Source organism: Microbacterium sp. JZ31, assembly GCF_016805985.1.
Taxonomy (GTDB): domain Bacteria; phylum Actinomycetota; class Actinomycetes; order Actinomycetales; family Microbacteriaceae; genus Microbacterium.
This window is the reverse complement of sequence record NZ_CP017661.1, coordinates 3,052,901-3,110,128: the sequence shown is the minus strand read 5'-3', so window position 1 is coordinate 3,110,128 and position 57,228 is coordinate 3,052,901. Positions and strand designations below refer to the sequence as shown.

Annotated in this window: 51 protein-coding genes, 1 pseudogene and 1 riboswitch (2 of these 53 only partly in view); of the genes and pseudogenes, 30 read left to right on the top strand and 22 right to left on the bottom strand. The window is 71.9% G+C overall.

Annotation, left to right across the window (positions count from 1 at the left end; genetic code table 11):
• Window positions 1–173, top strand: partial view of a GlxA family transcriptional regulator gene (locus BJP60_RS14740; RefSeq protein ID WP_203136645.1) — the end only. The gene continues 820 nt to the left of window position 1, outside the view; 173 of the gene's 993 nt are visible here — the last part of the coding sequence; its start codon lies beyond the left edge, outside the window; its stop codon occupies window positions 171–173.
• Window positions 174–201: 28 nt separating this feature from the next.
• Here the strand turns inward: BJP60_RS14740 and BJP60_RS14735 are convergent, their stop codons facing one another.
• Entirely contained in the window at window positions 202–549 is a 348-nt protein-coding gene (locus BJP60_RS14735; protein ID WP_203136643.1) for a hypothetical protein, read from the bottom strand.
• Window positions 550–559: 10 nt separating this feature from the next.
• Complete coding sequence (locus tag BJP60_RS14730; protein ID WP_203136641.1) at window positions 560–952, bottom strand: hypothetical protein; 393 nt, start codon at window positions 950–952, stop codon at window positions 560–562.
• A gap of 140 nt (window positions 953–1,092) precedes the next feature.
• On the opposite strand from BJP60_RS14730, the gene BJP60_RS14725 reads away from it, so the two are divergent.
• Window positions 1,093–3,297: an ATP-dependent Clp protease ATP-binding subunit gene (locus BJP60_RS14725; protein ID WP_203136639.1), complete on the top strand. Its 2,205-nt coding sequence runs from the start codon at window positions 1,093–1,095 to the stop codon at window positions 3,295–3,297.
• A gap of 21 nt (window positions 3,298–3,318) precedes the next feature.
• Here the strand turns inward: BJP60_RS14725 and BJP60_RS14720 are convergent, their stop codons facing one another.
• From BJP60_RS14720 to BJP60_RS14695, 6 genes are all read right to left on the bottom strand, one after another.
• Window positions 3,319–4,176 carry an SMP-30/gluconolactonase/LRE family protein gene (locus BJP60_RS14720; RefSeq protein ID WP_203136637.1) on the bottom strand — a complete coding sequence of 286 codons (858 nt, stop codon included), beginning with the start codon at window positions 4,174–4,176 and terminating at the stop codon, window positions 3,319–3,321.
• 144 nt (window positions 4,177–4,320) lie between these two features.
• Entirely contained in the window at window positions 4,321–4,908 is a 588-nt protein-coding gene (locus tag BJP60_RS14715; RefSeq protein WP_203136635.1) for a nitroreductase family protein, read from the bottom strand.
• 163 nt (window positions 4,909–5,071) lie between these two features.
• Window positions 5,072–6,205, bottom strand: coding sequence for an ABC transporter permease (locus BJP60_RS14710; RefSeq protein WP_203136633.1), 1,134 nt, complete (start codon window positions 6,203–6,205; stop codon window positions 5,072–5,074).
• Window positions 6,202–7,086: an ABC transporter ATP-binding protein gene (locus tag BJP60_RS14705; protein WP_203136631.1), complete on the bottom strand. Its 885-nt coding sequence runs from the start codon at window positions 7,084–7,086 to the stop codon at window positions 6,202–6,204. Before BJP60_RS14705 ends, BJP60_RS14710 begins: the two co-directional genes overlap by 4 nt.
• A gap of 126 nt (window positions 7,087–7,212) precedes the next feature.
• Complete coding sequence (locus BJP60_RS14700) at window positions 7,213–7,848, bottom strand: response regulator (RefSeq protein ID WP_203136629.1); 636 nt, start codon at window positions 7,846–7,848, stop codon at window positions 7,213–7,215.
• Window positions 7,845–9,143, bottom strand: a complete 1,299-nt coding sequence (locus tag BJP60_RS14695) for a sensor histidine kinase (protein WP_203136628.1) — start codon at window positions 9,141–9,143, stop codon at window positions 7,845–7,847. The genes BJP60_RS14700 and BJP60_RS14695 overlap by 4 nt, the downstream gene beginning before the upstream one ends.
• A 190-nt stretch (window positions 9,144–9,333) precedes the next feature.
• Between BJP60_RS14695 and BJP60_RS14690 the strand changes: the two genes are divergently transcribed.
• A complete protein-coding gene (locus tag BJP60_RS14690; protein WP_203139438.1) occupies window positions 9,334–9,774 on the top strand; it encodes a VOC family protein in 441 nt (146 codons plus the stop codon).
• 4 nt (window positions 9,775–9,778) lie between these two features.
• Window positions 9,779–10,474 carry a winged helix-turn-helix transcriptional regulator gene (locus tag BJP60_RS14685; protein ID WP_203136627.1) on the top strand — a complete coding sequence of 232 codons (696 nt, stop codon included), beginning with the start codon at window positions 9,779–9,781 and terminating at the stop codon, window positions 10,472–10,474.
• Window positions 10,475–10,484: 10 nt separating this feature from the next.
• Here BJP60_RS14685 and BJP60_RS14680 read toward each other — a convergent pair whose 3' ends face one another.
• Window positions 10,485–11,330 (bottom strand): exodeoxyribonuclease III, encoded by an 846-nt coding sequence (locus tag BJP60_RS14680; protein WP_203136626.1) that lies wholly within the window; start codon window positions 11,328–11,330, stop codon window positions 10,485–10,487.
• An 84-nt stretch (window positions 11,331–11,414) separates the two neighbouring features.
• Here BJP60_RS14680 and pyrE point away from each other — a divergent pair, with 84 nt between their 5' ends.
• From pyrE to BJP60_RS14660, 4 genes are all read left to right on the top strand, one after another.
• Window positions 11,415–11,990, top strand: a complete 576-nt coding sequence (gene pyrE / locus BJP60_RS14675; RefSeq protein ID WP_203136625.1) for an orotate phosphoribosyltransferase — start codon at window positions 11,415–11,417, stop codon at window positions 11,988–11,990.
• 13 nt (window positions 11,991–12,003) lie between these two features.
• On the top strand, window positions 12,004–12,906 hold the full coding sequence (locus BJP60_RS14670) for an ROK family protein (protein WP_203136624.1): 903 nt from the start codon (window positions 12,004–12,006) through the stop codon (window positions 12,904–12,906).
• 201 nt (window positions 12,907–13,107) lie between these two features.
• Entirely contained in the window at window positions 13,108–13,764 is a 657-nt protein-coding gene (locus BJP60_RS14665) for a GntR family transcriptional regulator (protein ID WP_203136623.1), read from the top strand.
• A 131-nt stretch (window positions 13,765–13,895) separates the two neighbouring features.
• Window positions 13,896–16,904 carry an alpha-mannosidase gene (locus BJP60_RS14660; protein ID WP_203136622.1) on the top strand — a complete coding sequence of 1,003 codons (3,009 nt, stop codon included), beginning with the start codon at window positions 13,896–13,898 and terminating at the stop codon, window positions 16,902–16,904.
• 66 nt (window positions 16,905–16,970) lie between these two features.
• Here BJP60_RS14660 and cofC read toward each other — a convergent pair whose 3' ends face one another.
• The 4 genes from cofC to cofG are packed head-to-tail and all read right to left on the bottom strand — an operon-like array spanning window position 16,971 to window position 22,513.
• The gene (gene cofC / locus BJP60_RS14655) at window positions 16,971–17,585 is read right to left on the bottom strand and encodes a 2-phospho-L-lactate guanylyltransferase (RefSeq protein WP_203136620.1); all 615 of its coding nucleotides are present in this window, start codon (window positions 17,583–17,585) and stop codon (window positions 16,971–16,973) included.
• Window positions 17,582–18,592, bottom strand: coding sequence for a glucose-6-phosphate dehydrogenase (coenzyme-F420) (gene fgd / locus BJP60_RS14650; protein WP_203136619.1), 1,011 nt, complete (start codon window positions 18,590–18,592; stop codon window positions 17,582–17,584). Before fgd ends, cofC begins: the two co-directional genes overlap by 4 nt.
• 19 nt (window positions 18,593–18,611) lie before the next feature.
• Complete coding sequence (locus BJP60_RS14645) at window positions 18,612–20,093, bottom strand: flavin-containing monooxygenase (RefSeq protein ID WP_203136618.1); 1,482 nt, start codon at window positions 20,091–20,093, stop codon at window positions 18,612–18,614.
• A complete protein-coding gene (cofG, locus tag BJP60_RS14640) occupies window positions 20,090–22,513 on the bottom strand; it encodes a 7,8-didemethyl-8-hydroxy-5-deazariboflavin synthase CofG (RefSeq protein ID WP_203136617.1) in 2,424 nt (807 codons plus the stop codon). Before cofG ends, BJP60_RS14645 begins: the two co-directional genes overlap by 4 nt.
• A gap of 96 nt (window positions 22,514–22,609) precedes the next feature.
• Between cofG and BJP60_RS14635 the strand changes: the two genes are divergently transcribed.
• Complete coding sequence (locus tag BJP60_RS14635) at window positions 22,610–22,978, top strand: hypothetical protein (protein WP_203136616.1); 369 nt, start codon at window positions 22,610–22,612, stop codon at window positions 22,976–22,978.
• 47 nt (window positions 22,979–23,025) lie between these two features.
• Here BJP60_RS14635 and BJP60_RS15380 read toward each other — a convergent pair whose 3' ends face one another.
• Complete coding sequence (locus tag BJP60_RS15380; RefSeq protein WP_238439460.1) at window positions 23,026–24,855, bottom strand: ATP-binding cassette domain-containing protein; 1,830 nt, start codon at window positions 24,853–24,855, stop codon at window positions 23,026–23,028.
• Between the two features lie 167 nt (window positions 24,856–25,022).
• Between BJP60_RS15380 and BJP60_RS14625 the strand changes: the two genes are divergently transcribed.
• From BJP60_RS14625 to BJP60_RS14595, 7 genes are all read left to right on the top strand, one after another.
• On the top strand, window positions 25,023–26,111 hold the full coding sequence (locus tag BJP60_RS14625; protein WP_203136615.1) for an enoyl-CoA hydratase/isomerase family protein: 1,089 nt from the start codon (window positions 25,023–25,025) through the stop codon (window positions 26,109–26,111).
• A 301-nt stretch (window positions 26,112–26,412) separates the two neighbouring features.
• Window positions 26,413–27,045 (top strand): alternate-type signal peptide domain-containing protein, encoded by a 633-nt coding sequence (locus tag BJP60_RS14620; protein ID WP_203136613.1) that lies wholly within the window; start codon window positions 26,413–26,415, stop codon window positions 27,043–27,045.
• Between the two features lie 101 nt (window positions 27,046–27,146).
• The gene (locus BJP60_RS14615; RefSeq protein ID WP_203136611.1) at window positions 27,147–27,710 is read left to right on the top strand and encodes a hypothetical protein; all 564 of its coding nucleotides are present in this window, start codon (window positions 27,147–27,149) and stop codon (window positions 27,708–27,710) included.
• Window positions 27,707–29,143 (top strand): RICIN domain-containing protein, encoded by a 1,437-nt coding sequence (locus BJP60_RS14610; protein WP_203136609.1) that lies wholly within the window; start codon window positions 27,707–27,709, stop codon window positions 29,141–29,143. Before BJP60_RS14615 ends, BJP60_RS14610 begins: the two co-directional genes overlap by 4 nt.
• Window positions 29,143–29,931, top strand: a complete 789-nt coding sequence (locus tag BJP60_RS14605) for a hypothetical protein (protein WP_203136608.1) — start codon at window positions 29,143–29,145, stop codon at window positions 29,929–29,931. The genes BJP60_RS14610 and BJP60_RS14605 overlap by 1 nt, the downstream gene beginning before the upstream one ends.
• On the top strand, window positions 29,928–30,551 hold the full coding sequence (locus BJP60_RS14600; RefSeq protein WP_203136607.1) for a signal peptidase I: 624 nt from the start codon (window positions 29,928–29,930) through the stop codon (window positions 30,549–30,551). Before BJP60_RS14605 ends, BJP60_RS14600 begins: the two co-directional genes overlap by 4 nt.
• A gap of 128 nt (window positions 30,552–30,679) precedes the next feature.
• Window positions 30,680–31,435: a response regulator transcription factor gene (locus BJP60_RS14595; RefSeq protein ID WP_203136606.1), complete on the top strand. Its 756-nt coding sequence runs from the start codon at window positions 30,680–30,682 to the stop codon at window positions 31,433–31,435.
• Between the two features lie 25 nt (window positions 31,436–31,460).
• Here BJP60_RS14595 and BJP60_RS14590 read toward each other — a convergent pair whose 3' ends face one another.
• Together BJP60_RS14590 and BJP60_RS14585 are read right to left on the bottom strand one after the other, a co-directional pair.
• Window positions 31,461–32,624, bottom strand: a complete 1,164-nt coding sequence (locus BJP60_RS14590) for a hypothetical protein (protein WP_203136605.1) — start codon at window positions 32,622–32,624, stop codon at window positions 31,461–31,463.
• Window positions 32,621–34,264: a sensor histidine kinase gene (locus tag BJP60_RS14585; RefSeq protein ID WP_203136604.1), complete on the bottom strand. Its 1,644-nt coding sequence runs from the start codon at window positions 34,262–34,264 to the stop codon at window positions 32,621–32,623. The genes BJP60_RS14590 and BJP60_RS14585 overlap by 4 nt, the downstream gene beginning before the upstream one ends.
• A 243-nt stretch (window positions 34,265–34,507) precedes the next feature.
• Between BJP60_RS14585 and BJP60_RS14580 the strand changes: the two genes are divergently transcribed.
• From BJP60_RS14580 to BJP60_RS14570, 3 genes are all read left to right on the top strand, one after another.
• Entirely contained in the window at window positions 34,508–36,235 is a 1,728-nt protein-coding gene (locus tag BJP60_RS14580; protein ID WP_203139435.1) for an ABC transporter ATP-binding protein, read from the top strand.
• Window positions 36,232–38,322 carry an ABC transporter ATP-binding protein gene (locus tag BJP60_RS14575; RefSeq protein WP_203136603.1) on the top strand — a complete coding sequence of 697 codons (2,091 nt, stop codon included), beginning with the start codon at window positions 36,232–36,234 and terminating at the stop codon, window positions 38,320–38,322. Before BJP60_RS14580 ends, BJP60_RS14575 begins: the two co-directional genes overlap by 4 nt.
• A 258-nt stretch (window positions 38,323–38,580) precedes the next feature.
• Window positions 38,581–39,408, top strand: coding sequence for an endonuclease domain-containing protein (locus BJP60_RS14570; RefSeq protein ID WP_203136602.1), 828 nt, complete (start codon window positions 38,581–38,583; stop codon window positions 39,406–39,408).
• 111 nt (window positions 39,409–39,519) lie between these two features.
• Here the strand turns inward: BJP60_RS14570 and BJP60_RS14565 are convergent, their stop codons facing one another.
• Complete coding sequence (locus tag BJP60_RS14565) at window positions 39,520–41,190, bottom strand: D-alanyl-D-alanine carboxypeptidase family protein (protein WP_203136601.1); 1,671 nt, start codon at window positions 41,188–41,190, stop codon at window positions 39,520–39,522.
• A gap of 80 nt (window positions 41,191–41,270) precedes the next feature.
• Window positions 41,271–41,381, top strand: a riboswitch (TPP riboswitch).
• On the opposite strand from BJP60_RS14565, the gene BJP60_RS14560 reads away from it, so the two are divergent.
• The 3 genes from BJP60_RS14560 to BJP60_RS14550 all read left to right on the top strand — a co-directional run bounded on the left by BJP60_RS14560 (window position 41,372) and on the right by BJP60_RS14550 (window position 44,327).
• Window positions 41,372–42,016 carry an ECF transporter S component gene (locus BJP60_RS14560; protein WP_203136600.1) on the top strand — a complete coding sequence of 215 codons (645 nt, stop codon included), beginning with the start codon at window positions 41,372–41,374 and terminating at the stop codon, window positions 42,014–42,016. Its footprint overlaps the riboswitch before it by 10 nt.
• On the top strand, window positions 42,013–43,545 hold the full coding sequence (locus tag BJP60_RS14555; RefSeq protein WP_238439459.1) for an ABC transporter ATP-binding protein: 1,533 nt from the start codon (window positions 42,013–42,015) through the stop codon (window positions 43,543–43,545). The genes BJP60_RS14560 and BJP60_RS14555 overlap by 4 nt, the downstream gene beginning before the upstream one ends.
• A complete protein-coding gene (locus BJP60_RS14550) occupies window positions 43,542–44,327 on the top strand; it encodes an energy-coupling factor transporter transmembrane component T family protein (RefSeq protein ID WP_203136598.1) in 786 nt (261 codons plus the stop codon). Before BJP60_RS14555 ends, BJP60_RS14550 begins: the two co-directional genes overlap by 4 nt.
• Before the next feature lie 167 nt (window positions 44,328–44,494).
• On the opposite strand, the gene BJP60_RS14545 is transcribed toward BJP60_RS14550, so the two are convergent.
• The 4 genes and pseudogenes from BJP60_RS14545 to BJP60_RS14530 all read right to left on the bottom strand — a co-directional run bounded on the left by BJP60_RS14545 (window position 44,495) and on the right by BJP60_RS14530 (window position 48,225).
• Window positions 44,495–44,995 carry a nitroreductase family deazaflavin-dependent oxidoreductase gene (locus BJP60_RS14545; RefSeq protein WP_203136596.1) on the bottom strand — a complete coding sequence of 167 codons (501 nt, stop codon included), beginning with the start codon at window positions 44,993–44,995 and terminating at the stop codon, window positions 44,495–44,497.
• Between the two features lie 20 nt (window positions 44,996–45,015).
• Window positions 45,016–45,750, bottom strand: coding sequence for an aminoglycoside 3'-phosphotransferase (locus BJP60_RS14540; RefSeq protein ID WP_203136587.1), 735 nt, complete (start codon window positions 45,748–45,750; stop codon window positions 45,016–45,018).
• 72 nt (window positions 45,751–45,822) lie between these two features.
• Window positions 45,823–47,126: pseudogene (locus BJP60_RS14535) on the bottom strand (Nramp family divalent metal transporter).
• Between the two features lie 73 nt (window positions 47,127–47,199).
• Window positions 47,200–48,225: a TIGR03617 family F420-dependent LLM class oxidoreductase gene (locus BJP60_RS14530; RefSeq protein WP_203136586.1), complete on the bottom strand. Its 1,026-nt coding sequence runs from the start codon at window positions 48,223–48,225 to the stop codon at window positions 47,200–47,202.
• Window positions 48,226–48,285: 60 nt separating this feature from the next.
• Here BJP60_RS14530 and BJP60_RS14525 point away from each other — a divergent pair, with 60 nt between their 5' ends.
• Window positions 48,286–49,158 (top strand): PhzF family phenazine biosynthesis protein, encoded by an 873-nt coding sequence (locus tag BJP60_RS14525; protein WP_203136585.1) that lies wholly within the window; start codon window positions 48,286–48,288, stop codon window positions 49,156–49,158.
• Between the two features lie 52 nt (window positions 49,159–49,210).
• Here BJP60_RS14525 and BJP60_RS14520 read toward each other — a convergent pair whose 3' ends face one another.
• Window positions 49,211–50,227 (bottom strand): LacI family DNA-binding transcriptional regulator, encoded by a 1,017-nt coding sequence (locus BJP60_RS14520; RefSeq protein WP_203136584.1) that lies wholly within the window; start codon window positions 50,225–50,227, stop codon window positions 49,211–49,213.
• Window positions 50,228–50,408: 181 nt separating this feature from the next.
• Between BJP60_RS14520 and BJP60_RS14515 the strand changes: the two genes are divergently transcribed.
• From BJP60_RS14515 to BJP60_RS14485, 7 genes are all read left to right on the top strand, one after another.
• Window positions 50,409–51,635, top strand: coding sequence for a sugar ABC transporter substrate-binding protein (locus BJP60_RS14515; protein ID WP_203136583.1), 1,227 nt, complete (start codon window positions 50,409–50,411; stop codon window positions 51,633–51,635).
• A 5-nt stretch (window positions 51,636–51,640) separates the two neighbouring features.
• Entirely contained in the window at window positions 51,641–52,549 is a 909-nt protein-coding gene (locus BJP60_RS14510) for a carbohydrate ABC transporter permease (RefSeq protein ID WP_203136582.1), read from the top strand.
• 19 nt (window positions 52,550–52,568) lie between these two features.
• Window positions 52,569–53,429, top strand: a complete 861-nt coding sequence (locus BJP60_RS14505; RefSeq protein WP_203136581.1) for a carbohydrate ABC transporter permease — start codon at window positions 52,569–52,571, stop codon at window positions 53,427–53,429.
• A gap of 50 nt (window positions 53,430–53,479) precedes the next feature.
• A complete protein-coding gene (locus BJP60_RS14500) occupies window positions 53,480–54,265 on the top strand; it encodes a ThuA domain-containing protein (RefSeq protein ID WP_203136580.1) in 786 nt (261 codons plus the stop codon).
• The gene (locus BJP60_RS14495) at window positions 54,262–55,392 is read left to right on the top strand and encodes a Gfo/Idh/MocA family protein (RefSeq protein ID WP_238439458.1); all 1,131 of its coding nucleotides are present in this window, start codon (window positions 54,262–54,264) and stop codon (window positions 55,390–55,392) included. The genes BJP60_RS14500 and BJP60_RS14495 overlap by 4 nt, the downstream gene beginning before the upstream one ends.
• A gap of 62 nt (window positions 55,393–55,454) precedes the next feature.
• Window positions 55,455–56,159 (top strand): ThuA domain-containing protein, encoded by a 705-nt coding sequence (locus tag BJP60_RS14490; protein ID WP_203136579.1) that lies wholly within the window; start codon window positions 55,455–55,457, stop codon window positions 56,157–56,159.
• Window positions 56,156–57,228 carry the 5' portion of a Gfo/Idh/MocA family protein gene (locus BJP60_RS14485; protein ID WP_203136578.1) on the top strand. 52 nt of this gene lie beyond the right edge of the window, so only the first 1,073 of its 1,125 coding nucleotides appear in the window; the start codon lies at window positions 56,156–56,158; its stop codon lies off the right edge, out of view. The genes BJP60_RS14490 and BJP60_RS14485 overlap by 4 nt, the downstream gene beginning before the upstream one ends.

The window sequence follows — 57,228 nt, the reverse complement described above, 5'->3', positions numbered from 1 at the left end:
AGACCGAGTGGGGCCTCGACCGCATCGCGGACGCGTGCGGCTTCGGATCGGCGGCCGTGCTGCGTCAGAACTTCTCCCGGGTGCTCGGCACGACGCCCACGGCGTACCGCGCCCGCTTCGCCTGTCCGCCCGTCGCGCAGACACGCGAGGTCGCGGGCAGCGCGGCCGCCTGAACCCTCGCGAGCGCCGGCGGCGAACGGGTCAGCCGGTGTACACGCGCACGAGCACGGGCAGGACGCCGCTCCACAGCGCCGTCTGGATGAGCGTGACGACGAAGTAGCCCAGGGCGATCGCCGCGAGCAGCTTGCGCGGATGGCGGAGGCCGATGATCGCGCACGCCGCCCCGACGAGCATCAGGATGAGCGAGCCCACGCCGATCACGGTCGCGAGGGAGGAGATCGGCAGCGGCAGCCGGTCCACGAGCATCGGCAGGTACGAGCTGAGGGCGCCCCCCGCGGCGACCAGGGCAGCCAGTGCCAGCGCGACGACCGCCAGCACGTTGGGTCCATCGGGGCGGCGCTCCGCGGGCTGAGCGGGAGTGAAGGTCATCGTCCGCTCCTCACAGCACGGCCATCGCGGCGCGGCCGGCGAACTGGACGATGCTGAGGACGGCGCTCAGCACGGGGACGATGCCGACGCCGATCGCGACGCCCGCGAGCACGACGCGCACGCGCCGCGACACCGCGATCGCGCCGGCGACGATTGCGCCGATGCCGAGCAGGGTCGCCATCAGACGCACGGGCAGGCTCGCGAGGCCGAGCGTGGAGAAGTCGCCGGAGGCGATCACCGCCGCCTGCACGAAGAGCTCGGCGAACACGGTGAGGATCACCGCACCCGCGCAGACCGCCGCGACGATCACCGGCGCGCCGCCGCGCACCGGCGGCGAGGCGGGCGGGAGGCCCTGCGCCGCATACGGCGGCGGGTCGTACGGCGGCTCGGCGGGACGGGTCACGGGGTCAGGCTAGCGCCGGTCCCCCGCGTGGGGGATGCTCTTCCGCGGGGCGCGATCATCCTGTTAAACTTGAGCCAGCGCGACTCAAGTTTGTAGACGCGTTCGCCCAGAAGGTTTCGCCCGGGATGTGAGGAGAGGCTGTGACGGATCAGAAGCAGGAGCAGCAGAGCGCGCTCGAGCAGTTCGGCATCGACCTGACCGAGCAGGCGCGCGCAGGGAAGCTCGACCCCGTGATCGGGCGGGACTCGGAGATCCGGCGCGTGAGCCAGGTCCTCACGCGCCGCACCAAAAACAACCCGGTGCTGATCGGCGAACCCGGCGTCGGCAAGACCGCCGTGGTCGAGGGCCTCGCGCAGCGCATCGTCGCGGGCGACGTGGCGGAGAGCCTGAAGGACAAGCGCCTGATCAGCCTCGACATGTCGGCCCTCGTGGCGGGAGCGATGTATCGCGGCCAGTTCGAGGAGCGGCTGAAGAACGTGCTGAAGGAGATCACCGAGTCCGAGGGCCGGATCATCACCTTCATCGACGAGCTCCACGTGCTCATGGGCGCGGGCGGCGGTGAGGGATCGGTCGCCGCGTCCAACATGCTCAAGCCCATGCTCGCGCGCGGCGAACTGCGCCTGATCGGCGCCACGACGCTGAACGAGTACCGCGAGTTCATCGAGAAGGACGCGGCGCTCGAGCGCCGCTTTCAGCAGGTGTATGTGGGCGAGCCGTCCGTCGAGGACACCGTGGCGATCCTGCGCGGGCTCAAGGGGCGCTACGAGGCCCACCACGGGGTCACGATCACGGACGGCGCGCTCGTCGCGGCGGCGGCGCTGTCGAACCGGTACATCCCGAGCCGACAGCTCCCCGACAAGGCGATCGACCTGATCGACGAGGCGATGAGCCGCCTCAAGATGGAGATCGACTCCTCCCCCGTCGAGATCGACCAGCTCAAGCGCCAGGTCGACCGCATGCGCCTCGAGGAGCTTGCGCTCAAAAAGGAGAAGGATCCCGCCTCGAAGGAGCGTCTGGCGAGGCTGCGCGAGCAGATGGCGGCATCCGAGGCCGAGCTGCGCACGCTCGAGGAGCGCTGGGCGCGCGAGCGCGGTGGCCTGAACCGCGTGGGCGACCTGAAGAAGCGTCTGGATGCGGCTGTCACCGAGCGCGACCGCGCGCTGCGGGAGGCCGACTATGCCAAGGCCTCGAAGCTGCAGTACGAGACCATCAAGCAGCTCGAAGCGGAGCTCGCCGAGGCGGAGAAGCAGGCGGAGGCCGAGGGCGAGGAGCCGCGCATGGTCAACGAGCAGGTCACGGACGACGACATCGCCCAGGTGATCGCGTCGTGGACCGGCATCCCCGTCGGGCGCCTGCTGCAGGGCGAGACGGAGAAGCTGCTGCACCTCGAGGCCGAGCTGGGCCGCCGGCTGATCGGGCAGAAGGACGCCGTGAAGGCCGTCTCCGATGCGGTGCGCCGCTCGCGCGCCGGCATCAGCGACCCGAACCGGCCCACGGGATCCTTCCTGTTCCTCGGCCCGACGGGCGTGGGCAAGACCGAGCTCGCGAAGGCGCTCGCCGAGTTCCTGTTCGACGACGAGCACGCCATGGTGCGCATCGACATGTCCGAGTACGGCGAGAAGCACTCGGTGTCGCGCCTGGTCGGCGCCCCGCCCGGCTACGTCGGCTACGAGCAGGGCGGCCAGCTGACCGAGGCGGTGCGCCGCCGCCCCTACAGCGTGGTGCTGCTCGACGAGGTCGAGAAGGCGCATCCCGAGGTCTTCGACGTCCTGCTGCAGGTCATGGACGACGGCCGGCTGACCGACGGGCAGGGACGCACGGTCGACTTCAAGAACGTGATCCTGATCCTGACGTCGAACCTCGGCTCGCCGATCCTGATCGATCCGACGGTGTCCGCCGATTCGAAGCGCGAGCAGGTGCTGCAGCTCGTGCGGCAGGCGTTCAAGCCGGAGTTCGTGAACAGGCTCGACGACATCGTGATGTTCCAGGCGCTCAGTCACGACGATCTCGCGCAGATCGTGGAGCTGCAGGTCGACCTGCTGCAGCGCCGGCTGTCCGACCGCCGCCTCACGCTGGCGGTCACGCCCGACGCCCGCGCCTGGCTGGCCGACCGCGGCTACGACCCGATCTACGGCGCGCGTCCGCTGCGGCGCCTGATCCAGACCGAGATCCAGGACCGGCTGGCGCTGGCGATCCTCTCGGGGGGCGTGCGCGACGGCGACACGGTGCGGGTGGACGTGCCCGCGGACGGCTCTCAGCTCGTGGTGACGAGCCAGGGACAGGCTCCCCAGCCCGACGAGGACGAGGACGAGGACGTCATCGACGCCGAGATCGTCGAGGACTGATCCCGCCGGGGCCGCGGGCTCTCAGGCGTCCACGGTGCGGATTGGCACGCCGGGGACGCCGGCCTCCGCGCGGAACAGCGCGCCGGCGACCGGCTCCTCGTGCGGCTCCAGGCCCTCGCGCGACGTCGTGATGAAGAGCGTGGTGCCGTGGGGGCCGCCGAGCGCGCACGAGGTCACCTGCCGGGCGCCCACCTCGATCACCTCGCTCAGGGTGCCGTCGGCGTCGTAGCGGCGCACGGCCGCGCCCCCGTGCAGCGCCGTCCAGACGCCGTCCTCGACGTCCACGCACAGGCCGTCGGGGTGACCGGCGTCCTCGGGCACGGACACAAACGGTCGCCGATCCCGCAGCTCGCCGTCCTCGGCGACGTCGAACACGTCGATCCGGCCCGTCTCGGTGTCCGTGAAGTACGCCCGCGTGCCGTCGGCGCTGAAGCCGAGGCCGTTGGACACCGTCAGCCCGCCGAACAGCCGTTCGGCCGTGCGATCCGGGTTCAGCCGCCACATGGCCGCGACGCCGGGCGACTGGTCGTAGGCCATCTGGCCCGCCAGCAGCCGCCCCTGGGGGTCTACGCCGCCCTCGTTGAAGCGTACGGGGCCGTCCCACAGGTCGGGCGTGACCCACTCGCGGCGGTCGTGCGCGTCGTACGCGGCGAATGCGCGCTCGGTCGCCACGACGAAGCCGCCCGACGTGCGCGGCCGCAGCAGCGCGGCGACGGGCGAGTCGACGTGGAGCCGCCGCACCGAACCGCTCGCCTCGTCGAGCGAGAGGACGTCGCCCGCGAGCATGTCGACGAAGCGGAGCCCTCCCCATCCGTCGTGCCATACGGCGCCCTCGCCGTGGTAGGTCACGGAGTCGGTGATCTGCTCTGCCTGGGGCATGGTCCTCCTGTCGCGCCGCGGACGCTGCCGCTGCGATCGACGCTAGCCGGAACTGCGCCCTCGGCGGGGACGACGAAGGGCCGGCGGGAGATCATCCCACCGGCCCTCTCGTCTCGTCTCGACCGCGACGGCGGCCGCGACGGATCAGGCGTTGACGATCAGCGAGTCCGCGATCGGGCGGCGCGTGCGCGGGGCGGTCTCGCGCTCGCGCAGCGCCTCGGGAAGCGCGTCGAGGTCGCCGAACTCGCCCAGCGCCGTGACCGTGAACGGGCGCTCGTTCTGCGCGAGGTTGAAGTGTGCGGCGACGGCGGCGGGGTCGAAGCCGGTCATCTGGTGCACGACGAGGCCGTCGTGGTGCGCCTGCACCGACAGGTGGGCGACGGCCTGGCCGAGGTCGTACAGCGCGGTCGGGAGCTCGCGGCCCTCGTCGTCGTGCGTCACGGCGATCGCGACGAGCAGCACGGCGGCGGCCGGAGCCCACGCCTGGTTGAAGCCCATCAGCGTCTCGGCGATCGCGGCGTGCTCCGCGGTGCCGCGGCGCGCGACGATGAACTTCCAGGGCTGGATGTTGTTCGCCGACGGCGTCCAGCGGGCGGCCTCAAGCGCGCTCGAGAGCTTCTGCTCGTCGATGGGAGCGGTCGCGTCGTAGGCGCGAGGGCTCCAGCGTCCGGCGAGGACGTCGAGGACGGGGTGGTCGGTGATCGCGGTGCGGTCGAACGTGGCAGCGCCCATGCGGGTCTCCTTGTTGCTGGGGTGGAGGTTCATGGGCGCCGTTGCCCTCGGGGGAGTCCAACCCCGAGCCCGCGGTTGTATTCCCGTGAATCGACCGGGATGCCGGGAACGACGAAGGCGCGCGCCCTCCGGAGAGGACGCGCGCCTTCGATCGCTGAGAGGATCAGCCCTTCAGTGCCTCCGAGAGCTTCACGCGGGCGCCCATCCGCAGCAGCGAGTTCTCGTAGATCTTCGCGCCGAGCGCGATCACCACGAGGCACGTCGCGAGCATGATCGCGAGCGACACCAGCGGCTCCCACCACATCGCGTCGCCGAAGAACAGCCGGATCGGCATGGCCACGGGCGCCGAGAACGGCACGTACGACATGATCGCCATCGCCACGGGGTTCTCGCCGAGGAACAGCACGAGGAAGTACGGGATCATCGTCAGCCACATCACCGGCGTGAGCGTCGGTCCCGAGTCCTCCTGGCGCGAGACGAGCGATCCGGCCGCAGCGAACATCGCCGCGAGCAGCAGGAACCCGAACAGGAAGAACACCGCGAACCACACGATGGGCGTGCCGAGGCCCTGCAGCACGTCCGTCTGGCCCGTGACCACGAGACCGATCACGGCGACCGTGATCAGCAGCAGGATCTGCCCGATCGCGAGGATGGCGTTGCCGAGCACCTTGCCTGCCAGCAGCACGCGCGCGGGGATCGCCGAGATCAGGATCTCGATCACGCGCGTCTGCTTCTCCTCGATCACGCTCATCGTGATGGGGGAGCCGAATGTGATCGCGGCGCCCATGAAGACGACGCCGAAGATGATGCCCAGGATGTAGCGCATCGGTCCTTCGTCATCTGCTTCCGGATCGAGCAGCTCGATCGTGGGCGCCACCGACAGGAGCGACACGAGCGCATCCGGCGCCTCCTGGTCGGCGATGATCAGCACGCCGGTGGGCGAGGCGGAATCGGCGAGCAGGGCCGCCTCGACCGTGCCGTCCGACACGAGCGCCTCCGCCTCCGAGCGATCCGCGACCGATGTGACCTCCAGGCCGTCCGTGTCGGGAAGCTGCGCGGCGACGTCCGATGTGGCGGCGATCTGCGTCGTGCCCGCCGAGCCGGCCTGGAAGCCCATCCACAGCACGCCGGCGAGGGCGAGCAGGAGCAGGATGGCTGTCGAGATGAGGAAGGACCGGCTGCGGAGCTTGCCGCCGATCTCGCGCTCGGCGACGAGCCAGACGCCCTGCGGGGTCGAGAGCGTCGCCTCGGGGCGCTGGCGCGTGGGCGCCGGAGCGGAAGCAGTCGTCGTGCTCACTGGATGACCTCCTTGAAGATCTGGGCGAGCGACGGGCGCTGCGGCGCGAACGCCGCGACCTCGCCGCGTTCGAGGGCGCCGCGCAGCACGCGCTGCGCGACCTGGTCGTCGGCCGCGTCGAACACGGCGTAGCCGCCGTCGAACTGCACGACGTCCACCCCGGGCTCGTCGCGCAGCCAGCCGGTGTCCGCCGAGGAGATCAGCTCGAACCGGCGCGACGCGTGGCGCGCGCGCAGCTCATCGCGCGAGCCGTTCGCCCGGATCGTGCCGCCCGCGATGATGACGAGGTCGTCGCACAGGCGCTCGACGACATCGAGCTGATGCGACGAGAACAGCACGGAGACGCCCGCCGCCGCACGCGCCTGCAGCACGGCGGCGACGACGTCCACGGCGAGCGGGTCGAGTCCCGAGAACGGCTCGTCGAGGATCAGCACCTCGGGGTCGTGCACGAGCGCCGCCGCGATCTGCGCGCGCTGCTGGTTGCCGAGGGACAGAGCCTCGATGTTGTCGTTCAGCCGCTCCCCCAGCCCGAGCTGCTCGAGCAGCTCGGTGGCGCGGGTCGTGGCGTTCTCCTTCGAGATCCCGTGGAGGCGCGCGAGGTACACGATGTGCTCGAGCACGCGCATCTTCGGGTAGAGGCCGCGCTCCTCGGGCATGTACCCGAAGCCGCGGCGGTCGGCGGCGTCGAGGCGCGCGCCGTTCAGCGTCACCTCTCCCCCGTCGAGTGCCAACAGGCCCAGCACGATCCGCATGGTCGTGGTCTTGCCGGCGCCGTTTCCGCCGACGAAGCCGGTGAGCCGGCCGGGTGCGACGTCGAACGAGACGTCGTCCAGCACCCGCCTCTCGCCGTAGCTCTTCGTGATCCCGCTCAAGGTCAGCATCCGCGATCCCTTTCGTCCATGGATCCCACGCTAGGGATCCGGGCTCGGGGGCGACTCCCCCGCCGGGCGGATCTTGGTTCTCCCCCGTGCGGCGGACCCGCGGCGTCGAGGCGCGAGTCGATGCCGTCAGGCGAAGCCGTGGCGATGCGCGTACACGACCGCCGCCACGCGGTCCCGCGCGCCGAGCTTCTGAAGGACGTTCGACACGTGCGTCTTCACGGTGGCCTCGCCGATGAAGAGGCGCTGGGCGATCTCGGCGTTGCTCAGGGCGTCGGCCAGCAGCCGCAGCACCTCGCGCTCGCGCTCGGTCAGGCCGGGATCCGGCGCCTGGGGCGCCGCGGCGGACGGCGCGTGGCGCTCGATCACGCGGCGGGTCACCTCGGGCGCCAGCAGCGCGTCACCCGCGGCGGCGACGCGCACCGCGGCGACCAGCTCCTCGGGACCGGCGTTCTTGAGCAGGAAGCCGCTCGCGCCGGCGTCGAGCGCCGCGAACAGGTAGTCGTCGCGGTCGAAGGTCGTCACGATCACGATCTTGGGCGCACGGTCGTGCTCGAGGATGCGGGCGGTCGCCTCGATGCCGTCCATGCCGGGCATCTGGACGTCCATCAAGATCACGTCGGGAGACACCTCACGCGCGACCGCGACGGCCTCGGCACCCGTGCCGGCCTCCCCCACGACCTCGATTCCCGAGGCCTGCAGGATCATGCGGAAACCCATGCGCATCGTGGCATGGTCGTCGACGAGCATCACGCGCGGGCTCATGCGGCACTCCCGGTCTTGATCGGAACGCGGACGCGGACGAGGTAGCCGCCGCGATCGCGCGGGCCGAACTCGAGCGATCCGCCCGACGCGATCGCGCGCTCGCGCATGCCGAGCTGGCCGAGGCCGGGGCGGGCCGCAGGCCGCGTGCGCCCCGTGTTCGCGACCTCGAGCTCCACCGCATCGGCGTCGTAGCGCAGACGCATGTCGGCCGCGACGTCCGGACCGGCATGGCGCCGCGCGTTCGTCAGCGCCTCCTGCGCGATGCGATACAGGTTCACGTGCACGGTCTCGGGCACGTCGACCGGATCCCCCACCACCGTGAAGGTGGTCGGCGTGCCCGCGGCGGTCATCTCGTGCGCGAGCGATGCGAGTCCTTCCAGGCGCAGCGTCGAGGCCTGCTCGTCGCCCGTCTCGGGCGCACGCAGCGTGTCGAGCAGCAGGTGCAGCTCGTCGATCGCGCCCCGCGCCGATTGTTCGACGGCCGCGAGTATTCCTCGGGCGGCATCCGGGTCGCGATCGAGCACCGTGCGCGCCGCGCCGGCCTGGACGCCCATGGCCGAGACGTGGTGCGCGACCACGTCGTGCAGCTCGCGCGCGATGCGCACGCGATCGAGCATGACGGCCTGCGCGGCGGACATCTCGCGTTCCTCCTCGAGCTCGCGCGTGCGGCGGCGCAGGGCGTCGCGATCCCGCGCGGCGGCGTACGCCCGATCCCCGAGGTAATACGCACCGCCGAAGTAGGCGACGTTCACGAGCCAGAGGATGAGCATGTACGCGACGTAGGGCGAGAAGGCCCCGGCCGTGTCGGGCATGTTCTCGCTCGGGTTCACCGCGCCGAGATATGTCGATACGAGCATCCAGATGAACATGCCGAGGATGATCAGCCAGCGGGCCCAGGCCGCGCGACGCCGGTCGTCCATCCACGCGCCCATCGTGTAGAACGCCACGAACACGGTCACCTGGCTGACATACAGCTCCGCGAGCTCGAGCGACGTGCCGGCGAAGTAGGCACCCGAGATCGTCACGGCGACGGCGACGGGGAAGCGCCGACGCACCGCGAGCGGCAGGGTCGTCAGCGCGGCGAAGAGCAGCGGCCACGCGCCCGCATCGTCGCGGAAACTGAACAACTGCGACAAGGCCGACAGCGCGACGCTGAGGATGGCCGCCACGAACAGAGCGCCGGCGAGCACGACGTCCGCGCGCAGCTCCCGGTGTGTCGGACGCGCCCGCGGCGCCGCGTCGGGCGCGGTCGGGAGGCCTCCGGTCGTGCGTGGTTCACGCGTGAGAAGCGCCATCCTCCCACGGTACGGACTCCGCGTCCGAGCGACCTCCCCCGCGCGACGGACATCGTCCGTACCGACGTCTTGACACCTCTACTTGTTTTTTGCAAGCATGAGCAGGCCGGAGGGCGAGATCGAACCGGCGACGCAGATCCCCGATCCGGCGCGCTCCATCCGCGCCGCAGCAGAGAAGCAGGAGAACGTCATGCCCACCAACATCTTCGTCAACCTCCCCACCGCCGACCTGCCGAAGGCGAAGGAGTTCTACGCGGCGCTCGGCGCCGAGATCGTGCCCGAGTTCACCGACGACAACGCGGCCTGCGTGAAGTGGGACGACAACGTCTTCTTCATGGTGCTCACCAAGGAGTACTTCGGCACGTTCACCGACAAGGCGGTCGTCGACCCCGCTGGCGCGGCCCAGGTGATTACGGCTCTCAGCCGCGAGTCCCGCGAGGACGTCGACGCCATCCGTCAGCGCGTGCTCGACGCCGGCGGCTCCGAGCACAAGGACCCGCAGGACTACGGCTTCATGTACTCGGTGAGCCTCGCCGATCCCGACGGCAACATCATCGAGTTCCTGTGGATGGACCCGGTGGCGGCGGAGAAGGGCCCTGAGGCCTTCATGGCGGAGTCGTCGGGAGCCTGAGTCGTTGGCAACGCGCAGCTACGGGCAGTACTGCGGCGTCACGACGGCGGTCGAGCTGGTCGCGGAGCGGTGGGCGCTGCTCATCATCCGCGACCTGCTCGTCGGGCCGCGGCGCTACACCGACTTGAAGCAGGGACTGCCCCGGATTCCCACGAACATCCTCAGCACCCGCCTGAAGGAGCTGCAGGACGGCGGGGTGGTGCGCCGCGTGCCGATCCCGCGATGCGGGCTGGTCTACGAGCTGACCCCCTACGGGCGCGAGCTCGAGCCGATCGTGCTCGCGCTCGGACGCTGGGGATTCCAGCGCATGGGCGACCCGGCGGAGGGTGACGTCGTCACCGCCGACTCGCTCACCATGGCGCTGCGCACGGCGTTCCAGCCGGTGGCGGCGGCCGACATGCCGTCGACGACATACGAGCTGGGCGTCGGACCCGTGACCCTCGGGGCGCGTGTCGCCGAAGGAACGCTGGAGGTCTGGCAGATCGCTCCCGCGGCGCCGCCCGTCGGCGGCGTGCTGCCCGAGGGGGAGCCGGACATCCGGATCGCCGCCGGCCCCGCGATCCGACGTGTCATCTCGGGGGAGCTGGCGCCCTTCGACGCGATCGAGCAGGGGCACGTGGTCGTCGTCGACGGCGATCCCGTGCTGCTCGAGCGGTTCGCCGCCACGTTCCACATCGACCCCGGCGCTCGCGCCGCCTGAGGGTCGCGCGTCAGCCGAAGATCATCGGGACGTCGTCGTCCTCGTCCGCGGCCGGGAAGTCGAGATCGACGACCACGGGAACATGGTCGCTGGGAGCGTCGCCCTTGCGCTCATCCCGGTGGATCGCGGCGCCCGTCACGGCGTCGGCCAGGGCGCGGGAGCCGAGGATGAAGTCGATGCGGAGCCCCTGGTTGCGCGGGAACTTCAGCGCCTTGTAGTCCCAGTACGTGTAGCCCTCGGGCACCAGCGGCCGCACGACGTCGCTCACGCCTGCCGACTCCAGCGCGGCGAACGCCGCGCGCTCGGCGGGGGAGACGTGCGTCGTGGCGCCCTCGACAACCTGCGGATCGCCGTTGTCGGCGTCCGTCGGGGCGATGTTGAAGTCGCCGACCAGGGCGAGCGGCAGGTCGGGCTGCGCCGCGAGCGCCTGCCGGGTGTGCTCCTCGAGCGCCTTCAGCCAGTGCAGCTTGTAGACGTAGTGCGGGTCGTGCAGCGAGCGTCCGTTCGGCACGTACAGGCTCCACACGCGCACTCCGCCGACCGTGGCCCCGATCGCGCGCGCCTCCTGCGGCGCATCGGGCCCGTCGTGGTCCTTGAGGAAGCCGGGCATGCCGGTGAAGGCATACTCCACGTCCTCGATCGGCTCGCGGCTCGCGATGGCGACGCCGTTCCACTGGTTCAGGCCGTGTGCCTCGACGTGATAGCCCGCCGCCTCGAACTCCGCGTAGGGGAACTGCTCGGGCTTGCATTTGATCTCCTGCATCGCCAGCACGTCGATGTGCTCGCGCTCGGCGAAGGCGACGATGCGTCCCACGCGGGCGCGGATCGAGTTCACATTCCAGGTGGCAAGCCGCATGGACTCCAGCCTAGATCGGGGCTCGGACGTGCACGCCGCGCTCTGCGTTCGCCCGCCGCTGAGGCCGCTTCTAGACTTGCCCTCATGGCCGCATCCACGCCCGAACTCGACGCCGACCGCCAGGCGCTCATCCGCCTGATCCAGGACGAGGCCGTGTTCCACGGCGACTTCACGCTCTCGAGCGGCAAGAAGGCCACCTACTACGTCGACATGCGCAAGCTCACGCTCGACCACCGCGCGGCCCCCGCGATCGGGCGCATCATGCTCGACCTGATCGCCGACATCCCCGACGTCGTGGCCGTCGGAGGGCTGACGCTGGGGGCCGATCCGATCGCGAACGCCGTGATGCACGAGTCGGCGCGCACGGATCGTCCGCTCGACGCGTTCGTCGTGCGCAAGGAGCCGAAGGATCACGGCCGCGGCCGGCAGATCGAGGGCGCGGACGTGAAGGGCAAGCGCGTCGTGGTGGTCGAGGACACCTCGACCACCGGTCAGTCGGCCCTCAAGGCCGTCGAGGCGCTGCGGCGCGAGGGCGCGGAGGTCGTCGCGGTCGCGGTGATCGTCGACCGCTCGACCGGCGCGCAGGCAGCGATCGAGGCCGAGGGTCTCGAGTGGCGTGCGGCGGTCGGGCTGACCGACCTCGGCCTCGACCCGCAGTGACCGCGTAGAAGCCATGCCGCGCTACGCCCTCGCCCTCGATCTGGGCGGCACGAAGCTCGACGCGGCGCTCGTCGCGGAGGACGGATCGGTCCTCGCCGCCAGCCGCAACCGCCGTCCCACGGGACCCGCCGCGACGGCGGACGACCTCGACGCGGCGATCGCCGCCACGGCCTCGCACGCCCTCGCTCACCTGCCCGCCGACGCCGAGCTCGCCGGCGTGGGGATCGGCAGCGCGGGCCCGATCGACCGCGTCTCGGGTGCGATCCACCCCGTCAACATGCCGCAGCTGCACGGGTACGCCCTCGCCGGTACGGCGCACCGGGTCGCGACCGACGTCACCGGACGCGACGACCTTCGCACGCGGCTGGGCCACGACGGCGGATGTCTCGCGCTCGCGGAGTCGTGGATCGGCGCCGCCGCGGGGACGCGGGCGTCGCTGTCGATCGTCGTGTCGACCGGCGTCGGCGGCGGCATCGTGATCGACGGCACGCCCATCGGCGGCGCGACCGGCAATGCCGGGCATCTCGGCCAGACCGTGATCGGCGACCTCACGCTCGAGCAGATCGCGTCGGGCCCGGCGAGCGTTCGCTGGGCACAGGATCAGGGCTGGGCGGGGAAGACGGGGGAGGACATCGCGCGCGACGCCGCCGCCGGCGGCGGGATCGCGCGCGCCGCGATCGAGCGCTCGGCCGCGACCGTCGGCCTCGGTCTCGCGAACGCCTCGACCCTGCTCGACCTGGAGGTCATCGCGATCAGCGGCGGCTTCTCCCGGGTGTCGGACGACTACGTCGATCTCGTGGCCGCGGCGCTGGCCCGGACGGCCGTCCTTCCGTACGCGCAGGCGACCCGCGTCGTCCGCAGTGCGCTGGGCGACGAGGGCCCGCTGGTGGGTGCCGCGGCTCTCGTGCTGCGCTGAGCCGCCGCGCCGCTGGCCGCCGCGCCGCTGGCCGCCGCGCCGCTGGCCGCCGCGCCGCCTGCCCGCGCCGCTCGCCGTGCTGCGCCGGCGGTCGAGCCGTCGGCCATGAGTCGAAACGATCGGGTCGCCGCGCCGGGGCCTCGCGGATGATATGACTGTGTTCCCGCGGACGGGCGGACTCACGAGGCGACGGAGGGCGACGTGGCTGGATCGCTGACGGATCGACTGACCGACGACCTGCGCGCCCGCATCCTGATCGGAGCGTTCGAGCCCGGTTCGATGATCGTCGAGCCCCGTCTCGCCGAGGAGTTCGGGGTGTCGAAGACGCCCGTGCGCGAGGCGCTGGGCCGGCTGGCGAGCGAGGGACTCGTGGTGGTGCTGCCCAAGAAGGGCTATCTCGTGCGCCCCATGGCGCTGCGCGACGTCGAGGAGGTGCTCACGCTGCGCGACCTGCTCGAGCCGCACGCGGCGGCCGAGGCGGCCGCGCGCATCACGCCCGACCAGCTGGAGGACCTGCGGGGCATGATCCGCCGGCAGAACGACCGGGCAGGTGCCGAGCCGCTCGAGGCGGTGGAGGACGCGCGCGTCTTCCACAGCGCGATCGCGGCCGCCTCGGGCAACGTCCGGCTCGCGGAGGCGATCTCCCGGCCTCTCGACGAGACCTCGCGTGCACATCACATCCTGACCGGCATGCGGCGCTTCCGGACGCCGAAGCAGGAGGTCGAGGAGCACGAGCGCATCGTCGAGGCGCTCGCATCCGGATCGGCCGAGGCGGCCGCCGAGGCGATGCGCGCGCATCTCGCGTCGATCCGCGCGGCGGTGCTGGGCGCGATCGCGGCAGGAGAGCGGGCCGGCTGAGCGGCCGGGCGGTGACCCCGACCCGCGGGCCGCTCGTACCGGTCTGTCGGCCCGCGTAACGACCGCTTCATCTGACATCCTCGAACCCGGCATCACTGCCCGCCCGTCGGCCGATCCGGAGGATCACGCATATGCATGACGACATCCCGCTGAGCGTCGGGCGCGCGACCCGCGTGCTGAAGGAGCGGATCCTGCCGGCGGTGCACGCGTTTCGCCTGCCGCTCGAGGTCGCGTTCCACGAGCTGCCGGGCGAGCCGATCGCACCGGCCGACGCGTTCGCGCTCGAGTACGCGCCGTTCACCGTCGGCTCGCCGTGGGGCGCCGCGTGGGGGACGACCTGGTTCCGCGTGCGCGGCACCGTGCCGCCCGAGTGGGCCGGCCGGCGCGTCGAGGCCGTCGTCGACCTCGGCTTCGACGTCAACATGACCGGCTTCCAGTGCGAGGGCCTGGTGTACCTGTCCGACGGGACGCCGGTGAAGTCACTCAATCCCCGCAACCAGTGGGTGCGGATCGCGGATGTCGCGGCCGGCGGCGAACGGGTCGAGTTCTTCATCGAAGCCGCCTCCAACCCGGTGCTGCTCGATTACCACCCCTTCCTGCCGACCCAGGAGGGCGACATCCGCACGTCGTCGCCGCGCCGGCTGTACACGACCCGGCACGTCGACCTCGCGGTGTTCGATGCCGAGATGTTCGAGCTCGGGCTCGACATCGAGGTGCTGCTCGAGCTGCAGGCCGAGCTTCCCCCGTCCGCCCCCCGGCGCATGCGCATCCTGCAGGCGCTCGACGACGCGCTCGACGTGCTCGACCTGCAGAACCTCTCCGGCACGACGGCGGCGGCGCGCGCGGCGCTCGCTCCCGCGCTGGCGTCGCCGGCGGAGGCGTCGGCACACGAGATCTCGGCCATCGGCCACGCGCACATCGACTCCGCCTGGCTGTGGCCCGTGCGCGAGACGATCCGCAAGGTCGCACGTACGGCATCGTCCATGACGGACCTGATCGGCGAGACCGACGAGTTCGTCTACGGGATGTCGAGCGCGCAGCAGTACGCGTGGCTCAAGCAGCACCGCCCCGAGGTGTACGAGAAGGTGCGGGCGGCGGTCGCCGGGGGACGGTTCCTGCCGCTCGGCGGGATGTGGGTCGAGTCGGACACCGTCATGCCGACGGGCGAGGCGATCGCGCGGCAGTTCCTCTACGGTCAGCGGTTCTTCCAGGAGGAGTTCGGGATTCGCCCGCAGGGCGTGTGGCTGCCCGACTCGTTCGGCTACTCGCCCGCGCTGCCCCAGCTGATCCGGCGTGCGGGCTTCCAGTGGTTCTTCACGCAGAAGATCTCCTGGAACCAGGTGAACCGGTTTCCGCACCACACCTTCGCGTGGGAGGGCATCGACGGGTCGCGGGTGCTCAGCCATTTCCCGTCCATGGACACGTACAGCTCGCAGCTGTCGGGGTCGGAGGTGGCGCGCGCCTCGCGCCAGTTCCGCGAGGCGCGTCTCGCGAACGGGTCCATCGCGCCGGTGGGCTGGGGAGACGGCGGCGGCGGCACGACGCGCGAGATGACGGGCAAGGCCCGGCGCCTGGCGGATCTCGAGGGATCGGCGAAGGTGCGGTGGGAGCATCCGGACGCGTTCTTCGACCGCGCGGCGCAGCAGCTGCCGCAGCCGCCCGTGTGGGTCGGTGAGCTCTACCTCGAACTGCATCGCGGCACACTCACCAGCCAGCACCGGATGAAGCAGGGCAACCGCCGCAGCGAGCACCTGCTGGTCGAGGCGGAGCTGTGGGCGGCGTCGGCCGCGTTCTGGACCGGGGAGGCCTACCCGTACGACGACCTCGACGCGCTGTGGCGGGAGGTGCTGCTGCTGCAGTTCCACGACATCCTGCCGGGCACCTCGATCGCGTGGGTGCACCGCGAGGCGGTGGAGCAGTACGCGCGTGTGATCGCCGCGGCGGAGGCGCTCATCCAGCGATCCCTGGCGGCGCTCGCAGCAGACGGATCCGAGACCGTCGTGTTCAATGCGGCGCCCATCGCGCAGGCCGGCGTCGCGGCGCTCGGGGCGTCGGCACCCGCGGCTCCGGACGGATCGGTGTCGATCTCGTCGGGAGACGGCGGCCACGTGCTGGAGAACGCGCTCGTGCGGGTTGCGATCAGCCACGAGGGTCTGCTCACGTCGGCGGTCGATCTCGCGACCGGACGGGACGCGATCCCCGCCGGGGCGGAGGCGAATCTGCTGCAGCTGCATCAGGACTTCCCGAACATGTGGGACGCGTGGGACGTCGACCGCTACTACCGCAATCGCGCCCAGGATCTGCGCGCCGTCGAATCGCTGACGGTCGAGCAGTCCGCCGAGGCCGTCTCGGTGATCGTGTCGCGCCGCTTCTCGCGATCGGCGCTCACGCAGCGGATCACGCTGCGTGCCGGATCGCGCGCGCTCGAGTTCGCGCAGACCACGGACTGGCACGAGACGGAGAAGTTCCTCAAGGTCGCCTTCCCGCTCGACATCCACGCCGAGCACACCGCCGCGGAGACGCAGTTCGGCTACGCCAGGCGCGTGACGCACACGAACACGAGCTGGGAGGCCGCGAAGTTCGAGACCGCGATGCACCGCTTCGTGCACGTCGAGGAGCCGGGCTTCGGCGTCGCGCTCACGACCGATTCGACGTACGGCTACGACGTCACGCGGGACTCCACGCCCCGGCAGGGCGTGACGACGACCGTGCGACTGTCGCTCCTGCGCGCACCGCGGTTCCCGGACCCGGAGACGGATCAGGGCGAGCAGACGCACCGCTACGCGTTCGTGATCGGCGCCGACATCCGCGCCGCCACGGCCGCGGGCATCGCGATGAACATGCCGCCGCGCGCGGTGACCGGCGCACCCGTCGCGCCGGTGGTGCAGGCCACGGACGGTGTGCTCGTGTCCTCGGTGAAGCTCGCCGCGGACCGTTCGGGGGATCTCATCGTGCGCGTCTATGAGCCCTACGGCCGCCGGACGGCGGCGACGCTCGGCTTCGGTCGCGCCGTGTCGTCCGTGAGGACCGTGTCGCTCATCGAGGACGACTTGGGCTCGCCCGTCGAGCTGGTGGACGGGCGATCGGTCGGGCTCGCTCTGACGCCGTTCGAGGTACGGACGCTGCGCGTGACCCTCTGATCGCGCGCCGCGCCCGCCGCCGGCCGGCTCGCCTCGCTCGCGCCGCCGCCGGAGCGGGTGCGGCCCCTACAGCAGCGCAGACGTGCGCGGACCGAGGCCGAGGTGGGCCGCTTCGCGCAGCTGCGCGGCGGTGTCGACGTCGCGGCGCACGGTGGACGCCTCGGGGACGGGCAGGGACGTGAAGCCCGCCGCCGCATGGCGCGCGGCGGAATCCGCGCCGAACGCGGGCGCGAGCGCCGCACCGGGCCGTCCCGTCAGCAGCGTCGTGCCCGTGCCCTCGACATCCGCGACGAAGGCCCGCTCGTGCGCCGCCGCGCGCTCGAGCACCGCGTCGAGATCGGCCGGATCCAGCGCCGGCAGGTCGCCGAGCAGCGCGGCCCGCGGCCGGGTCGGATCGGCGGCGGCGAGCCCCGCCGCCACGGCGGGGTTGAGCCCGTCGCCGGGGTCGGGCACCACGCGCACGGTCGGTCGGACCGTTCCGCCGGGGTCGCTCACGGCCTGGAGCGCCAGCTCGCCGTCCGAGGTGACGACCACCACGGCGCCCACATGCTCGGCACGGCATACGGCGTCGATCGTGTCGAGCGCGATCGCCGAGGCGAGCCCGGCGCGGTCGGGGTGGGCGAGGCGCGACTTGCCGGTCGATCCCTTGACGGGGATGACGACGGTCCAGCTCCCGGTCAACGGAACCGCTCGCGCAGGCGCGGGAGCACCTGCTCGCCGTACAGGCGCAGGAAGGCCTCCTGGTCGTGCCCCGGATCGTGGAACACGAGATGGCGGAAGCCGAGCTCGACGTAGGTGGCGATCGCCTCGATGTGCTGCTCGACGTCGTCCGACACGATGAAGCGGGACGCGGCGCGGTCGATCGGCAGCTCCTCGGCCCGGCGCTGCATCTCGATCGGGTCGTGGATGCCCGTCTTCTCCTCGGGCTTCAGGGCGAGCGGCGCCCAGAACCGTGTGTTCTCCCTGGCCTTGTCGAGGTCGGGGCGGAACGACACCTTCACCTCGATCAGGGTGTCGACGTCGTCGCGCGAGCGGTGGCCCTTCTGGATGCCCTCCTCGAACGCGGGCAGGAGCGTGTCGTTGTAGAGGGACGGATCCTTGCCGCTCGTCGTGATCCAGCCGTCCGCCATGCGACCGGCCAGGCGCGTGGCGGCGGGGCCGGACGCGCCGATGTAGATGGGCACCTGCGTCTCGGGGCGGTCGTAGATCGTGGCGTTGTTCGTCGAGTAGTACGTGCCCTCGAAGGTGACGCGCTCGCCGGTCCACAGCTCGCGGATGAGCGTGATCGCCTCCTTCATGCGCTGGAAGCGCTCGGGGGACTCCGGCCACTCGAGGCCGAGGGTGACCTCGTTGAGGGCCTCGCCGGTGCCGACGCCCAGGATCATCCGGCCCGGGTGCATCGCGCCGAGCGTGCCGAACGCCTGCGCCACGACGCCAGGGTGATAGCGGAAGGTCGGGGTCAGCACCGAGGTGCCGAGCAGCACCCGCCGCGTGCGCTCGCCCACGGCGCCGAGCCAGGGCAGCGCCGCGGGGGCGTGGCCGCCGTCGTGCATCCACGGCTGCATGTGGTCGGACAGGAACACCGAGTCGAAGCCCATCTCCTCGGCCAGGACGGCGTAGTCGAGCAGCTCTCGCGGCCCGAACTGCTCGGACGACGCCTTGTAGCCGAAGCGCATCGGGATTGTCATGTCGTGCTCCTTGAACGGGTCATGGCGTGAGGGCGGGATGCAGGATGTCGTCGCGCACGCGGGCGAGACGGTCGCGGAAGTCGGAGACGGTGCCGGGCCAGAGCAGGGTCAGGCGACCGGATCGGGGATCTGTATACCAATTGCGGCATCCGCCCACGACCCACGGCGTGCCGGCCGCGCGCTCGGCGATCTCGGCCGTGTAGGCGGCCTCGGCGTCGAGCGAGACGCGCACGGGACGCTGCGCCGAGATCAGCGACGCGGCGAAAGCCGCCTGGTGCTCCATGATGAGCACGGCGGAGTTGTGGCCCAGCGAGGCGTTGGGTCCGTTCAGCACGAAGAGGTTCGGGAAGCCGTGCACGAGCGTCGATCCGACGGATGTCATCCCGCCGGACCAGTGCTCGTCGAGCGTCAGGCCGTGCTCTCCGGTGACGAGTCGTGCATACGGCTGTCGCGCGGCCTCGAATCCCGTCGCGAGCACGATGACGTCGGCCCGGTGGCGGGCGCCGGTCGCGGCGACCAGCGTGTCGTCGTCGACCGCCGCGAGGGCCGAGGGCTCGAGCGTGACGGCGCCCGACGCGATCGCGGGATAGAACTCGTCGCTGAGCAGCACGCGCTTGCAGCCGAAGGCGTAGTCGGGCGTGAGCGCGGCGCGCAGGACGGGATCCGGCACCTGGCGCGCCAGATGCGCGAGCGAGAGCTCCCGCGCTTCGGCCGCGGCGACCGGGTCGCCCGAGCGCGACGCGTAACGCGCCTCGCCCTCGACGTACAGCTCGTCGCGGAGCGCGGCGAGGGCTCCCGGATCGTCGCGCCAGGACGTGCGCTCGACGGGGGAGTAGGCCCGGTCGCGCCGCGGCACGATCCAGGCCGGCGTGCGCTGGAACAGGGTCACGTACGCCCCGCGACGCGCCAGCTCGGGGGTGAGCTGCACGGCGCTCGCGCCGGTGCCGACGACCGCGATGCGCGCCCCTTCGATGCGGATGCGCTCGTCCCAGCGCGCCGAGTGGAACACCGGCCCCGGGAAGTCGGCGAGGCCGGGGATGTCGGGAATCAGCGGCTCCGTGAGGCGCCCGGCGGCGAGGACGAGGGAGGAGGCCCGGAAGTCCTCCTGGGCCGAGCGGACCGTCCAGGCGTCTCCCGCCCATTCGGCGGCCGTCATCGCCGTGCCGAGCCGCAGGTGGCGCTCGAGCCCCTCGTTCCGCACGATCCGCTCGAGGTAGGCGCGGATCTCGGCGCCCGGAGCGAACGTGCGCGACCACTCCGGCCACGGATGACTCGACAGGCCGTACAGGTGGGCCGGCACATCGCATGCGACGCCGGGATACACGTTGTCCCGCCAGGTGCCGCCGACGGAGTCGGCCCGCTCAAGGATCACGAAATCCGTGACGCCCTCCGAGCGCAGGGCGAGCGCGGCCGCGATGCCGGCGAAACCGGCCCCGACGATGACCGCCTCGACATGCCGCGGCGAGTCCGAAGGGATCCGCGGATCCGAAGGCGAATTCATCCGGATTCCCCTTCGGTCTCGCCGATCCCTGCGGATCCGCGGCTCCCGGTCGTGCGGATGGCCGTCATCCCGCTGCGCGCTGGCACGTCGCCGTAGGTCGTGGAGCGCTGACGGAACGGGCGGAACAGGCCGCGCGCGATCTCCCGCGCCTGGGGGAGCGGCAGCTCGGCTCCGCGCTCGACGCCGGCGCCGGGCAGGATGCGACCGTCGAGCAGCGTGCCGCCGAGGTCGTCGCCGCCCGAGCGCAGCAGCTCGATCGAGGTCGGCACGCCGTGCCGGGTCCACGGGATCTGGATGTGCGAGATGACGCCCGACAGCATCAGGCGCGACACCGCGACCATCGCCCGGTGCTCGTCGAGCGGAGCACGCTGTGGGACGAGCGGTACGCCGCCGCCGAGCGCCTCGGGCAGCGGGATCGGCACGAACTCCGTGAACCCCCTGGTGGTGCGCTGGATCCCGAGGAGCTCGCGCAGGTGCGCGATCCGCTCGGCGGCCGTCTCGACGTGTCCGTAGAACAGGACGGAGGTCGACCGGAACCCGGCGCGGTGGGCCGCCGTGATGTTCTCGCGCCACCTGTCGATCTCGAGGTCGCCCGGGGCGATCCGCGCGCGCACGCGCTCGCTCAGCACCTTGACGCCCGTGCCCGGGACGGTGTCGACTCCCGCCTCCCGCATGGCCGCCAGTGCGCCGGCGAGGCCGAGCCCGGAGCGGTCGGCGAGGTCGGCGACATCCTGGGGACGGAACGCGTGCAGGTGCATGCCCGGAGCGGCATGCTTGATGCTGCGGGCGATGTCGAGGTACGACGCGGCGTCCTCGGTCACGGGAAGCAGGCCCTGCACGCAGATCTCCGTGAGGCCGAGCCCGACCGCGTCGCGTGCGATGTCCGCGAGGGTCGCGAGGTCGTACGTGTCGGGCTCGCTGGAGGGCGCGCGTCGGAAGTGCGTCGACGCGACGTTGCGGTTCGCGACGATCGTGAGCGCCTCGCCCACGGTGTACCGCCGCACGTCGTCGGCGGTCGCGGCGAGGGCGTCGACCTCGCGTTCCTCCGCACGCAGCAGCAGCTCCCACTCGCCGTCCTCGAGCGAGGCCGGATCGGATGCCGCGCGGCTGAGAAGGCGGGTGAAGGCCGAGGCGGCGCTGGGCGCCGCCGGCTCGGCTCGTTCCCCGCTCCGCTCGGCGACCGGGGTGATCACCGCCCCTTCGTCGGAGACGACGGCCAGCCCGTCGGGCCCCGCGAGTGCATATGTCGCCGTCCGGATCGCCGGATCCAGCCACGCATCGGTCACGTACGGCGGGTGCGCGGTCAGCCGCTCGCGCAGCCTGAACCCGGCGTCGGCCGTGAAGCGCGCCAGGTCGTCGAGATGGGGCCACGGCCGCTCGGGATTCACGTGGTCGGCGGTGAGGGGTGACACGCCGCCCCAGTCGTCGGCACCCGCGCGCACGAGCAGGCCGAACTCCTGCGGGTCGGACAGGTTCGGCGGCACCTGGATGCGCATGCCCGGGCCCATCACGAGCCGTGCGACCGCGACCGCCGCGATGTACTCCGTGAGGTCGGCGTCGGGCGCGTCCTGCATCGCCGTGCGCGGCTTGGCGCGGAAGTTCTGCACGATCACCTCCTGCAGGTGGCCGTGCCGATCCTGGATCTCCCGCAGTGCGACGAGCGACTCGGCGCGATCGCGCAGGGTCTCGCCGATGCCCACGAGGATGCCCGTGGTGAACGGCACGCGCGCACGCCCCGCGTCCTCGAGCAGCCGCAGCCGCACGTCGGGATCCTTGTCGGGCGATCCGTAGTGCACCTGTCCCGGCTCCTCGTAGAGCCGGCGCGACGTGGTCTCGAGCATGACGCCCATCGACGGCGCCACCGGGCGCAGCATCGCCAGCTCGTCGGCGGTCATGATGCCCGGGTTGAGGTGGGGAAGCAGGCCCGTCTCCGCGGCGATCGCGCGCGCCATGTCGGCCACGTACTCGAGCGTCGAGCCGTACCCGTGCTCGTCCAGCCAGGCGCGGGCCTCGGGCCAGCGGTCCTCCGGCCGGTCGCCGAGCGTGAGCAGCGCCTCCTTGCAGCCGAGGGCCTGGCCCTGCCGCGCGACCGCCAGCACCTGCTCGCGGGACATGTAGGTGGGCTTGTGCTGCTTGAGCAGCTGTCCCGGGGTGTCGACGAAGATGCAGTAGTGGCACCGGTCACGGCAGAGCGTCGTGAGGGGGATGAAGACCTTGCGCGAGTATGTCATGACGCCGGGGCGGCCGATCGCCTCGAGCCCCAGGTCCCGCACGCGCGCGGCGGCGTCGAGCAGCCGCTCCAGCGCGTCGTCCGTCGCCGCGAGCAGCACCTCGGCCTCGTCGACGCCGATCCGCCCGCCGGCCTCGGCACGGGCGAGAGCCGACTCCAGTGTGGTCAGATCCGGATCGAGCAGGGTCACCGACTCAGTCTCGCACCGCGACGGCGTCGGGGGGGCCGCCCGATCGTTGCTCTCCTGTGAGGTGGATCACGCGACGCGGACGGCAGGATGGAATCTATGGTGACTCTGCTTCTCGACACGCGTCAGCTGGAGATCGTGCTCACGCGGGTCGAGCGACTGCTGGCGGGGCGGCGCGGGGACATCCGGATCGAACGCGCGGCGATCACGAGGCTGCAGCTGACGGACGATCCGCTCACCTGGGTGCGCGGCGTGCGCGCGCCCGGCACCCAGCTGCCTCGCCTGCTCTCGCTCGGCACGTGGCGCTCGGCGCAGGGCGACGACTTCGTCGCGATCCGCCACGGCCGGCCGGGGGTCGTGATCGACCTCGACGGCGATGCGCGCTTCACGCGCCTGATCCTGTCGACCCGCCACGGGCACGCGCTCGCGAAGGCGCTGCGCCTCGAGAACGGCGAAGTCGAGGCCTGAGACGAGAAGAGCCCGGCCGATCGGCCGGGCTCTTCTTCGACGCGGGGTCAGCCGCGGTGCTCGTCGGGAGAGTGCTCGTGGTGCTCGTGGTGCTCGCCCTCGTACTGCTCGTGCTGCTCGTGGTGCTCGCCGTCGTGCCCGGGCGCTTCGCCCTCGGCGCTCGCGTCCGCCTCGTGCTCGGGCTCGGCCGAGTCGGCGTCGGGGGCCTCGCCGCCCGCCGCGTCGTCGTCCGACGCGTCCTCCGCCTCGGGCGACGCGGCGACGCCCACGCCGACCGCGGCGAAGCCCGCAGTGGACGAGACGCCGTCGTCCGAGGAGTGCAGCTGCTCGGTCAGCGCGGCCGACCCGGGCAGTCCGTCGGCCGCGACATCCGTGCGGTCGTCGCCGTCCGGCAGGTCGACGACCGAGTCGGGGGCCTCGAGCCGATCGGGGTCGTCGGCGTCCTCCTCGCGCGGGGAGGGGATGTACTCGGGCGCGGGCACCCAGCCGGGCGTGGGCTGCTCGCCCTCGGGCGACGCGGCGATGAGCTCGGTCTCGGCCGCCACGACGTCCTTCTCGATCTCGGACAGCGGCCGGGTCAGGAAGGCGAGCGGATCGCCGTACGACGGGGCCGGAGTCTTCGGCTGCTCCGAGAGCGTCTGCCGGTCGACGACCACGGCGTCCACGGTCGTGGGCGCGAACGGCAGCTCGTCGACCGTCTCGGCCTGGGCCTCGCCCGCCCCGGGCTGGTCCGCTTCGGCGTCCGGGGAGGCCTCCGCGCGATCGACCGCCACGTCCGCCTGGGTGGGCGTGTAGTCCGCCTGCGCCTGGGACGCCTCCTCCGGCTGCCCCTCGGCCGGCGCATCCGTCGGCGTCGGCTCGCTTCCCGACGCCTCCGCCTCGGAGGGCGCGTCGTCCGCCGTCTCGCCGGCGACGTCCGGCGCGTTGTCCGCCGTCCCGCCGGCGACGTCCGGCTCGGCCGCCGCCGCTTCGCTGGCGGGGCCCTCCCACGTGCCGCTCACGACCTTGAGGAACACGTCCTCCAGGCTCTGCTGCTTGAGCGTGAGCGACGACAGCGGCACGCCCGCCTCGGCCGCGAGCGCGCCGATCTCGGCGGTCGTGACGCCCGTGACGTTGATTCCCGAGCGGCGCAGCTCGAACTCGATGCCCCGTGCGCGCAGCGCATCGCGCAGCGCGGCGCGGTCGGGGGAGTCGACGGCCACGACCGCATCGATGTCGGCGAGCTGCTCGATGCCGCCGCTGAACAGCAGGCGACCGTTCGAGATGATCAGGATGTTGTCGGCGACCTGCTGCACCTCGCTGAGCACGTGCGACGACATCAGCACCGTGCGGCCCTCGTCGGCGAGGCGGCGCATCAGCATGCGCATCCAGCGGATGCCCTCCGGGTCGAGGCCGTTGGCGGGCTCGTCGAAGATCAGCACGCCGGGGTCGCCCAGCAGCGCCTCCGCCACGCCCAGGCGCTGACGCATGCCGAGCGAGAAGCCGCCGATGCGCATGCCGCCCACGGCGCCCAGCCCCACGACCTCCAGCACCTCGGTCACACGCGAGGCGGGCACGCCGATCGCCCGCGCGGTCGCGATCAGGTGGCGCTCGGCCGTGCGGCGCGGGCGGTACTGCTGGTTCTCGAGCAGCGCGCCCACCTCGCGGCGGGGCTGCGACAGCCTCTTGTATGGCACACCGCCGATCAACGCCGTTCCCTGCGTGGGAGCGATGTCGCCGAGCAGGATGCGCAGGGTCGTCGACTTGCCCGCGCCGTTCGGGCCGACGAAGCCGGTGACGACACCGGGCTCGACGCGCGCGGTGAAGTCGGACACCGCGGCCACGTCACCGAAGATCTTGGTGACCCCGCGGAACTCCAGCACCTTGCCGTCGGTCATCCGCTCCCTCTCGTGGGTGAAAAAGTCTGTGCGACGCGGGCGTCAGTGCGCCGCGTCATCCCACCTATCTTGGCGGACATCCCGCAGAACATGGGGATCCCGACCGTCCGCTCCCCGATCCCGACGCGCCGAGGGGGCCGCGTGCGCACCGGCGTTACGGTGGACCCGTGACCTTCCCGACGTCGGATCCCCGCATCCTCGCCCGCCGAGAGGGCGGTCTCGGCACCATCACGATCGACAGGCCGGAGGCGATCAACGCACTCGAGCGCAGCATGCTCCAGGCGATCCGGGGCGTGCTCGACGCCTGGGTGACGGATCCGGATGTGCAGGTCGTGCTGTTCGACGCCACCGGCGAGCGGGGCTTCAGCGCGGGCGGCGACATCCGTCGCCTGTACGAGGCGATCTCGCGGGGACTGGTCGTGGAGGCGGAGCCGTTCTTCCGCGACGAGTACTCCCTGAACGCGTACATCGACGAGTACCCCAAGCCGATCGTGGTCTTCGCCGACGGCGTCACGATGGGCGGCGGGATCGGGATCGCCGGGCACGCGCACGTCCGGATCGTCACCGAGACGTCCAAGCTGGCGATGCCCGAGACGCGCATCGGGTTCACGCCCGACGCGGGCGGATCGTGGCTGCTCGGACACGCACCCGGACGGATCGGCGAGTTCCTCGCGCTGACGAGCTGGGTGATGGGACCGGCGGATGCCATCCACGCGGGGTTCGCGGATCACTTCGCACCGGCCTCGCGCCTGCCGTCGATCCGCGAGGCTCTCACGACCCGCGCGGACCCGTCGACGCCGACCGAGCTCATCCTGCTGTTCGACGAGACGCTCGAGCCGGGCCCGATCGAGCGGGCGCAGGGCTGGATCGACGACGCCTTCTCGGCCGACACCGTCACGGAGATCGTCGACCGGCTGCGGGCGCTCGAGGCGTCCGGCGTCGCCGCGGGGGAGGAGGTGAGCCCGGCGACGGCGCTCGCCGCCCTCGCCGAGCGCTCGCCCGTCGCGCTCAGCGTGACGCTCGCGGCGATCCGCTCCTCGCGGGTGATGCGCGGGCTGCGCGACGCGCTCTCGCAGGAGTTCGCCCTCGTGTCCTGGTTCATGCAGACGCAGCCCGACATGGTCGAGGGCATCCGCGCGCAGCTCGTCGACAAGGATCGCTCCCCGCGCTGGACGCCGGCCGCGCTCGCCGACGTCGACCCTGAGATCGTGGGAGAGGCGTTCGCGTACGAGCCCGAGCACCCGCTGTTCGGATAGGGCGCGGGCGGCGCGTCGACCCGCCGCCGCGGTGGGCCGCGCGCGGCGTGACGTCCCGTTGAGCGGGAGATACCCGGATACCGTCCGTCCCCGAATGGGGGACAAGGCTTGTCCCCCATTCGGGGGACAAATCCAAAGCAGTCCTTAGGACGAACTTGACCCTCGCCTAAGTATTCATCCGTATGTTCATGACCTGGCGGAGGCTGCCCAGAGTCGAGGCCACCGCCGCGACGGCGCGCTCGAACCCGAAGCGAGCGACGCCGACGCCACCACGCACACGCCGTCGTCCCGCGGCGTGTTCGTGGTGCGCATTTTCGTCTCGCTCCCCACCTCACTGGAGAACCTCGTGAACAAGTTTGCAAAGGGCTCGATCGCGGCCGCCGCCGGAATCGTCCTCCTCCTCGGCGGCGTCGGATCGCTCGCCTACTGGAACGACTCGGCCGACCTCGACGGCGTGGCGGTCAACGCGGGCCAGCTCGCGCTGACGGCCGCGGACGGCACCTGGGGCACGGATCGGATCGAGCGCTGGGTGCCCGGCGACGAGGCGACCTACGAGGCGACCCTCAAGCTCGAGACCTCCGGTGAGAACATCGCGGGCCTCATCACGCTGGACACGGCGGCGCTGAAGGCCGCGGTGGCCGAGCAGGCGCAGGACACCGTGACCTCGGCGCTGCCCGCCGGCGTCGACGCGGCCGACATCCTCGACCAGTTCTCCTTCGACTTCACCGCCGACATCGCCCGCGCCACCGTGCCGACGGGCGCGGCTCTCACCGCGGCGACGGACGGCTACGCATTCGACGGCGCCGGCACCTACTCGATCCCCGTCACGGTGACCGTGACGTTCGAGGACGCCGGCGCCGGCGACAACGACGCCCAGAACGCCGCCATCGACCTGGGCGACCTCCCCTTCGTCGCCACGCAGACCGTCGACTGACGCCTCGGCCTTGTGCCCCGTCTCACTGAGTGAGCGGGGCACCGTGGCGCATCGCGCCCCTTCCTTCCCCTTCCTCTTGTCGTCGAGCCACAGGAAACGCCGTGTCGCACCCGAGCAGCCTCGCCACGCAGCCCCGCCGCCTGCGGCGCGTGCGGGCACGACGCGCGCAGCGGCTCCGCGGATTCGTCGGAACGGCGCTCGGCGCGGTCGTGCTGATGTTCCTCTCGCTGTCGGGCGTCGGCGGCAGCTACGCCCTGTGGTCGGACTCGGATACCCTCGGCGCGGGCACGGTCGAGACGGGCTCCGTGGGGCTCGATGCGCAGTGGTCGCCCGGTCACAGCGACAATCCGTGGTCGAACATGCTGCCGGGCGAGTCCGTCCGTCAGCCGCTGACGCTCAGCAACACGGGGGATGTGCCTCTCGCGGTGAAGGCGGCCGTCAACGCCGTGGCCGGATATGAGCTGCGCGTCGCGGTCGGACGCTGCACGACGCAGCTCGCCGTGCGGGCCCTCGGCGCCACGCCCGCGCCCCTCGTCACGATCCCGACGGACGACGCCGGGGACGACGTCACGGTGTGCGTCGAGGTGCGAGCCACCTCGGCGCTCCGGCCCGGGACCTCGGCCGCCTTCACGCTGACCTTCGACGGCATGCAGGTGACGTCGTGAAGCGCGCCGGCCGCCGTCGGCTCCTGATCGCCGCACTCGCCGTCTTCCTCACCTTCACGGGGGCCGGCACGGCTTCCGGCTACTGGAGCGCGGGCGACCGGGTCTCCGGCACCGCGAAGGCCGCCACGGTCGGCATCGCGCAGACCGTGCACCCCGCCCCGGAGCGCACGCCGCTCAAGACCACCTACAGCGCGAGCAGCCTGACCGCGGCCGGCGCCGTGTCGATCGCGAACACGGGAAGCCGCGAGGGCTCCTACACGCTCACCGTGCACGCGAACTCGGCGTCCGTGTCCGGCCTTCCCGGCGCGATCGGCGTCGCCATCGCCGCCGTGGCTTCCGCCGAGCAGTGCACGCCGACGACGACCCTGTCCTCACCGGCCACCGGCAGGCTGTCGACGTCGACGCCCTTCACCTTCACTGGCGCGGTCGCCGCGGGCAGGACCGTCGTGCTGTGTGTGAAGACCTCGATGAGCTCGAACGACGCCTCGACCTACGCGAATCAGTCGGCCGAGCTCGCCCTGCAGTCCCGCCTCGCGTACGGCAACGGCGCGTGGACGCAGTCCGCCGCCGGCGTCTCGTTCACCCAGTCGGTCGGATCGAGCCTGCTGTTCTTCACGGACAGCTCCGGGCGCTACCTCATCCGCAATCAGGGCATCTGCGTGCAGCGGTTCCCGATGGTGGACACGCACTACCTGGCCCGCGACACCGGGTGCGGCGGCTACGCCGAGCAGTGGCGCATGTTCCGCGCCTCCGACGGCACGTTCGCCATCTCGTGGGCCCAGAACACGAACAGTGACGCGATCGCTCCCCGCTGGACCGCGCTGAGCGGATCCCAGACGCTGGAGACGCGCAGCGCGGAGACGAGCGCGCAGCGCTGGAAGATCGTGGGGATCGCCGGCGATCAGTACCGCATCGAGAGCGTCGCGTTCCCCGGCCACTGCGTCACGGTCGGCGACGGACTGTGGCAGTCGACCGACACCAACCCCCGCCGGCTCGTGCTCGCGGCGTGCAGGGACACCGAGGCCCAGCGGTTCGTCTTCGAGCTCCAGGGCACACCCATCACGCCCGTCCAGGACATGAGCTGCACGCGGATCGGTCAGTACCTCGAGTTCGGCTTCGCGGCCAACAAGGACTATCAGCAGGAGATCCACTATCGGGCGCTGCTGGCCAACGCATCGACCCCCGACACGAAGCGCTCGTTCGTGCCGAGCGCGAACGACGGGCTGAGCGACGGCTGGAACACGTTCGTCCGGGTCTACGACGCGGGAGAGAACCTGGCCTCATACGTCAGCGGCGCGGGCGGGGGCGTCGGCAACACCTGGGTGTACGTCGAGCAGCAGATCGCCGGCAGCCCGTGGACCACGACCGCCAAGGGCACCTTCCACATCGCGCGCAGCGGCGGCCAGCTGGCGGTCTCCTGCGGATGGCGATGATGGGCGCCCTTCTCGCGCTGACGGCGGCGGTGCTGCTCGCCGCTCCCGCGGGGGCGGCGGACCCCCTCGGCCAGGGCCTGCAGTTCTCGACGGACGGATCCCGCTGGTCCGCCGTCGCCCCCACGGCGGTCTTCGCGGACGGCATCCACCTCGTCCCCGGTGAGTCGACGGAGACGACCGTCCGCGTCCGGAACGTGCGGGAAAGCGCGGGCGTGCTCGTCGTGGTGGTCAAGAACATCCGTGCCCAGAGCGAGGCGGGGGAGCGCGGGTTCCACGTCGCGGGCGTGGACGACCGTGGCCGAGGTCTTCCGCGCACGCCCATCGCCGAGGTGCCGTCGTGCGCGGCCGTCGTCCCCGCGCGAGCGCTCGCGCCGGGAGCGAGCGCGGTCCTGGATCTCACGGTCGACCTCGACGCGTCGCTCTCGGGCGACGAGGCGCAGAACGAGAAGGTCATGTTCGATCTCTGGTTCGGCCTGACCGATGCGGACGCCGCCGCGCTCACCGAGGACGGCTGTCCCACCGAGGCGATCACGGTGCCCGGCCAGCCGGACCCGGGAGGTCCCGGAGATCCGACCGTTCCCCCGGATGCGGGCGCGATCCCACCGGCCGCACCCGCGCCGGACGCCTCCCCCGCGCCGGACGCCTCGGGCGCACCGGGCGCCTCGACCGCGCCGGCCGGGCTCGCGGCGACGGGTGCGATCGGCACGCTCGCCGTCATGATCCTGGGCTTCGGGATCGGAGGTGCGGGATGGCTGCTGCTGATGCTGGCTCGTCGACGCCGGGCGTGAGTCGCGCCCGCGAGGCGTTGCGCTCGGTCACGAAGGGCATCAGCATCGGCGTGCTGGTGCTCGTGCTGGCCCTGGGCGTGCTCGTGATCGGCGTCCCTGCCGCGGTCGGCGGGGTGCCGCTGACGATCCTGACCGGATCCATGCGGCCGTCGCTGCCGCCCGGCACGCTCGTGATCGTGAAGCCGACGCCCGTCGAGGAGATCGCGATCGGCGATGTGGTGACCTATCAGCTCGAGTCCGGGAAGGCCGTGCTGGTGACCCATCGGGTGATCGGCCGCGTCGCCGACTCGACGTCGGGGGAGTTGCGCTTCCTCACGCAGGGGGACGCGAACGACACGGCGGACGCCGAGCCCGTCATGCCCGTGCAGATCCGCGGCACCGTCTGGTACGCCGTGCCCTGGATCGGATGGGCGAACCAGGCGATCAGCGGGAAGGCGCGCGCCTGGCTCGTGCCGGCAGCGGCGGGAGGGCTGTTCGCCTACGCAGGGTGGCTCATCACCGCAGGCGCGGTGGAGCGTGCGCGCAGCAGGCGCGTCGCGGAACCGCCTCCCGAGGGGTCTCGGCGGAGCAGAAGGCGGGAAGCCGTCGAGCGCCGTGGGCGGGCGTCAGCGACGCGGTGACCTTTCGGAATATCGAAATAGCAGGTCATCAGGAGAATCCCGCTCCCGTCGCGCTACGGGAAGTCGGGCCGTTCCGGCGCATCTTCTGCGATATCCTCACGGCTGTTCCAATTGGGGGGAGCGGTGCGATGGAGGAGCCACGTGTCGCGGTCGTGATCGAAGACGACCCCGACATCCGCGGTCTGCTCTCCGAGGTGCTCACGCAGGGCGGTTTCGCGGTCCATACGGCGCCCACGGGGGCCGAGGGGGTGCAGCTCGTGCGCGAGTTCGACCCGGTCGTGACGACGCTCGACGTCAGCATGCCGGGCATGGACGGCTTCGAGACGGCCAAGCGCATCCGCGAGATCAGTCCGACATACTTGGTCATCCTGAGCGCGAGATCCGAGGAGATCGACGTGCTGCAGGGTCTGCAGGCCGGCGCCGACGACTACGTCACCAAGCCGTTCCGTCCGCGCGAGCTGCGCGCGCGGATCGAGGCCATGCTGCGCCGCCCTCGCGTGTCGAGCATGACGGCGGATGTCGAGCAGGAAGCATCCGTCGAGGAGGACGGCTGGCTCGAGCACCGGGGGCTGCGGCTGCATCCCGGCATGCGCACCGCGATGGCGGACGACGCGCCGCTCGACCTGACCCGCACCGAGTTCGACCTGCTGAACGAGCTCCTCGCCGCCGGCTCGCGCGTCGTGTCCAAGCAGCAGCTCACCCTCGCCCTGCGCGGCGACCGGCACAGCGACTTCGTGACGGATCACGATCTGCGCGCGATCGAGGTCCACATGGCGAACCTGCGCCGGAAGATCGGCGAATCCGCGGCGCATCCCCGCTGGATCGAGACCGTCCGTGGCGTCGGGTATCGCCTCACGGCCGGACTGCACGCGTCCGAGGCCTGACCCGCGCAGCGGCGGCGACGGCGGCTCAGCGCGTGGCCTGCAGGACGGGCATCGCCGTGTCCGCGGCCGAGCGTCGCGCCGCGTCGGCGGCCGCGCACAGGAGCGCGTTCGCGTCGTAGCCGTGGTCCGAGGCCAGGGCGTAGCCGACGCCGATGGCGGGCAGGACGGCGTCCTCCAGGCCGGCGAGGTCGTCGATCAGGCCCTGCCGCAGCTCGTCGCCGTGGGCGGCGGCATCCGCGGCGTCCGGTGCGAGCAGGACGAGGGCGGCGGTCGACTCGTCCAGCGAACCGCCCACGACGTGGAGTGGAAGGTGCCGGCGCACGGCGTCCTGCCAGCTCGACTCCACGAGCTCCGCGGCGCCGTGCCCGAACGCCGTGCCGATCTCGGCGACCTCCGCGATCCGGATGGCGACGACCGCCAGCGGCGATCCCGCGCGCTCGCTGCGTCCGGCGAGGTCCTCGACGACCGCGCGGAACGTGTCGGACGAGAGGAGGGCCGCGCCGTCTCGCCCCGCGGCCGTGCCTCCGGGCACGGCGGGGGAGGCGGTGGACACGACGCGCAGCACGGACGTGGAGACGACCGCGATGATCGTGAGGGCGATCGTGACGAGCGAGGTCATGACGGTGCCGAACCACTCCGTGAACAGCTCGCTCTCGGGCCCCGCGACCAGGAACACGAGCGTCCGCCCGAGGTAGTACACGGCCGCCGCGCCCAGCACGAAGGTCAGGCCCCACGCCGCGAACACCTCGCGCAGGGCGCCGCGCAGCGTCTCGAGCGCCCCGAGCAGCGCGAACAGCGCGATTCCCGCGAACATCACGGGCGCTCCGGCCCAGTCGCCGATCTGGCGCTGCGCGATGGAGACCGCCAGCGTCAGCAGCACGACCGCCGCGACGGCGAGCCGGTGCGCGACCCCGAGCCGTCCGTTGTACACCCGGCAGCCGAGCCACATCAGACCCAGCTGCCCGACGAAGCCGGCGTTGCCGATCGCCACGGCGATCCAGAGCCCGCGGTCGACCGTCCACGCGGCGTACGAGAAGATGACGAGGATGCCCGCGACGTACGCCGCCGCCCAGTAGCGCCCGGATCCGCTCTCGCGCCGCACGACGGTCTCGAGCAGGAAGACGGTCGCGGAGGCGACGATCACCACGGCGGTGACGAACGACGTGGTGAACAGGTCGAGTGAGATCATCGCTCCTCCTCGGGGCCGCGGGAATCGGATGCGGGCGTGGTCGCGAGAGCGGGCGCCGGCGCGCCGGCGGGCAGGGTCACGACGAACGCCGCGCCCTCCCCGACGGCGCTGTGCACGTGGATGTCGCCGCCGTGCGCGCGCACGATGTCGCGGCTGATGGCCAGGCCGAGTCCGCTGCCGTGCACGCTCGAGCGGCGCACGGCGTCCGCGCGGTAGAAGCGCTCGAACAGCTGCCCCTGCTCGGCGGGCGCGATGCCCGGTCCGTCGTCCCGCACGGCGATGATGGCGCGACCGTCCTCGTTCGCGCATCCGATCCAGACGTTCCCGTCCTGGTGGGCGTACTTGATCGCGTTCGAGAGCAGGTTGTCCACGACCTGCCCGATCCGGCTCGCATCGGCGTGCGCTGTCGTGGGCTCGACGCCCTTGGTGTCGATCGAGATGCGCCGCTCGGCGGCACGAGGCGCGGCGGCCTCCGCGGCGTGACGCACGAGCGCGGCGATGTCCGTGGTGGCCATGCGCATCCGCGCGTCGAGGTCGGCGGCCGGGTCGGCGGACGCCGACAGGATGTCGCCCACGAGCGTGAGCAGGCGCTTGGCGTTGCGCTCGGCGACCTCGAGGCTGCGGCGCGCGGACGTCGGCAGCTCGTCGTCGAGCGCGAGGTCGAGATACCCGATGATCGAGGTGAGCGGCGTGCGCAGCTCGTGCGAGACGGACGCGACGAGGTCGTCGCGGGCACGCAGCGCCGTGCGCTCGGCCGTCACGTCGCGCGAGACGACGAGGATGCCCGAATCGCCGTCCGAGCGGACGCGCCGCGCCGTGACCTGCAGGGCCCGTCGGCCCGTGCCGAACCCGCCGTGCCACAGGTCGAGCCCCTCGAAGGTCTCACCGCGACGAGCACGAGCGAGCGGGCGCTCCTGCGGTGTCAGCGGGGTCACGCCGTCGGCGCGGAACAGCGGTGCGTCCGGCTCGCCGTACAGGCGCGTGTGCGCCGGGTTCGTGACCGCGACCTGCCCATCCGGCCCGAACCGCATGACGCCGAAGTCCACGGACTGCAGCACCTCGCTGACGAGGGCCTCCTGAGTGCGTGCGCGCTCGAACGCCGCCCGGAGGGTGCGCGACTGCCGGGCGAGCAGCGCGCGCTGGGCGCCGGAGCGTCGCGACAGGATGTGCCCGAACGTCGCGAGGGCCACGATCGTGAGGGGCAGCAGCGCACCCCGCGTGTCGAACGGGAGCCCGGCACGGGAGAGGATCTCCAGGTACGTGATCGTGACCGCCGCGCACAGCGAGATCGTCAGCGCGAGGCCGTAGTTGAGCGCGACCCAGAGCACGGGGAACGCCCACAGCAGCTCGACGCCGCTCGTCGGCTGGGCGGCCAGCAGCACGCTGATGCCGACGATGTCGGTGACCGGGACGATCGCGGGCACCCACGTCGGCAGCCTGTCCCATCGCACCACGACCGTGAACGCGCTCGTGAGCAGCACGATCGTGACGCCCACGGCCAGCGCGCCGAGATCGCGGGAGGCGTCCGATGCCGCGACGAGGCCGGCGGCGAACAGCGTCACCAGCCCCAGCAGGAGCTGGTTGAGGATGACGGTGCGCTCGCGCGACGGGTCGCGCGGCGACCGGGTGCGCGCGGTCATGCGCCGACGCTACCGCGCCGTCGTGACCTGCTCCGAGGGCTCCCGCCAGCGGGGTGGGACTGATAAGGACGGCACGCCTGGGGGCGCTCCGCATCCGTCTGACGACGGAGATCCGCGCCGACACGGCCGTTCCGCCGACAGCGGACAGAAGGCGGGCGCGCTGGTGGAATGTCCGAGCGGGGTGGCAGAGTCTATCCGTCCTCGCGCGCATCCGCGCGAGGAAGTCCCACTGTGGAGGCCCCCGTGCTCGGCAAGCTCCTCTTCCGATATCTGACGCGCTACCGATGGCTGCTCGTCGCGGTGCTGGTGTTCCAGTTCGCGTCGGCGATGGCCGCCCTCTACCTCCCGTCCCTGAACGCCGACCTCATCGACGAGGGCGTCGCCAACGGCGACACGGGCTACATCCTCCGAACCGGTCTCGTGATGATCGCGGTCTCGTTCGGCCAGATCGTGGCGTCGATCATCGCGACCGCGGCCGCCGCCCGGTCGGCGATGGGCGCCGGTCGCGACATCCGCGCCGACGTCTTCCAGAAGGTGAGCTCGTTCTCCGAGCGCGAGGTGTCCCAGTTCGGAGCCGGTTCGCTCATCACCCGCAACACGAACGACGTGCAGCAGGTGCAGATGCTCGCCATGATGGGCGCCACGATGCTGGTGCAGGCGCCCATGCTCGCGATCGGCGGCATCATCATGGCGCTGCGTCAGGACGTCGGCCTGAGCTGGATCATCGGCGTCGCGGTCCCCGTGCTGCTGTTCGCGGCCGGCCTCATCATCTGGCGCATGGTGCCGCTGTTCCGTCAGTGGCAGACCAAGCTCGACGCGATCAACCGCATCATGCGCGAGCAGCTCACGGGCGTGCGCGTCGTGCGCGCGTTCGTGCGCGAGCGCATCGAGGAGGAGCGGTTCCGCGGCGCGAACGACGACATCACGCTCGTCAGCCGCAAGGTCGGTTCGCTGTTCGTCCTGATGTTCCCGCTCGTGATGCTGATCCTGAACGTCACGGTCGTCGCCGTGGTGTGGTTCGGGTCGTTCGAGGTCGACAGCGGGCGCGTCCAGATCGGCACGCTGTTCGCGTTCATGCAGTACGTCGGTCAGATCCTGGGCGGCGTGATGATGGCGACGTTCATGACGATCATGATCCCGCGCGCCGCGGTGTCGGCCGACCGCGTGGGCGAGGTGCTCGGCGTCGAGTCGTCGCTCACCAGGCCGGATGCGCCGGTGTCGGACATGCCGACGCCCGGCGAGGTCGTGTTCGACGACGTCTCCTTCACCTACCCGGGCGCCGACGAGCCGGTCATCACGGGCGTGAGCTTCCGCGCCGCGCCGGGCGAGACCGTCGCGATCGTCGGGTCGACGGGGGCGGGCAAGACGACGCTCGTCAACCTGATCCCGCGACTGTTCGACGCGACGGGCGGCACGGTCAGGGTTCACGGGGTCGACGTGCGCACGGCCGACCTCGAGGCGCTGTGGGCGGGCATCGGGCTCGTGCCGCAGCGTCCGTTCCTGTTCAACGGCACGATCGCGTCGAACCTGCGGTTCGGCCGCGAGGAGGCGACGGACGACGAGCTGTGGGCGGCCCTGGAGATCGCACAGGCCGCGGACTTCGTGCGCGAGAAGCCGAAGGGTCTCGACGAGCCGATCGCGCAGGGCGGCACGAACGTGTCGGGCGGGCAGCGGCAGCGCCTTGCGATCGCGCGCGCCATCGTCAGCAGGCCCAGTGTGCTGGTGTTCGACGACTCGTTCTCTGCCCTCGACCTCACGACCGACGCGCGGCTGCGGCAGGCGCTGTGGCGAGAGCTGCCGGACGTCACCAAGATCGTCGTCGCGCAGCGCGTGTCGACCATCACGGACGCCGACCGGATCGTCGTGCTCGAAGGCGGGCGCATGGCCGGCATCGGGACGCACGACGAGCTGCTCGCCAGCAGCCACACGTACCGCGAGATCGTCGACTCGCAGCTGGGGGTGCAGGCATGAGTGCGGTGGAGGGGAACCAGATCGACGAGCAGGCGCGGATCGAGGCGGAGGCCGCGGAGAAGGCCCGTCGCGAGGCCGGCGACTGGGATGCCCCGCCGCCGGGGAAGCCGAAGAACCTCGGGCCCAGCTTCGTCCGCTTCATCGGCCTGCTGGGTCCTTACAAGTGGGTCTTCGGGCTCGTGATGCTGCTCGGCGCCGCGGGCGTCGTGCTGGCGATCATCGCACCGCGCGTGCTCGGCGAGGCGACGAACATCGTGTTCGAGGGCTCGATGTCGACCGTGCTGGCGGGGCAGTTCCCCGTCGGCACGACGCAGGAGCAGGTCGTGGAGGCGCTGCGCCAGGCGGGCCAGACCGACTTCGCCAACACGATCGCCGCCATGAAGCACTTCGAGCTCGGCGCGGGCATCGACTTCGCCCAGCTCGCGGTCGTCGTGCGGTGGGTGCTGATGCTGTACGTCGTCTCGGCGCTGCTGCAGTGGCTGCAGGGCTACGTGATCAACGTGATCATGGTCAAGACGATGTGGCGCGTGCGCGAGCGGATCGAGGCGAAGATCAACCGCCTGCCGCTGTCCTACTTCGACAAGGTGCAGCGCGGCGAGCTGATCTCGCGCGTCACGAACGACGTCGACAACATGACCAACACGCTGCAGCAGTCGCTGTCGGGCGCGGTCACCTCGATCCTGACCGTCGTGGGCGTGCTGATCATGATGTTCACGATCTCGTGGCAGCTCGCGCTCGTCGCACTCGTGGCGCTGCCCCTCATGGCCGTGATCTTCGGCGTGATCGGACCGCGCTCGCAGAAGGCGTTCCAGGCGCAGTGGGCCAAGGTCGGCCGCCTGAACTCGCGCGTCGAGGAGGCGTTCTCGGGACACGCTCTCGTGAAGGTCTACGGCCGGGAGAAGTCGAACGAGGAGGCCTTCGGCAAGGAGAACGACGAGCTGTTCGATGCGGCGTTCAAGGCCCAGTTCTTCTCGGGTTTGATGATGCCGGGCGTGCAGTTCATCGGATCGCTCACGTACGCGGGCATCGCGGTGCTGGGCGGCCTGATGGTCGCGAGCGGTCAGCTGCGCATCGGCGACGTGCAGGCGTTCGTGCAGTACTCGCAGCAGTTCACGCAGCCCCTCATGGAGCTCGGCGGCATGACGAGCGCCGTGCTGTCGGGCACTGCGTCGGCCGAGCGCGTGTTCGAGCTGCTCGACGAGCCCGAGCAGGAGGACGACGCCGAGGACGCGCCGAAGGCGCCCGAGGGCCGCGGCGTGATCGAGTTCCGCAACGTCTCGTTCTCGTACACGCCCGAGCAGCCGCTGATCCGGGATCTGTCCTTCCGCGTGGAACCCGGCCAGACGGTCGCGATCGTCGGCCCCACGGGCGCGGGCAAGACGACGCTCGTGAACCTGATCATGCGCTTCTACGAGCTCGACGGCGGCGCCATCCTGCTCGACGGGCAGGACATCTCGAAGATGACGCGCTACGACGTGCGCGAGCGTGCGGGCATGGTGCTGCAGGATCCGTGGCTGTTCTCGGGGACGATCAGGGAGAACATCCGCTACGGCCGGCAGACGGCGACGGACGAGGAGGTGATCGAGGCGGGCAAGGCGACCTACGTCGACCGCTTCGTGCACTCCCTGCCGGACGGCTACGACACCGTGCTCGAAGAGGACGCCGCGAACGTCTCGGCCGGTGAGCGCCAGCTGATCACGATCGCGCGCGCGTTCGTGTCGCAGCCGAGCGTGCTGATCCTGGACGAGGCGACGAGCTCGGTCGACACCCGCACCGAGCAGCTGCTGCAGCACGCGATGGCGGCGCTGCGCGAGGGCCGCACGTCGTTCGTGATCGCGCACCGCCTGTCGACCATCCGCGACGCGGACCTCATCCTGGTCATGGAGCACGGCGACATCGTCGAGCAGGGCACGCACGACGAGCTGATCGGCCGCGAGGGCGCCTACTGGCGGCTGTACCAGTCGCAGTTCGAGCACGCCGCCGTGGACCTCGACGCCGCGCAGGCGACCGACGTCGCGACCGACACCGCGGCGGTCGACGTCCCCGCGGCCGCAGGCGCCCCGACCGACGCCGACCCCCGGGCCTGAGCCCGGGGGTCGGTGCCCGGCGGCGGGGCCCGCGGGTCGGCGCGCCGCGCCTGCGCGCGCTGCCCGCTGCACGGATCCGGAGATCTGCACGCATCCGGACGCCCGGCCGGAAATCCACCCGGAACGGTGCAGATCTCCGGGGTCCGTGCAGGACGCGGGTGAGCGGGGTCGCTCGTCCACAGGCGTCGTCTGACGCCGGAAGATCGGATCACCTGTGGACGGCCTGTCCATGGGCCGCGCGCGCGGCATGCTCGCGGCATGGATCCCGTGACCGTACTGGTGCAGCTGGGTGGTGTCGCACGCTTCCAGACGCTGATGAAGCGGGGCGTGACGCGTCATCGCCTCTCGGCAGCGATCGCGTGCGGGGCGGTGGAGCGCGTGAGGATCGGATGGCTCGCGCTGCCGACGGCGGACGCCGATCTCCGCAGGGCGGCCGAGGCCGGCGTGGTGCTGAGCTGCGTGACGCTGCTCCGGCGGCGCGGCGTCTGGACGCTGCCGGTGCCCGCGCCACACGTCGCCATCCACCCGAAGGGCACCCTGGCCGCGCGCACCGCGGCGCACGTGCACTGGGCCGTTCCCACCGTGCCGCGCGCCCCCGACGCGCTCGAGGACCGGCTCGTGAACGCGCTCGTGATCGCGGCGACGTGCCAGCCGTACGAGCACGGCCTTGCCGCGTGGGAGTCCGCGATACGCCAGCAGCTCGTCGACGTCGACACGCTCCGCGGGCTCGCGCTGCCGCCGGATGCGCGACGTCTGCTCCGGGATGCGAAGCCGTTCGCGGACGCGGGCGGCGAGACGATCGTCTCCTCACGCCTGCGCTGGACGAAGCTGCCGATGCGGCGCCAGGCCTCACTCGCGGGGCATCACGTCGACCTGCTCATCGGTGATCGGCTCGTCATCCAGATCGATGGCGGGCACCACGTGGATGCCCAGCGCCTCATCGACAACGAGCACGACGCGCGACTTCGGCTCATGGGCTACCACGTCATTCGGATCGGGCACTGGCAGATCCTCGACGACTGGGCCACGGTCGAGGAGCTGATCCTCACCGCCATCGCGCAGGGCTTGCACCTCGTCCGCCGCTGAGACGGATCGGCGACGGCACGGATCCGGAGATCTGCACGCATCCGGATCTCCGGCCGCGGATTCGTCCGGATCGGTGCGGATCTCAGGATCGGTGCAGCGCGTCGCGCGGCGCTACTGCAGCCCGAAAAGGTCCAGCGGGTGGGTGAGGCGCCAGCCGAGATCCGGTCCGGTGACATCGCCCTCGATCGCCAGCGGGACGCTCGCGGTGTCGAACGGGCCGGTGGCGGTCAGCTCGCCGACCTCCGCACCGTCCAGCAGGCTCACCTCGATGTCGTACTCGCTCTCGATCGCCGCGGTGCCGCGGTCCCACAGCACCACGGAGGCGTCGCTCGTCGTGACGACCTCCGCGTCCTCGCCCCACTCGGTGGTGACGGTCGCGACCGTCGTGCCCGCCGCGACGGACGGACCGGGCTGCAGCGACTTCTCGACCTGATCGAGAAGACCGCGGCTCACGCTCTCGCGCAGCTCTGCGTTCGACTGTCCGAGCACGGCGGCGTAGACGCGCACGGTCGTCTGGTCGATCGTGATGTCCTTCGCCGTGAGCAGGTTCCACTGCTCCTGCCAGCCCTCGAGCAGCGTTCCGGTCTTGATGCCGACGACGCCGGGCTCGCCCAGCAGCGGGTTGGTGTTCTCGACCCTGCCGGCGCCCGGCAGCTCGATCTCCGGCATCGCCACGATCTCCGAGATGACCGGATCGGCCAGGGACACGCTCGCGAGCTTCACGAGCGCCGCCGGGGTGGCGGTGTTCTGCGGGGAGATGCCGCTCGGGTCGACCATCGTGATCCCCGTCAGCCCATGCGCCTGCAGCCACTCGGGCACCGCGAGCACGAACGCGTCCTTCGAGCCCCAGAGCTCGGTCGTGAGACGGTCGATGTAGTTGTTGGCGGATCCGATCAGGATGCCCTCGATCATCTGCCGCTGGGTGAGGGTGCCGTCGATCGGCACATCCAGGGCCGACTCGTTCGCGTAGCGGTACTGCCAGTACAGCGCGTTGTCTTCCGCCGTGAAGGAGTAGGACGGGCCGTCCTCGCCGACGGCGAGCGGCGCCTTCTCGAGGATCATCATCACCGTGACGAGCTTGGCGATGCTGGCCATCGGCACGGTCTCGGCATCGAGCGCGGCGATCGTCCCGAGGCCCTCCGCGCCGACGGCGGCGGTGCCCTCGGTGGGCCAGGTCACGCCGAGCGGATGTCCGGGGTTCGGCGTCACGGTGGCCGCGGAGACGGTTGGCGCCACGCTGTCGAGCGGCCACAGCGCGCACCCGCCCACGTACGCGAGCGCCAATGCGCCCGCGGTGATCAGCGGGGCGGCGATCAGGCCCGCGCGGCGGTCGCGGCGCGGGGGCAGCAGATCCGCCGCCGCGGGAACCTGGGCCGACACGCGCGGCGTGTCCGCGGCGACGGGGGTCGACAGAGTGGCGGGGTCGACCCAGGCGAGCGCCGCCGTGGTGGGCTCGGCCGGCGCAGCCGGCGCCGGCTTCTCGTCGTCGGCGGCCGGGACCGCGAGCCCGAGGGCCTGCGCGACGGCGGCAGTCTCGCGGCGCTCGCGCCGGCCGCCCGGCATCGGCAGGGACTCGAGCTCCTCGGCCGACATCGCGCGACGGACGGCGCCCTTCTCGAGCGCGATCAGGGCGGCGACGTCGAACGCCTGCGTGGGCTCGAGGGCGTCCTCGGACGCATCCGCGGTCACGTGTGACGCGGCGCGGACGGGCGTCGCGGACGCCGCGTCGCCGGACGCGCTCGGATCGAGAGCGTCGCGAGGGGGGAGTTCGTCGATCGCCACCCGATTACGGTACCCGCCGTTCCCCGAGAGATCCCGTAGATCCTCTGGTCGGCGCGCGCGCCGGATCCGGCCTAGAATCTCCTCACACCCACGGGAGTCCGGCGAGCCGGGCTGAGAGGAAGCGACCCGCGCTTCGACCGTCGAACCTGATCCGGATCATGCCGGCGCAGGGAGGAGAGAGATGAACACGTCCACCCACCGCTCCGTCGCCCCGAGCGCGAGGACGAGCCGCCGCTACACGTGGCGCGTCGTCGACATCGTCGTGGCGAGCGTCATCGGCGTCGCCGCCGGCGTCGTCTTCTGGCTCTGGGGCCTCGCCTGGCCCGGGCTCGACAGCCTGCTCGCCTTCACGCCCGGCCTGTCCGGCCTGCTCGCGGGCGGCTGGCTGTTCGCCGGCGTGCTCGGCGGCCTTGTGATCCGTAAGCCCGGCGCCGCGCTGTTCACCGAGGTCGTCGCGGCGGTCGTCTCGATGGCGCTCGGCACGCAGTGGGCGTTCCTCACGCTCGTGTGGGGCCTCGTGCAGGGCGTCGCCGCGGAACTCGGCTTCGCGGTGCTGCTGTACGCGAACTGGCGCCTGCTCGGCGCGCTGCTGTCGGGTGCCTTCGCCGGCATCGCGGTCGCGGTGCTCGACACGAACTTCTCGTCGGTCGCGGCCCTCGCCGTCGAGGCCCGCGCGGTCTACTTCGGGTCCGCGGTGGTCTCGGGCGTCGTCATCGCGGGCGTCCTGTCGTGGGTGATCGTGCGCGCCCTCGCCGCGACGGGCGCGCTCGACCGGTTCGCCGCCGGGCGGGAGTTCCGCGCGCGAAGCGCCGCATCCGAAGCGTGACAGCCGCGGACGTCGCCCCCGCGCGCGTGGAGGCGCGCGGCTGGGGGTGGCGCCACGCGGGACGGTCGCGCTGGGCGGTGGGCGGAGTGGATCTGCGCCTCGAGCCCGGCGAGCGCGTGCTGCTGCTCGGTGCGAGCGGATCCGGCAAGTCGACCCTGCTGCGCGGCCTCGCGGGCGTGCTCGGCGACGAGGAGGACGGCGAGCCCGAGGGCGAGCTGGTGATCGACGGCATCCCCGCCGCGCACGCCCGCGGTCGCGCCGGGCTCGTGCTGCAGGATCCGGATGCGCAGGTCGTGCTCGCGCGCGTGGGCGACGACGTGGCGTTCGGGTGCGAGAACCTCGGGGTCCCGCGCGAGGAGATCTGGCGGCGCGTGCCGGCCGCGCTCGCCGCGGTCGGCCTCGACGTCGCGCTCGACCGGTCGACGTCGGCCCTGTCCGGCGGACAGAAGCAGCGCCTCGCGCTCGCGGGCGCGCTCGCCATGCGACCGGGGCTGCTGCTGCTCGACGAGCCCACCGCGAACCTCGACCCCGACGGCGTGGAGGAGGTGCGCGACGCGGTGATCCGCTCCGTGGCCGCCTCCGGCACCACGCTCGTGGTCGTCGAGCACCGCGTGGACGCCTGGGCGCCGCACGTCGACCGCGTCGTGGTGCTCGGAGCCGGGGGCGCCGTCGTCGCCGACGGCCGTCCCGACGAGGTGTTCCGCGGTCATGCCGAGTCCCTCACCGCGGCCGGGGTGTGGGTGCCGGGCGTCCCTCCGAGCGTGCCCCGCACACCCGTCTCTGCGGCGTCCGAGGACCTGCTGATCGCCGACGGGCTCGGCGTCGGACGCCGTCGATCGGGCGGGGCGGACGCCGTGCTCGCGGCCTCGGACGTGGACGCGACCGTGCGGAGCGGACGCCTGCTGGCGATCACGGGCCCCAACGGCGCGGGAAAGTCGACGCTGGCGCTCACGGTCGCGGGGCTGCTTCCGCCCCTGCGGGGGACCCTCGCGGCGACCGCCGCGCTCGCCGGGTCGGGCGAGCCGTCGGCCCGCCGGCGCCGCGGCCGCGCGCCCGCGGCCGGCGATGCGCCCCTCGCGTGGTCGTCGCGCGACCTGCTCACGCGCATCGGCACGGTCTTCCAGTCGCCCGAGCACCAGCTGCTGACCGCCACGGTGCGGGACGAACTCGCGGTCGGTCCTCGTGCTCTCGGGCTCGACGACACGGCGGTGGCGGCGCGCATCGAGCCGCTGCTGGAGCGGCTCGGGCTGGCGCACCTGGCGGGGGTCAATCCGTTCACGCTCTCGGGCGGGGAGAAGCGCCGGCTCACGGTCGCCGCGATGCTCGCCACCCGGCCGCGCATGCTCGTGCTCGACGAGCCGACGTACGGGCAGGACGCGCGCACCTGGCGAGAGCTCGCGGCGCTGCTCGACGACGTCCGCGCGCAGGGAGCGGCGGTGGTCTGCGTCACGCACGACCGTCCCCTCGTTGACGCGCTGGCGGACGACATCCTGCGCCTCGGGTCCCCGCGCGCCGAGGTGAGCTCATGAGCCTCGTGGTGATCGACGCGCGGCACAGCCCGCTGTCCAAGGTGAACGCGCTCGCGAAGCTCGCCGCGACGCTCGTGCTCGGCGTGGCGCTGATCCTCTCGATCGATGCGGTGTCGGCGGGCGTGGCGCTCGCGCTGACGGCGCTCATGCTGCCGTTCGCGCGCCTGCCGTGGCGGCAGCTGTGGCCGCGGCTGTGGCCGATCGTGCTCGCGGCGGGAATTGCCGCCGTGGGCACCCTGCTCTACGGACGTCCGGATGGGCAGATGCACGTCGAGTGGGGACTGCTGCGCATCAGCGACGGATCCATCGCCCTCGCACTGGCGATCCTGCTGCGCGTCATGGCGATCGCGCTGCCGAGCGTCGTGCTGTTCGCCACGACGGATCCGACCGACCTGGCCGACGCGCTCGCCCAGCTCGCGCGGGTACCGGCGCGCTTCGTGCTCGGCGCGCTCGCCGCCCTGCGGCTCGTCGGACTGCTGATCGGCGACTGGCGAGAGCTCGGCGACGCGCGACGTGCGCGCGGCGTGGCCGACAGGGGGCGGATCCGCCGGCTCGCCGGGCAGACGTTCGCGCTGTTCGTGCTGGCGATCCGCCGCGGCACCAAGCTCGCGACCGCCATGGAGGCGCGCGGCTTCGGCGCCTCCGGCCGCCGCACGTGGGCGCGCGTGTCGCGGCTGACCGCGGCGGATGCCGTGATCGTCGCGATCACAGCGCTGATCGCCGCGGCCGCCATGGCGACGGCCATGTGGGCCGGCACCTGGACCTGGATCCTCGGTCTCTGACTTCATCCTCGCCGCAACCAGGGGTGGCCGACAGGCGCGCGGCACAGCGAGGCGGAGGGTTCTTCGTCGTCAGTAGGGGGTGAGCGACGAAGGAGCGAACCGGGCCCCCGCTGACGACGAAGAACCCGCAGCCGCAGCGGATCCCAACCCGAAGCGCAGCCCGCGCGTCACTCCAGCTCGCGCACCAGCCGCAGGCGGAACAGCCGCACCTGACGGCCCGAGTCGCGCTCGTAGCCGCGATAGCCGGGCCACTGCTGCTGGATCCGCTCCCAGGCGGCCTCGCGCGCCTCCGGATCCGTGTCGATCCGCTCGGCGATCACCGCGTAGCGCCGGCCGCGCACCGTGATCTCGGCCTCCGGGTGCGCGAGCAGGTTGTGCGTCCAGGCGGGGTGCCGCCCGCGCGCGAAATTCGTGCCCGCGACGAGGGCGGATCCCTGGCCGTCGGGCGTGTACATCAGCTCACTCGCGCGGAAGCCGCCGGTGCGCGCGCCGACGGTGTGCAGCGTCAGCGACGGCACGAGCAGGCCGGACACCTGCGTGCGCCCACCGGTCGCGATGCGCAGGGCCCGCTCCGCCGCCGGGAGGACGACGGGCCCGACCGTGCGGAAGACGCGCGTGCGCGTGAGCGGTGCGATGGCCGCCCGCACCGCCTGCACGATCCTCGCCATGCGTCGATCCTCCCGCAGGATCAGGTGGCGTTCCAGAGCGCGCGGTAGTACGCCGTGCGGACCGGATCCGGATCGATCCCGTACGCGTCGAGGAACGTCGTGTCCCAGCCGGGGCCGTAGTTCCACCCGAGGCTCATCGTCGCGACCGCGATGTCGGCCCAGCGGTCGGCCGTGCCGAGCGCGCCGAGGTCGACATGAGCGATCCAACGGCCGTCCGGGCCGAGCAGCGTGTTGGGCGAGCACGCGTCGCCGTGGCACACCACGAGCCGGTCGACGACAGGCGGGTCCCGCAGCTCGGCGGGCACCTCGATGCCGCGCGCCGCGGCGCGGGCCAGCCGCGTCGGCACCGACCAGTCGTACGGGCACTCCTCGACCGGCAACGCATCGTGCAGCGCGCGGAGCCCCGCCGCGATCGCGCGCACGGCCACGTCGGGCCGGGCGACCCATGCGGGCGCGACGGCCGACTCGCCCTCGAGCGCGGACGTCACGAGCCACTCCTCGGTGTCCGTCTCGCCGTGATCGCGTACCTCGGGCACGGGCGTCCAGCGTGCCGCCCACGCGAGCCGTTCGGCCTCCTCGGCCATCGACGTCTCGAGGTTCCGCGGGCCCCACTTGACGTACAGCGCGCCGACGCGGAACGTCAGACCGCCGATCTCATTGCGCCAGACGGGCACCGGCACGGCGTTCCCCGCCAGGGCACGCACGCGATCCGGCACGGCGACGTCACCCGACGGAATCGACGACCTCAGCGACATGCGATCATCCTCCGCCGGGAGACGCCGCGGGCCCCCGGCGCATCGCCGAGGGCCCGCGAGTCGACGGCCGGCTCAGGCCCAGCCGAACGCCTTCCCGATCGCCTGCACCGCCTGGTACACGCCCAGCACCACGAACAGCAGCGCCGTGATGCCGAGGGCCACGTTGAGGTACCACTTGTTGCGGTACTCGCGCGGCACGCGATCGGTGTTCAGGATCGGCAGCAGCGTCAGGGCGAGGAACGGCATGAACAGTGCGCCGAGGAAGCCGTACAGCAGCACCAGGAAGATCGGCTGGTCGAGCAGGAGCAGCAGCATCGGCGGGAAGGTCAGCCACACGAGGTAGACCTTGAACCACTTGCCGCCGGCCTGCGAGTCGGGGTGTGCCGAGCCCTTGCCCGTGACGTTGCCCATGAAGTCGGCGAACATCAGCGAGACGCCGTTCCAGACGCCGAGCACGGACGAGAAGCCCGCGGCCCAGAAGCCGACGAGGAACCACACGCCGATGAAGTCGCCGTAGCGCTCGCGCAGCACGCCGTCGAGCTCGAGCAGACCCTGGTCGCCGGCGGCGAGCGACACCCCGGCGGCGCGCACCACCTCGGCACCGACGATGAGCATCGCGATGACGAAGATGCCCGTCATGATGTACGCGGCGGTGTTGTCGATGCGCATGACCCGCAGGAACTTCGGCTTGTCCCATCCCTTCTCGCGCAGCCAGTAGCCGTAGGCCGCGAGCGTGATGGTGCCGCCGACGCCGCCGGCCAGCGCGAGCGTGTTGAACACGCCGCCCTCGGGATCATCGGGACGAGGCCCGAGATCGTCTCGAGGAAGTTCGGGGCCGCGATGATCGCCAGGATCACGATGGTGACGAACATCAGGCCGACGAGCGCGGCGCTGATCCGCTCGAAGATCCGGTACCGGCTGAACCAGATCATGAGGAAGGCCGCGATGCCGGTGCCGATCGCCCAGGGCCACACCTGCGCTCCGAAGCTGCCCTCGGGGAACAGTGCCGCGATCGGCAGCGCAGTCGAGCTCATCGCGGACGCGGCGTAGACGAAGCCCCAGATCACGATGTACGGCGCGAAATACCAGGTCGGCCAGCGGCCGAGCGTGCGCCACCCCTCGAAGATGGTCCTGCCCGTGGCGACCGTGTAGCGTCCCGCGCCCTCGACGAGCACGATCTTGAGGATCACGCCGAGCACGACGGCCCACAGCAGCATGTAGCCGTAGTTGGATCCCGCCACGAGGGTCGCGACCATGTCCGCGGATCCGACGCCGGTCGCGGCGACGACGAGGCCGGGACCGATCACCCGCCAGCGGGGCGCCTCGGTCTCGGGCGTGGTCTTGGTGCTCATCGGGGTCCTCCTCGACTCGGGCATGAGTGGTCCCGAGTCTATGTGGGCGCCGCCGTTCCTCCCGCTCAGCGGGCGGAGGATGGGCAGAAGTGTCCGTTCAGCCGGCGAGCGCCGCGACGTCGGCCGGGTCCGCGGTCTCGGGGGCGTTGATGCACACCGTGGAGGCGAGCCCCGCGAAGCGGTCGGCGAGCCGGTCGCGCACCTCGGCGGGCGTGCCCGCGACCGCGAAGGCGTCGAGCATGTCGTCGTCGACGAGGGCGGCCATCTCGCGCCACTCGCCGCGGCGCGACGCGTCGTGCATCCGGTCGGCGGTCTCGGTCCAGCCGTGCAGCTCCATCACGCCCCGGTAGGCGGGCGTCGAGCCGTAGAACGCGATCTGCTGCCGGACGGCGGCCTCCTGCGCGGCGCGCGCGGCCGCGTCCCGCCCCGCGATCACGAAGGGCAGGGCGATGAGCTCCACGGGCGCGGCGAGCTCGGAGCGCTCGCGGCCCTTCGCGAGCGCCGGGACGCTGACCTCCATGAGGTACTCGCGCGTCGTGAAGGCGTGCGCCACGAAGCCATCGGCGACCTCGCCCACCAGGCGGGTCATGGCGGCGCCGACGCCCGCGAGCCAGATCGGCGGGTAGCCGTGCGGGTTGGGGCCCGGGTCGAACACGGGCGACATCAGCGCGTGCGTGTAGTGCTCGCCGCGGAAGTTCAGCCGCTCGCCGGTCTCCCAGGTGCGCCAGATCGCACGCACGGCGCCGACGAACTCGCGCATGCGCGGCGCGGGCGCCGACCACGGCATGGAGAAGCGCTTCTCGATGTGCGCCTGCACCTGCGAGCCGAGACCGAGCGCGAAGCGCCCCTCGGCCGCGAGCTGCACGTCGTTGGCGGCCATCGCGACCGTCATGGGGTTGCGCGCGAAGGCCACCGCGATCGCGGTGGACACCCGGATCGGCCGTCCCGCGCGCGCCGCCTCGCGCGCCGCGAGCGCGCAGCCGATGAACGGATCGTGCTGCGTCTCGGTCAGCTGGAGGCCGCCGAAGCCGCTCTCGGCCGCGAAGCGGGCCGCCTTCTCGGCGCCGTCCGGGCTGGCATTGCGCGTGCCGATCTCGATGTGGAACCGCGTCGTCTCACTCATCACCCGGCCATGTCTAGCAGAAGCGGATCTCCGGGCCGGGCGAGCGCGGAGAATGAACGCATGACGCACACCGCGACCGCCGACCCCGAGATCCTGCGGCTCACGGCCTTCGCCGCCACCCCCGCGGGCGGCAACCCGGCGGGCGTGGTGCTCGATGCGCGCGACCTCGACGATGCGGGCATGCAGCGGATCGCCGCCGCCGTCGGGTACTCCGAGACGGCCTTCGCGATCGACCCGCGGCTCGGCGGCGACGAGCGCCACGTCGCGGTGCGGTACTTCTCGCCGACCGCCGAGGTGCCGTTCTGCGGGCACGCGACGATCGCGCTCGCGGTGGCCCTCGCCGAGCGGCGCGGCACCGGCGCGTTCCGCTTCGCGACGCCGGTCGGCGAGGTCGTGATCGGCACCGAGCCGGGCGAGGAGACCCCGCTCGCGTCGTTCACGAGCGTGGAGCCGTCCGTGCGCGCGCTCGACCCCGGCGTGGCGGACGAGCTCCTGGAGCTGATCGGCGTCGCGCGCGAGGACCTCGACGCCCGCTGGCCGCTGCGCGAGGCCTTCGCCGGCAACGCGCACCCCATCGTGGCGATCCGCGGACGCGCGCTGTTCGACGGGTTCTCGTTCGATCCGGCGGCCGTGCGGGCGCTCATGGATCGCGCGGGCTGGGCGGGGACGGTGACGGTCGTGCGGTTCGGCGACGCGCCGGACGCCGTCGAGGCGCGCAACCTGTTCCCCGTGGGCGAGATCACGGAGGACCCGGCCACCGGGTCCGCCGCCGCAGCGCTCGGCGCCTACGTCCGGGACGTGCTCGGTGCGCAGGCGCCGAGCCGGATCGTCGTGCAGCAGGGCGCGCACGTCGGGCGCCCGAGCATCCTGCTCGTCGACATCCCCGCCCACGGCGGGATCACCGTGTCGGGCACGGCCGTCGCGATCCGCTGAACCGGATCGGCCGGGTGCGTCTCGGCGGGCTCGCCGGTCCGCCGAGCCCCGATCAGCGGTTCGTCAGCACGCGCTCGACCGTGTCCCCGGGCACGAACTCGCACGCGAGCAGGCGCTGCTGCGGCGCCTCATCCGGCGACAGGATGCGCTCGAGCAGCGCGTCGAGGCCCCATTCGCCGAGCTCGGGGCCGGGGGCGCGCATGTAGGTCAGCCGCGGCTCGCCCATGCCGGCCATGTACGCCGAGGTGCCCATCGAGATGACGCTGAGGTCGTGCGGCACGGCCGTGCCGGCGCCGGCGAGGCCGATCAGGAAGCCGGCGGCCGCGTGCTCGTTCAGCAGCACGACGGCGGTCGTGTCGGGATGGTCGACGGCGAACGCCGCCCCGAGCGCGCGCCCGGCGATCGGCTCCTCCGAGATGTGGATCACGGTGGGCTCGACGCCGTGCGCCCGCATCGCGTCCTGGTAGGCGACCTCGGCGCGCGTGCGCGCGGCATGGTGGTAGCCGGGCTCGCTGCCCGCGACGAAGGCGATGCGGGAGTGGCCGAGCGTGCGGAGCCGATCAAGGGCCTCGAGCACCGAGGCGGGGAAGTCGATGTCGACGAACGCGAGCCCGTCCGGATCCGCCGTGCGTCCGATCAGGGCGAACGGCACGTCCGCCGCGCGGAGGGCGTCGACGCGAGGGTCGTCGAGCTGCACCTCCATGAGCAGCACGCCGTCGACGAGGCCCGTGCGGGCGAGGACGTCGACCTGCTCGGCGTCGTTGCCGATCGGCCACATCACCAGGTCGTACCCGCGCTCGCGCGCCCGACGCGACGCGCTCGTGAAGAACGCCACGGCGGTGGGCGTCAGGGGTCGCTCGAGTGCCGGGTAGAGCAGCGCGACGATGCGCGTGTGGCCGCGACGGGCGAGTGCCGCACCCACCGGGTTGCGCCGGAATCCGAGCGAGCGCATCGCCTCCTCGACGCGCTCGCGGGTGTCGGCGCGCACGGGCTTGCTGCCGTTCACGACGAAGGACACCGTCGCGACCGACACGCCCGCGCGTGCCGCGACATCGCGCATCGTCACCATGGCTCCTCCTCGCTGCATCGTACGGCCGCCGTGCGGCGGGATCGGTCCCGGGGTGTTGACACGGCGGGCGGGTGCCGTGCAGACTTCCAGCCATCGCAGTTTAAGCGTTTAACCTCGCAGGCGGAGAGCGTCGCGGGGAAACGCTCCGAACCGGATCACGCACCCTGACGAAGGAGTCATCATGCGCCGTTCTCGCGCCATCGCGACCACCGCCGCGCTCGCCGCGCTTCCCCTCGCGCTCGCCTCGTGCGCGGGCGGCGGAACCGGGGGAGGAGCCGCCGGCGGCGGCGACGTCGACACCCTGACGATGCTCGACTACTGGAACAACGAGCCCGACAAGACGATCATGCAGGAGGCGATCGACCGCTGTGCGGAGCAGCTCGAGGTCACCGTCGAGCGTGAGACCGTGCCCGGCAAGGACCTCATCCAGAAGGTGCTGCAGCGTTCGTCCTCCCGCACGCTTCCCGACGTGCTGATGCTCGACAACCCGGACGTGCAGGAGATCGCCGCGACCGGCGGCCTCGCGCCCCTCAGCCGCTTCGACGTCGACACCGCGGGCTTCGCGCAGGGCATCCTCGACGCCGCCACCTACGAGGACGAGGTCTACGGCCTCGCTCCCGCGGTCAACACGCTCGGCATCTTCTACAACAAGACGCTGCTCGACGAGGCCGGCATCGAGCCGCCCCAGACGTGGGAGGACCTGAAGACGGCGTCCGCCGCGCTCACCGAGGGCGACCGGTACGGCGTCGCGTTCTCCGCGATCGCGACGTACGAGGGGGCCTGGCAGTTCCTTCCCTTCATGTGGACGAACGGCGGCGACGAGACGGATCTGCAGACGCCGGAGGTCGCCGAGGCGCTGCAGCTGTGGGTCGACCTCGTCCAGGAGGGCTCCGCCTCGGAGGGCGTCGTGAACTGGTCGCAGGCCGACGTGAAGGATCAGTTCGTCGCCGGCAAGGCGGCGATGATGGTCAACGGCCCCTGGCAGATCCCCGCGCTCGCCGACACGGACTTCGAGTGGGGCTCCGTGCTCGTGCCCGTCAACGAGGACGGCCAGACGCCCGTGGCGCCCCTCGGCGGCGAGGTGCTCACGGTGCCCGAGACGGGCGACGAGGCACGCCAGTCGAAGGCGGCCGAGTTCATCGGGTGCATGACGAACGAGGAGAACTCGATGGCGATCGCGGAGGCGCGCTTCATGGTGCCCACGCGGACCGCGCTCGTGGAGGACTACGTCGAGAAGGTGCCCTCCATGGAGGCCTTCACGCAGCAGGTCGTCGACGCGCGCTCGCGCACCGGCAAGCTCGGCGAGGAATGGCCCACCGTCGCGACGGTGATCTACAACGCGGTGCAGCTCGCGATCACGGGCGAGGCGGAGCCGGCGGACGCGCTCGAGCAGGCCGCGCGCGGTTGACGTCGATGACGATGGTGCTGCCCTCGCGGCGACGTCGCATGCGTCGCGAGGACGTCGTGAAGGCGCTGTTCGTGGTGCCCGCCGCGATCTACATCCTGCTGTTCTTCGGCTATCCCGTCGTGAAGAACGTGCTGATGGGGTTCCAGGACTACACGACCAAGACCTTCTTCACGGGCGAGGCGCCCTGGGTGGGGCTGCAGAACTACGTGACCGCCGTCACCAGCGGGCTGTTCTGGCCCGCGATGGCGAACACGCTGCTGTTCACGCTCGGCTCGCTGGTCGGGCAGTTCGTGATCGGCATGGGACTGGCGGTCTTCTTCCGCCGCCGGTTCCCGCTCAGCGGCTTCCTGCGGGCGATGCTGCTGCTTCCCTGGCTGCTGCCGCTGATCGTCTCGAGCGCCACCTGGCGCGCGATCCTGGATCAGGACAGCGGCATCCTGAACCAGGCCCTGGGAGCCGTCGGCGTCGGAGCGGTGCCGTGGCTGACGAGCCCCGACGTGGCGCTCATCGCCGTGATCCTCGTCAACATCTGGGTCGGCATCCCCTTCAACGTCACGCTGCTGTACGGCGGGCTGCAGGACATCCCGGAGGAGCTGTACGAGGCGGCCTCGCTGGACGGCGCGACGGGCTGGAAGGCGTTCTGGCACATCACGCTGCCGAACCTGCGGCCCGTGATGAGCGTCGTCCTGGTGCTCGGCGTCGTGTACACGCTCAAGGTGCTCGACGTGATCCTCGGCCTCACCGGCGGAGGCCCGGCGAACGCGACGCAGACCATCGCGATCCGCGCCTACCAGACGTCGTTCATCGACTTCGAGTTCGGTGTCGGCGCCGCCTTCAGCAACATCCTGATCCTGCTCTCGCTCGTGTTCGCGCTCATCTACCTGCGGTCGAACCGCAAGGCCGTCGACGAGTGATCGGAAAGGACCGAAGCACATGACAACCGCCCTGATCACCGTCGACCAGAAGGCCGCGCGGCGTCACGATCGGCGCACCGGTCGCGGACGCGTGTCGACGGCCGTCGGCATCGTGCTGCTCGCGATCATGCTGTTCCCCGTCTACTGGATGGTGAACACCTCGCTGCAGCCGTCCGGCAACACCCTCAACGCGGGCCTCATCCCCTGGAACCCGAGCTTCGCGGGCTACGAGCAGGCGCTCGCCGACCAGGGCGGGAACCTGGTGACGAGCCTCATCGTGTCGGTCGGATCCGTGATCGTCTGCCTCGTCATCTCCGCGCCCGCCGCGTATGCGCTGGCGCAGTTCCGGTACCGCTGGATCGGGATCGCCCTGCTCGTGATCCTGATCGCGCAGATGATCCCCGGGATCGTGATCGCGAACGCGCTGTACGCGGCGTACAACGACTTCGGACTGCTCAACACGGTCGTGGGCCTCATCCTCGCGGACGCGTCGCACTCGATCCCGTTCGCGATCCTCGTCCTGCGCGCGTTCATGATGAACCTGCATCCATCGATCCTCGAGGCCGCCCGCGTCGACGGGGCGGGGCCCGTGCGGGCCTTCTGGTCGATCGCGCTGCCGATCGCGAAGAACGCCCTCATCACGGCCGGGCTGTTCGCCTTCCTGTTCGCGTGGAGCGACTTCCTGTTCGCCCTCACGCTCACCACCACCGAGGAGCTGCGTCCCGTGACCCTCGGCATCTACCAGTACCTCGGCACGCAGGTCTCGAACTGGGGCGCCGTCATGGCCACGGCCGTGCTGTCGTCGCTGCCGGCGATCGTGCTGCTGCTCGTCGCGCAGCGCTACATCGCGGCCGGCGCGATGGGCGGTGCCGTCAAATGACCGCCTCGCTCGCCCAGACATCCCACAGCTCTGAACAGAAGGAGGACGCCATGTCGGCGCTCGCCCCCGAATACCCCGTCCGCGTCGTCGTGTGGGGGGAGAACCGCCACGAGCAGGTGCAGCAGAAGGTGCGCGACATCTACCCGGACGGGATGCACACCACCATCAAGGAGGGGATCGAGGAGAACCTCGGCGAACGCGCGGTCGTCCGCACCGTGACGCTCGACGACCCGGAGCACGGCCTCACGGAGGAGCTGCTGTCGCAGACCGACGTGCTCGTGTGGTGGGGTCACGCCGCCCACTCCGAGGTCGCGGACGAGGTCGTGGAGCGCGTGCAGCGGCACGTCCTCGAGGGCATGGGGCTCCTCGTGCTGCACTCGGGCCACTGGTCGAAGATCTTCGGCAAGCTCATGGGCACGACCTGCACGCTGCGGTGGCGCTCGAAGAACGACCGCGAGATCGTCTGGACCGTCGATCCCACGCATCCGATCGCGCGGGGCATCCCGCACCCCTTCCTCATCCCGGCGCAGGAGATGTACGGCGAGTTCTTCGACGTGCCCGCCCCCGACGAGCTGGTCTTCCTGTCGACCTTCACGGGCGGCGAGGTGTTCCGCAGCGGCATGACCTACCGCCGCGGCTACGGCAAGATCTTCTACTTCAGCCCCGGCGATCAGGACTACCCGGTGTATCACCAGGCGGAGGTGCGGAAGGTGATCGCCAACGGCGTGGAGTGGGCCAAGACGCTGCGTCCCGAGCGCGCGACGCCGACGCTGCTGCGCTACGAGCTCGAGGACTTCTACAACGGCCGCGGGTACGAGGGGGCGATGCACAATTGAACGCCGTCGCAGCGCCGGGCGGAGCGCCCACCCGCGTCGTGCAGGTCGGCGCCGGGGGGATGGGACGCGCCTGGCTGCGGACCATCGCCGCGGAGCCCGATGCCGAGCTCGTCGGCCTCGTGGATCTCGACCTCGACGTGGCGCGCACCGCGCTGGCGGATGGGGGCATCGACGGCGTCGTCGTCGGACAGAGCGTGGCCGAGGTCGCGGCCGCGACCGGGGCCGATGCCGTGATCGATGTCACGGTGCCCGCTGCGCACCTGACGGTCAACACCGAAGCGCTGGCCATCGGTCTCCCGGTGCTGTGCGAGAAGCCGGCGGCTCCGACCGTCGCGGACGCGCTGCGGCAGGCGGCCGCGGCCGAGGTGCACGGCCGGCTGCTCATGATCAGCCAGTCGCGCCGCTATTACGCCGCACTCGATGCGCTGCGCGCCGAGGTCGCCGGCCTCGGCGCCGTCGGCACGGTCGTCACGGAGTTCTACAAGGCCCCGCGGTTCGGCGGCTTCCGGGAGGAGATGGATCACGTCCTGCTCGTCGACATGGCGATCCATGCGTTCGATGCGGCCAGGTCGATGCTCGGATCGGAGCCCGTGTCCGTGTACTGCGAGGAGCACAACCCCTCGTGGAGCTGGTATCGCGGCGCCGCGAACGCGCACGCGATCTTCACGTTCTCGGACGGCGAGCGGTTCGTCTACACGGGCAGCTGGTGCGCTCCCGGGCTCGAGACGTCGTGGAACGGCTCGTGGCGGATCAGTGCGGAGCGCGGCTCAGTCGCGTGGGACGGCGCGGGACGCGTCTCGGTCGAGACGGCCGCGGGCCTGCGCGAGCGGGAGATCGCCGCCGCGCCGAAGGAGGAGATCGCGGCCTCGCTCGCGGAGTTCCTGGCATGCCTGCGCTCGGGCGGCGAGCCGTCCGGCGCGGCCCGCCGCAACGTGCACAGCCTCGCGATGGTGGAGGCCGCCGTCATGTCGGCCGAGACGGGCCGCAGCGTGCGGCTCGACGAGGTGTTCGAGACCGCGCTCGCGCGCGCGGTCGACACGGAGCCCGACGCCTCCGTGCGCGCCGTCCTGCAGAGCTGGGCGGCGCTGGGCGGCGTGCCGCACAGCACGCCGCATCCGACGCGATAGACAGGCGGCACGGACGCCGCGCCGCAGCAGACAGCGAGCATCCGACAGGAAGAAGGAGAGCCATGCCCGACGCCGGACGGCGCCGCGCCCTCGTCGTGCGCGGGGGATGGGACGGTCATCACCCGGTCGAGGCGACCGAGCTGTTCCTCCCGTTCCTGCGCGCGCAGGGGTTCGAGGTGCGGATCGAGGAGAGCCCGGCGGTCTACGCCGATGCCGCGGTGATGGCGGCGACCGACCTGGTCGTGCAGAGCGTCACGATGAGCACGATCGAGGCCGATGAGGTGCGCGGGCTGCGCGCCGCGATCGAGGCCGGCACCGGTCTCGCGGGATGGCACGGCGGCATCGCCGACTCGTTCCGCAGCAGCTCCGACTACCTGCAGCTCGTCGGCGGCCAGTTCGCCACGCATCCCGGCCGCCACCCCGACGACCGCCCCGGCGACGAGCGCGACAACTACCTGCCGCACACGGTGGAGCTCACCGACCTCGGTCGCGCGCACGAGATCATGGCCGGCCTCGACGACTTCGATCTGGACACCGAGCAGTACTGGGTGCTGCACGACGACCTCATCGATGTGCTGGCCACCACGACGCACCCCACGCAGCCCTATCACCCGTGGCACCGGCCGATCGCCTCGCCCGCCGTGTGGACCCGCCTGTGGGGCGAGGGCAGGGTCTTCGTCGCGACCCCCGGACACTCGCTCGATGTGCTGCGGAACCCGAACGTGCGCACGATCATCGAGCGCGGCATGCTGTGGGCGGCGCGATGAGCGACGTCGCGACCGCGCCGCTGCGCGCCGCGTCCCTGGTGACCGCGCCGCTGCGCGTCGGCATCGTCGGCTGCGGCCACATCGTCGAGCAGTATCTGCAGACGCTGCCGCGGCTCGCGGACGTGCGCGTCGTCGCGGCCGCCGATCTGGATCCGGCCCGCGCCGAGGCGGTCGCGGCGCGCGTCGATGGCGCCCGCGCCCTTCCGGTGGAGGAGCTGCTCGCGGCCCCCGACGTGGACGTGGTCCTGAACCTCACGATCCCGGCCGCGCACGACGAGATCGCCCTGGCCGCGATCGCCGCCGGCAAGCACGTGCACGGGGAGAAGCCGCTGGCGGCGACGACCGGCGGTGCGCGCGCCGTGCTCGATGCCGCGGCCCGTGCCGGCCTGGTCGCCAGCTGCGCCCCGGACACCGTGCTCGGCACGGGCACGCAGACCGCCCGGGTGGCCGTCGACGGCGGTGTCATCGGCCGGCCCGTCGCGGCGACCGCGGTCATGATGACCCCCGGACACGAGCGCTGGCATCCGAATCCCGACTTTTACTACCAGGCCGGCGGCGGACCCCTGTTCGACATGGGGCCCTATTACGTCTCCGCGCTCGTGACGCTCCTCGGCCCGGTGGTCTCGGTCGTCGGCGCCGCGAGCAGCTTGCGTGACAGGCGGACGATCGGATCCGGCCCGCGGGCGGGCGAGGTCATCGGCGTCGATGTCGACACCCACGTCACGGGCGTGCTCGTGCACGAATCCGGTGCGCTGTCGACGCTCGTGATGTCCTTCGACGCGGTCGCCACGCGCGCGTCGCGGATCGAGATCCACGGCACCGCCGGATCCATGGTGGTTCCCGATCCCAATCACTTCGACGGCGAGGTGGAGGTGAACCTCCTGGGCGGCGACGGCTGGGTCGTCCTGCCCCCGTCGGGCGGCTACGCGGGCGCCGGACGCGGCATCGCGCTGCAGGATTTCGTCGAAACCGGAGGCGCCCCGCGGGCGAGCGGCGAGCTCGGCTTCCACGTGCTCGACGTCATGGAGTCGCTCATCCGCGCCGCCCAAGAGGGTCGCACCGTCCAGGT

Coding starts and splice junctions, on each gene's coding strand:
- BJP60_RS14705 (WP_203136631.1), bottom strand. CDS start 7,086: ATGCTGACCTTGAGCGGGATCACGAAGAGCTACGGCGAGAGGCGGGTG.
- BJP60_RS14560 (WP_203136600.1), top strand. CDS start 41,372: ATGAACACGTCCACCCACCGCTCCGTCGCCCCGAGCGCGAGGACGAGC.
- BJP60_RS14540 (WP_203136587.1), bottom strand. CDS start 45,750: ATGTCGCTGAGGTCGTCGATTCCGTCGGGTGACGTCGCCGTGCCGGAT.
- BJP60_RS14605 (WP_203136608.1), top strand. CDS start 29,143: ATGGGCGCCCTTCTCGCGCTGACGGCGGCGGTGCTGCTCGCCGCTCCC.
- BJP60_RS15380 (WP_238439460.1), bottom strand. CDS start 24,855: ATGACCGACGGCAAGGTGCTGGAGTTCCGCGGGGTCACCAAGATCTTC.
- BJP60_RS14520 (WP_203136584.1), bottom strand. CDS start 50,227: ATGGTGACGATGCGCGATGTCGCGGCACGCGCGGGCGTGTCGGTCGCG.
- BJP60_RS14695 (WP_203136628.1), bottom strand. CDS start 9,143: ATGGCGCTTCTCACGCGTGAACCACGCACGACCGGAGGCCTCCCGACC.
- BJP60_RS14690 (WP_203139438.1), top strand. CDS start 9,334: ATGCCCACCAACATCTTCGTCAACCTCCCCACCGCCGACCTGCCGAAG.
- BJP60_RS14720 (WP_203136637.1), bottom strand. CDS start 4,176: ATGCCCCAGGCAGAGCAGATCACCGACTCCGTGACCTACCACGGCGAG.
- BJP60_RS14510 (WP_203136582.1), top strand. CDS start 51,641: ATGACGATGGTGCTGCCCTCGCGGCGACGTCGCATGCGTCGCGAGGAC.
- BJP60_RS14500 (WP_203136580.1), top strand. CDS start 53,480: ATGTCGGCGCTCGCCCCCGAATACCCCGTCCGCGTCGTCGTGTGGGGG.
- BJP60_RS14545 (WP_203136596.1), bottom strand. CDS start 44,995: ATGGCGAGGATCGTGCAGGCGGTGCGGGCGGCCATCGCACCGCTCACG.
- BJP60_RS14550 (WP_203136598.1), top strand. CDS start 43,542: ATGAGCCTCGTGGTGATCGACGCGCGGCACAGCCCGCTGTCCAAGGTG.
- BJP60_RS14680 (WP_203136626.1), bottom strand. CDS start 11,330: ATGCGGCTTGCCACCTGGAATGTGAACTCGATCCGCGCCCGCGTGGGA.
- BJP60_RS14515 (WP_203136583.1), top strand. CDS start 50,409: ATGCGCCGTTCTCGCGCCATCGCGACCACCGCCGCGCTCGCCGCGCTT.
- BJP60_RS14590 (WP_203136605.1), bottom strand. CDS start 32,624: ATGATCTCACTCGACCTGTTCACCACGTCGTTCGTCACCGCCGTGGTG.
- BJP60_RS14530 (WP_203136586.1), bottom strand. CDS start 48,225: ATGAGTGAGACGACGCGGTTCCACATCGAGATCGGCACGCGCAATGCC.
- BJP60_RS14660 (WP_203136622.1), top strand. CDS start 13,896: ATGCATGACGACATCCCGCTGAGCGTCGGGCGCGCGACCCGCGTGCTG.
- fgd (WP_203136619.1), bottom strand. CDS start 18,592: ATGACAATCCCGATGCGCTTCGGCTACAAGGCGTCGTCCGAGCAGTTC.
- BJP60_RS14735 (WP_203136643.1), bottom strand. CDS start 549: ATGACCTTCACTCCCGCTCAGCCCGCGGAGCGCCGCCCCGATGGACCC.
- BJP60_RS14635 (WP_203136616.1), top strand. CDS start 22,610: ATGGTGACTCTGCTTCTCGACACGCGTCAGCTGGAGATCGTGCTCACG.
- BJP60_RS14585 (WP_203136604.1), bottom strand. CDS start 34,264: ATGACCGCGCGCACCCGGTCGCCGCGCGACCCGTCGCGCGAGCGCACC.
- BJP60_RS14570 (WP_203136602.1), top strand. CDS start 38,581: ATGGATCCCGTGACCGTACTGGTGCAGCTGGGTGGTGTCGCACGCTTC.
- BJP60_RS14490 (WP_203136579.1), top strand. CDS start 55,455: ATGCCCGACGCCGGACGGCGCCGCGCCCTCGTCGTGCGCGGGGGATGG.
- BJP60_RS14525 (WP_203136585.1), top strand. CDS start 48,286: ATGACGCACACCGCGACCGCCGACCCCGAGATCCTGCGGCTCACGGCC.
- BJP60_RS14645 (WP_203136618.1), bottom strand. CDS start 20,093: ATGAATTCGCCTTCGGATCCGCGGATCCCTTCGGACTCGCCGCGGCAT.
- BJP60_RS14575 (WP_203136603.1), top strand. CDS start 36,232: ATGAGTGCGGTGGAGGGGAACCAGATCGACGAGCAGGCGCGGATCGAG.
- BJP60_RS14505 (WP_203136581.1), top strand. CDS start 52,569: ATGACAACCGCCCTGATCACCGTCGACCAGAAGGCCGCGCGGCGTCAC.
- BJP60_RS14700 (WP_203136629.1), bottom strand. CDS start 7,848: ATGAGCCCGCGCGTGATGCTCGTCGACGACCATGCCACGATGCGCATG.
- BJP60_RS14595 (WP_203136606.1), top strand. CDS start 30,680: ATGGAGGAGCCACGTGTCGCGGTCGTGATCGAAGACGACCCCGACATC.
- pyrE (WP_203136625.1), top strand. CDS start 11,415: ATGGCCGCATCCACGCCCGAACTCGACGCCGACCGCCAGGCGCTCATC.
- BJP60_RS14715 (WP_203136635.1), bottom strand. CDS start 4,908: ATGGGCGCTGCCACGTTCGACCGCACCGCGATCACCGACCACCCCGTC.
- BJP60_RS14670 (WP_203136624.1), top strand. CDS start 12,004: ATGCCGCGCTACGCCCTCGCCCTCGATCTGGGCGGCACGAAGCTCGAC.